The sequence below is a fragment of the Streptomyces sp. NBC_00250 genome, from assembly GCF_036192275.1.
GTDB lineage: Bacteria > Actinomycetota > Actinomycetes > Streptomycetales > Streptomycetaceae > Streptomyces.
In genome coordinates this window covers 3414304-3471974 of the sequence record NZ_CP108088.1, presented here as the reverse complement: position 1 = coordinate 3471974, position 57671 = coordinate 3414304, and the positions used below count along the sequence as shown (strand labels likewise).

At 71.1% G+C, this 57671-nt stretch carries 47 protein-coding genes (2 of these 47 only partly in view); 25 read left to right on the top strand and 22 right to left on the bottom strand.

What is annotated here, in order from left to right; translation table 11 throughout:
• On the top strand, window positions 1-1832 hold the 3' portion of the coding sequence (locus OG259_RS15360; protein WP_328942785.1) for a transglycosylase domain-containing protein. 385 nt of this gene lie to the left of the window's left edge; 1832 of the gene's 2217 nt are visible here — the last part of the coding sequence; the start codon falls outside the window, past its left edge; it ends in the stop codon at window positions 1830-1832.
• Between the two features lie 45 nt (window positions 1833-1877).
• Here the strand turns inward: OG259_RS15360 and OG259_RS15355 are convergent, their stop codons facing one another.
• The 3 genes from OG259_RS15355 to OG259_RS15345 form a co-directional block, all read right to left on the bottom strand.
• Window positions 1878-3848: an ATP-binding SpoIIE family protein phosphatase gene (locus tag OG259_RS15355; protein ID WP_328942784.1), complete on the bottom strand. Its 1971-nt coding sequence runs from the start codon at window positions 3846-3848 to the stop codon at window positions 1878-1880.
• Between the two features lie 311 nt (window positions 3849-4159).
• The gene (gene fomD / locus OG259_RS15350; RefSeq protein WP_328942783.1) at window positions 4160-4825 is read right to left on the bottom strand and encodes a cytidylyl-2-hydroxypropylphosphonate hydrolase; all 666 of its coding nucleotides are present in this window, start codon (window positions 4823-4825) and stop codon (window positions 4160-4162) included.
• A gap of 135 nt (window positions 4826-4960) precedes the next feature.
• Window positions 4961-6361, bottom strand: a complete 1401-nt coding sequence (locus OG259_RS15345) for a class II fumarate hydratase (RefSeq protein ID WP_328942782.1) — start codon at window positions 6359-6361, stop codon at window positions 4961-4963.
• A gap of 106 nt (window positions 6362-6467) precedes the next feature.
• On the opposite strand from OG259_RS15345, the gene OG259_RS15340 reads away from it, so the two are divergent.
• Window positions 6468-7997 (top strand): ricin-type beta-trefoil lectin domain protein, encoded by a 1530-nt coding sequence (locus OG259_RS15340; RefSeq protein WP_328942781.1) that lies wholly within the window; start codon window positions 6468-6470, stop codon window positions 7995-7997.
• Between the two features lie 160 nt (window positions 7998-8157).
• Here the strand turns inward: OG259_RS15340 and OG259_RS15335 are convergent, their stop codons facing one another.
• Window positions 8158-8826, bottom strand: coding sequence for a lipoprotein (locus OG259_RS15335; RefSeq protein ID WP_328942780.1), 669 nt, complete (start codon window positions 8824-8826; stop codon window positions 8158-8160).
• 106 nt (window positions 8827-8932) lie between these two features.
• On the opposite strand from OG259_RS15335, the gene OG259_RS15330 reads away from it, so the two are divergent.
• Window positions 8933-9427, top strand: a complete 495-nt coding sequence (locus OG259_RS15330) for a hypothetical protein (protein ID WP_328942779.1) — start codon at window positions 8933-8935, stop codon at window positions 9425-9427.
• A gap of 50 nt (window positions 9428-9477) precedes the next feature.
• Here OG259_RS15330 and OG259_RS15325 read toward each other — a convergent pair whose 3' ends face one another.
• Together OG259_RS15325 and OG259_RS15320 are read right to left on the bottom strand one after the other, a co-directional pair.
• The gene (locus OG259_RS15325) at window positions 9478-10119 is read right to left on the bottom strand and encodes an HAD family acid phosphatase (protein ID WP_328942778.1); all 642 of its coding nucleotides are present in this window, start codon (window positions 10117-10119) and stop codon (window positions 9478-9480) included.
• Window positions 10120-10297: 178 nt separating this feature from the next.
• Window positions 10298-11968, bottom strand: a complete 1671-nt coding sequence (locus OG259_RS15320) for a fumarate hydratase (protein ID WP_328942777.1) — start codon at window positions 11966-11968, stop codon at window positions 10298-10300.
• A 475-nt stretch (window positions 11969-12443) separates the two neighbouring features.
• Between OG259_RS15320 and OG259_RS15315 the strand changes: the two genes are divergently transcribed.
• Together OG259_RS15315 and OG259_RS15310 are read left to right on the top strand one after the other, a co-directional pair.
• Window positions 12444-13160 carry a DUF1707 SHOCT-like domain-containing protein gene (locus OG259_RS15315; protein WP_328942776.1) on the top strand — a complete coding sequence of 239 codons (717 nt, stop codon included), beginning with the start codon at window positions 12444-12446 and terminating at the stop codon, window positions 13158-13160.
• 149 nt (window positions 13161-13309) lie between these two features.
• Window positions 13310-13681 (top strand): WhiB family transcriptional regulator, encoded by a 372-nt coding sequence (locus OG259_RS15310; RefSeq protein WP_030320581.1) that lies wholly within the window; start codon window positions 13310-13312, stop codon window positions 13679-13681.
• Between the two features lie 121 nt (window positions 13682-13802).
• On the opposite strand, the gene glpX is transcribed toward OG259_RS15310, so the two are convergent.
• Window positions 13803-14837: a class II fructose-bisphosphatase gene (gene glpX / locus OG259_RS15305; protein ID WP_266896139.1), complete on the bottom strand. Its 1035-nt coding sequence runs from the start codon at window positions 14835-14837 to the stop codon at window positions 13803-13805.
• A 117-nt stretch (window positions 14838-14954) separates the two neighbouring features.
• Here glpX and OG259_RS15300 point away from each other — a divergent pair, with 117 nt between their 5' ends.
• A complete protein-coding gene (locus OG259_RS15300; RefSeq protein ID WP_328942775.1) occupies window positions 14955-15488 on the top strand; it encodes a DUF4245 domain-containing protein in 534 nt (177 codons plus the stop codon).
• Window positions 15489-15631: 143 nt separating this feature from the next.
• On the opposite strand, the gene OG259_RS15295 is transcribed toward OG259_RS15300, so the two are convergent.
• From OG259_RS15295 to OG259_RS15280, 4 genes are all read right to left on the bottom strand, one after another.
• Window positions 15632-16222: a malonic semialdehyde reductase gene (locus tag OG259_RS15295; RefSeq protein WP_328942774.1), complete on the bottom strand. Its 591-nt coding sequence runs from the start codon at window positions 16220-16222 to the stop codon at window positions 15632-15634.
• A 143-nt stretch (window positions 16223-16365) separates the two neighbouring features.
• The gene (locus tag OG259_RS15290; RefSeq protein ID WP_328942773.1) at window positions 16366-16626 is read right to left on the bottom strand and encodes an exodeoxyribonuclease VII small subunit; all 261 of its coding nucleotides are present in this window, start codon (window positions 16624-16626) and stop codon (window positions 16366-16368) included.
• A 64-nt stretch (window positions 16627-16690) separates the two neighbouring features.
• Entirely contained in the window at window positions 16691-17914 is a 1224-nt protein-coding gene (gene xseA, locus OG259_RS15285) for an exodeoxyribonuclease VII large subunit (protein WP_328942772.1), read from the bottom strand.
• 173 nt (window positions 17915-18087) lie between these two features.
• Window positions 18088-19458, bottom strand: a complete 1371-nt coding sequence (locus OG259_RS15280) for an APC family permease (protein WP_328942771.1) — start codon at window positions 19456-19458, stop codon at window positions 18088-18090.
• Between the two features lie 54 nt (window positions 19459-19512).
• On the opposite strand from OG259_RS15280, the gene OG259_RS15275 reads away from it, so the two are divergent.
• Together OG259_RS15275 and ppgK are read left to right on the top strand one after the other, a co-directional pair.
• Complete coding sequence (locus OG259_RS15275; RefSeq protein WP_443051970.1) at window positions 19513-20556, top strand: 4-hydroxy-3-methylbut-2-enyl diphosphate reductase; 1044 nt, start codon at window positions 19513-19515, stop codon at window positions 20554-20556.
• A 30-nt stretch (window positions 20557-20586) separates the two neighbouring features.
• Window positions 20587-21330 (top strand): polyphosphate--glucose phosphotransferase, encoded by a 744-nt coding sequence (gene ppgK / locus OG259_RS15270; RefSeq protein ID WP_328942770.1) that lies wholly within the window; start codon window positions 20587-20589, stop codon window positions 21328-21330.
• Between the two features lie 127 nt (window positions 21331-21457).
• On the opposite strand, the gene OG259_RS15265 is transcribed toward ppgK, so the two are convergent.
• A complete protein-coding gene (locus OG259_RS15265; protein WP_328947093.1) occupies window positions 21458-21991 on the bottom strand; it encodes a DUF6542 domain-containing protein in 534 nt (177 codons plus the stop codon).
• A 390-nt stretch (window positions 21992-22381) separates the two neighbouring features.
• Here OG259_RS15265 and ychF point away from each other — a divergent pair, with 390 nt between their 5' ends.
• Window positions 22382-23470 (top strand): redox-regulated ATPase YchF, encoded by a 1089-nt coding sequence (ychF, locus tag OG259_RS15260; RefSeq protein WP_328942769.1) that lies wholly within the window; start codon window positions 22382-22384, stop codon window positions 23468-23470.
• 111 nt (window positions 23471-23581) lie between these two features.
• Here ychF and OG259_RS15255 read toward each other — a convergent pair whose 3' ends face one another.
• Together OG259_RS15255 and OG259_RS15250 are read right to left on the bottom strand one after the other, a co-directional pair.
• Complete coding sequence (locus tag OG259_RS15255) at window positions 23582-24163, bottom strand: Uma2 family endonuclease (protein WP_328942768.1); 582 nt, start codon at window positions 24161-24163, stop codon at window positions 23582-23584.
• 334 nt (window positions 24164-24497) lie between these two features.
• On the bottom strand, window positions 24498-25112 hold the full coding sequence (locus OG259_RS15250; protein ID WP_328942767.1) for an HdeD family acid-resistance protein: 615 nt from the start codon (window positions 25110-25112) through the stop codon (window positions 24498-24500).
• Window positions 25113-25422: 310 nt separating this feature from the next.
• Here OG259_RS15250 and OG259_RS15245 point away from each other — a divergent pair, with 310 nt between their 5' ends.
• From OG259_RS15245 to OG259_RS15230, 4 genes are all read left to right on the top strand, one after another.
• Window positions 25423-25914, top strand: coding sequence for a cupin domain-containing protein (locus OG259_RS15245; protein ID WP_328942766.1), 492 nt, complete (start codon window positions 25423-25425; stop codon window positions 25912-25914).
• 99 nt (window positions 25915-26013) lie between these two features.
• Entirely contained in the window at window positions 26014-26484 is a 471-nt protein-coding gene (locus OG259_RS15240) for a DIP1984 family protein (RefSeq protein ID WP_328942765.1), read from the top strand.
• Between the two features lie 294 nt (window positions 26485-26778).
• Window positions 26779-29424: an AfsR/SARP family transcriptional regulator gene (locus OG259_RS15235; protein ID WP_328942764.1), complete on the top strand. Its 2646-nt coding sequence runs from the start codon at window positions 26779-26781 to the stop codon at window positions 29422-29424.
• A gap of 78 nt (window positions 29425-29502) precedes the next feature.
• Window positions 29503-30252, top strand: a complete 750-nt coding sequence (locus OG259_RS15230) for a DUF4232 domain-containing protein (protein ID WP_328942763.1) — start codon at window positions 29503-29505, stop codon at window positions 30250-30252.
• Between the two features lie 7 nt (window positions 30253-30259).
• On the opposite strand, the gene OG259_RS15225 is transcribed toward OG259_RS15230, so the two are convergent.
• Window positions 30260-31396 carry a threonine synthase gene (locus OG259_RS15225; RefSeq protein ID WP_328942762.1) on the bottom strand — a complete coding sequence of 379 codons (1137 nt, stop codon included), beginning with the start codon at window positions 31394-31396 and terminating at the stop codon, window positions 30260-30262.
• Between the two features lie 175 nt (window positions 31397-31571).
• Between OG259_RS15225 and OG259_RS15220 the strand changes: the two genes are divergently transcribed.
• On the top strand, window positions 31572-33146 hold the full coding sequence (locus OG259_RS15220) for a S8 family peptidase (protein ID WP_328942761.1): 1575 nt from the start codon (window positions 31572-31574) through the stop codon (window positions 33144-33146).
• Window positions 33147-33370: 224 nt separating this feature from the next.
• Entirely contained in the window at window positions 33371-34420 is a 1050-nt protein-coding gene (locus OG259_RS15215; RefSeq protein ID WP_328942760.1) for a DUF4190 domain-containing protein, read from the top strand.
• A gap of 204 nt (window positions 34421-34624) precedes the next feature.
• On the opposite strand, the gene OG259_RS15210 is transcribed toward OG259_RS15215, so the two are convergent.
• Window positions 34625-35956 (bottom strand): glycoside hydrolase family 18 protein, encoded by a 1332-nt coding sequence (locus tag OG259_RS15210; protein WP_328942759.1) that lies wholly within the window; start codon window positions 35954-35956, stop codon window positions 34625-34627.
• 349 nt (window positions 35957-36305) lie between these two features.
• On the opposite strand from OG259_RS15210, the gene OG259_RS15205 reads away from it, so the two are divergent.
• The 5 genes from OG259_RS15205 to OG259_RS15185 all read left to right on the top strand — a co-directional run bounded on the left by OG259_RS15205 (window position 36306) and on the right by OG259_RS15185 (window position 41711).
• Complete coding sequence (locus tag OG259_RS15205) at window positions 36306-37058, top strand: GntR family transcriptional regulator (protein WP_328942758.1); 753 nt, start codon at window positions 36306-36308, stop codon at window positions 37056-37058.
• Window positions 37059-37757: 699 nt separating this feature from the next.
• Complete coding sequence (locus OG259_RS15200; RefSeq protein WP_266896175.1) at window positions 37758-37937, top strand: SPOR domain-containing protein; 180 nt, start codon at window positions 37758-37760, stop codon at window positions 37935-37937.
• Between the two features lie 40 nt (window positions 37938-37977).
• Window positions 37978-38430 (top strand): (deoxy)nucleoside triphosphate pyrophosphohydrolase, encoded by a 453-nt coding sequence (locus tag OG259_RS15195; protein WP_328942757.1) that lies wholly within the window; start codon window positions 37978-37980, stop codon window positions 38428-38430.
• A 143-nt stretch (window positions 38431-38573) separates the two neighbouring features.
• Window positions 38574-38996 (top strand): ATP-binding protein, encoded by a 423-nt coding sequence (locus OG259_RS15190; RefSeq protein WP_328942756.1) that lies wholly within the window; start codon window positions 38574-38576, stop codon window positions 38994-38996.
• Window positions 38997-39140: 144 nt separating this feature from the next.
• Window positions 39141-41711, top strand: coding sequence for a SpoIIE family protein phosphatase (locus OG259_RS15185; protein ID WP_328942755.1), 2571 nt, complete (start codon window positions 39141-39143; stop codon window positions 41709-41711).
• 80 nt (window positions 41712-41791) lie between these two features.
• Here OG259_RS15185 and OG259_RS15180 read toward each other — a convergent pair whose 3' ends face one another.
• Together OG259_RS15180 and OG259_RS15175 are read right to left on the bottom strand one after the other, a co-directional pair.
• The gene (locus tag OG259_RS15180; RefSeq protein ID WP_328942754.1) at window positions 41792-42499 is read right to left on the bottom strand and encodes a PspA/IM30 family protein; all 708 of its coding nucleotides are present in this window, start codon (window positions 42497-42499) and stop codon (window positions 41792-41794) included.
• A 53-nt stretch (window positions 42500-42552) separates the two neighbouring features.
• Window positions 42553-44661 carry a TPM domain-containing protein gene (locus OG259_RS15175; RefSeq protein WP_328942753.1) on the bottom strand — a complete coding sequence of 703 codons (2109 nt, stop codon included), beginning with the start codon at window positions 44659-44661 and terminating at the stop codon, window positions 42553-42555.
• A gap of 232 nt (window positions 44662-44893) precedes the next feature.
• Here OG259_RS15175 and OG259_RS15170 point away from each other — a divergent pair, with 232 nt between their 5' ends.
• Window positions 44894-45913, top strand: coding sequence for a hypothetical protein (locus OG259_RS15170; RefSeq protein ID WP_443051969.1), 1020 nt, complete (start codon window positions 44894-44896; stop codon window positions 45911-45913).
• A 176-nt stretch (window positions 45914-46089) separates the two neighbouring features.
• Entirely contained in the window at window positions 46090-46911 is an 822-nt protein-coding gene (locus tag OG259_RS15165; RefSeq protein ID WP_328942751.1) for a transglutaminase domain-containing protein, read from the top strand.
• On the opposite strand, the gene OG259_RS15160 is transcribed toward OG259_RS15165, so the two are convergent.
• The 4 genes from OG259_RS15160 to OG259_RS15145 all read right to left on the bottom strand — a co-directional run bounded on the left by OG259_RS15160 (window position 46892) and on the right by OG259_RS15145 (window position 50674).
• Complete coding sequence (locus OG259_RS15160) at window positions 46892-47662, bottom strand: succinate dehydrogenase/fumarate reductase iron-sulfur subunit (protein WP_328942750.1); 771 nt, start codon at window positions 47660-47662, stop codon at window positions 46892-46894. The genes OG259_RS15165 and OG259_RS15160 overlap by 20 nt on opposite strands.
• Window positions 47659-49554 carry a fumarate reductase/succinate dehydrogenase flavoprotein subunit gene (locus OG259_RS15155; RefSeq protein ID WP_328942749.1) on the bottom strand — a complete coding sequence of 632 codons (1896 nt, stop codon included), beginning with the start codon at window positions 49552-49554 and terminating at the stop codon, window positions 47659-47661. The genes OG259_RS15160 and OG259_RS15155 overlap by 4 nt, the downstream gene beginning before the upstream one ends.
• A 1-nt stretch (window position 49555) precedes the next feature.
• On the bottom strand, window positions 49556-50377 hold the full coding sequence (locus tag OG259_RS15150) for a hypothetical protein (RefSeq protein ID WP_328942748.1): 822 nt from the start codon (window positions 50375-50377) through the stop codon (window positions 49556-49558).
• A gap of 69 nt (window positions 50378-50446) precedes the next feature.
• Window positions 50447-50674, bottom strand: coding sequence for a hypothetical protein (locus OG259_RS15145; RefSeq protein WP_266896195.1), 228 nt, complete (start codon window positions 50672-50674; stop codon window positions 50447-50449).
• 247 nt (window positions 50675-50921) lie between these two features.
• On the opposite strand from OG259_RS15145, the gene OG259_RS15140 reads away from it, so the two are divergent.
• From OG259_RS15140 to OG259_RS15130, 3 genes are all read left to right on the top strand, one after another.
• Complete coding sequence (locus OG259_RS15140) at window positions 50922-53342, top strand: ABC transporter family substrate-binding protein (RefSeq protein WP_328942747.1); 2421 nt, start codon at window positions 50922-50924, stop codon at window positions 53340-53342.
• Between the two features lie 292 nt (window positions 53343-53634).
• Window positions 53635-55536: a translational GTPase TypA gene (gene typA / locus OG259_RS15135; protein ID WP_328942746.1), complete on the top strand. Its 1902-nt coding sequence runs from the start codon at window positions 53635-53637 to the stop codon at window positions 55534-55536.
• A gap of 608 nt (window positions 55537-56144) precedes the next feature.
• Window positions 56145-57671 carry the 5' portion of a peptide ABC transporter substrate-binding protein gene (locus tag OG259_RS15130; protein WP_328942745.1) on the top strand. 114 nt of this gene lie beyond the right edge of the window, so 1527 of the gene's 1641 nt are visible here — the first part of the coding sequence; the start codon lies at window positions 56145-56147; its stop codon lies off the right edge, out of view.

Genomic DNA, 57671 nt, shown 5'->3' with positions numbered 1-57671 from the left:
CGACCATCACCCAGCAGTACGTCAAGAACTTCTACCTGAGCCAGGACCAGACGGCGACGCGCAAGCTCAAGGAAATGGTCATCGCCATCAAGGTCGACCAGCAGATGAGCAAGAGCGACATCCTCGCCGGCTACATGAACACCAGCTACTACGGCCGCAGCGCCTACGGCATACAGGCCGCCGCCCGCGCGTACTACGGCGTCGACGCCACCAAGCTCACCACCGCGCAGGGCGCCTACCTCGCCTCGCTGCTCCAGGCGCCCAACCAGTACGACTGGACCTCCGCGAACGCCACCGGCCGCAAGCTCGTCGAGGAGCGCTGGAACTACGTCCTCGACAACATGGTCGGTGAGGGCTGGCTCCCCGCGGACGAGCGCGTGGCCATGAAGTTCCCCGTCCCGCAGAAGCCCAAGCCCGCCCCCGGCATGGAGGGCCAGACCGGATACATCGTCGAGGCCGCCAACCAGGAGCTGATGCGCCAAGGCGTCAGCGAGGAGGACATCAAGGCCGGCGGCTGGACGATCACCCTCAACATCGACGAGAAGCGGCAGAAGGACCTCGTCAAGGCCGTCGACCGGCAGCTGGAGGACAAGCTCGACCGCAAGGGCGACAAGAAGCAGGCCACGGTCCAGGCCGGCGCCACCTCCGTCGACCCGAAGACCGGCGCGGTCGTCGCCATGTACGGCGGCGTCGGCGCCACCGAGCACTGGATGTCCAACGCCACCCGCCGCGACTACCAGCCCGCCTCCACCTTCAAGCCGATCGTCCTCGCCTCCGCCCTGGACAACCACGCGGTCACCCAGGACGGACGGGACATCGGCCTCGGCACGATCTACGACGGCACCAGCAAGCGCCAGGTCGTCGGCAGCGACATCGAGTTCGATCCCGAGAACGAGGACGACGAGAGCTACGGCCCCGTCACCGTCCAGAAGGCCACCAACAGCTCCATCAACTCCGTCTACGCCCAGATGATCGTGGACGTCGGCCCCGACAAGGCCAAGAAGACCGCCCTCGCCCTCGGCATGAAGGACGGCGCAGACTTCGGCGAGACCCCCGCCATGTCCCTCGGCACCATGGGCGCCTCCACCCTGGACATGGCCGGCGTCTACGCCACGCTCGACAACCACGGCAAGAAGGTCGACCCGACCCTCGTGAAGGGCGCCACGCACCGGGACCGTACGGTCTCCACCGCCAAGGCGAACGGCGCGCAGGTCATCAGCCGCGAGGCCGCCGACACCGTCACCCAGGCCATGACCGGCGTCGTGCAGAACGGCTCCGGCTTCCGTGCCGCCGGTGAGTACGAGGCCGCCGGCAAGACCGGCACCTCCGAGAACAACCGTTCCGCCTGGTTCGTGGGCTACACCCCCGAACTCGTCACCGCCGTCGGCCTCTTCGGCGAGGACGCCAAGGGCAAGCAGGTCACCCTCACCGACACCATCAACCCGGGCCGCGCCAACGGTGGCCGTACGCCGGCCCTGATCTGGGGCGACTACACCAGCGGCGCACTCGACGGCGGCTCCGACGCCTCCTTCGACCTGGAGACCGACAGCTCGGCCACCCTCCTCCCGGACCCGACGCCCACCCGGACCACCGAGGCGCCCGAGGAACCGACCGACGAGCCGACGACCAGCTCCCCGGACCCGACGACCCCGACGACCACGCCGGCCACCACACCGCCGGTGACGCGCGACCCGGTCACCACGCCGCCGTCGCCCACCACCGAGCCGCCCGTGACCGACGAGCCCTCCCCGCCGCCGTCGATCGAGCCGCCGGACCCGGACAACACCGGCACCGGCACCGACCCCGACACCACCGACCGCCCACAGCGGTAGGGACACGTGAAGGGCCGGACCCCACAGGGGATCCGGCCCTTCACGTCACTGTGACTGGTTCGGGGTGGCCAGCTCGAACCAGACCACCTTGCCGCCCGAAAGCCGGGTCGCCCCCCACCGCCTCGCCAGCCGGTTCACCAGGAAGAGACCGCGCCCGCCCTCGTCGGTGTCGCGCGCCCGCCGCTGCCGGGGCAGCTGCGGCGAGTCGTCGCCGACCTCGCAGCGCAGCACGTCCGTCCGCAGCAGCCGCAGGGTCACCGGCCGCTCCGCGTACCGCACGGCGTTCGTCACGACCTCGCTGATCAGCAGCTCGACCGAGTCCGTCAGCTCCTCCAGGTCCCAGCGGGCCAGCGCCCGCCGGGCGAGCCGCCGGGCCCGGCCCGGGGCCGCGTCCTCCGGCTCCAGGAACCAGTACGCCACGTCGCTCGGCGCGATGCCGTCGAACCGGGCCGCGAGCAGCGCGATGTCGTCGTCCCGGTCGCCGGGCCCCAGCATGTCCAGGACGTCGTCGCAGAGCGCCTCAAGGGGCGGCGAGTGGTCCGGGCCGGTCAGCTGCGCGGTCGCCGCCAGGCGCTCCCGCAGCTGCTCGATGCCGGTCCACACGTCCCGCAGCCGGGACTCGACCAGACCGTCCGTGTAGAGCAGCAGCGTGGCGCCGGCCGGGGCGTCCAGCTCGACCGCCTCGAAGTCCACGCCGCCCACGCCGATCGGGGCGCCCGGCGGCACCCGCAGCACCTCGGCACGGCCGCCCAGGTGGAGGAGTATCGGCGGCGGATGGCCGGCGTTGGCCACCGTGATCCGGTGCGAGACCGGGTCGTACACCGCGTACATGCAGGTCGCCATCCGGTTCTCGCCGAGCCGCTGTGCCTGCTCGTCGAGATGGTGCAGGACCTCCTGCGGCGGCAGGTCGAGCCCGGCCAGGGTCTGCGCGGTCGTGCGCAGCTGGCCCATGATCGCCGCCGAGGTCATCGAGTGGCCCATGACGTCACCGACGACCAGCGCGACCCGGCTGCCGGGCAGCGGGATCGCGTCGTACCAGTCGCCGCCCACCCGGGCCGTCTCGGCCGCCGGCAGATAGCGCGAGGCGAGCTTGACGCCGGTCGGCTGCGGCAGCGAGTCCGGCAGCATCGTCCGCTGCAGCTCGTCCGCGATGTACGCCTCACGGCCGTAGAGCACGGCCTTGTCGATGCCGAGCGCGGTGTGGGTGGCCAGCTGCGCCGCGACGAGCAGGTCGTTCGGCTCGAAGCCCGCCCGCTCGGGGCGACGCAGGAACACGGCGGCGCCGATCACCCGGCGCCGGCCGCGCAGCGGCGCGAGGACGGCACGCAGCCCGCCGGGCAGCGGATGGTCGGGGCCGAGGAGTTCGGTCAGCGCGGTCTTGGCGGCCGCGGAGTCGCCGAAGACCGGCCGCACCCCCCGCAGCACCTCGGCCAGTGCCCCACCGGACCGCACCTCGCAGAGTTCGGCCGCGGGGGTCGGATCCGGATCGGGTACGAGGACGAGCTCCTCGCCCTCCAGATCGCTTAACCGGAGCCGGTCCGTACGGCGCAGCCGCAGCACGAACGGCGCCACCGGCCGCTCGTCGCCCACCGGCAGCGGGTCACGGAGATAGACCAGGATCTCGTCGGAGAAGGTCGGCACGGTCGCCCGGCACAGACCGAGCACGATCTCGTCCAGGTCGATGCCGCGCGCGATGCGCCGGGTCGCCGCCCCGACGAACCGGAGCCGCTCGCCCTCGCGCCGCGCGGAGGTGTCGCCGCCGCGCCCCCCGCCCGGGGGCTGCGCGGACACGGCGACGGCCATCGCACCGGGGCCGCCGGGGGCGGTCGGCGGCGGAGGCGCGGGCGCGTCCTTCGTCGCGGGGGCCGCGGCGGCGGCCGGGCCCGCGGGTCCGCCCGGTTGGGCGGGCACGTCGGAAGGCAGGCCGGCCGCCGCCTCCTGGCGAGGGCGCGCGCGTTCCTGCGACCGGGCAGCCAGGGGCTGCCGGCCTTCGTGGGAGGTGGGATGCTCCGTCACGCGTGGGATTCCGTCCGTCCGGGCCGGTGGTGCGATGCACTCGCTCTTCTCGCCGATGCCGCGCCTTCGGCGGGGATAAACCCCTTGTGTGCGGCGGATGTGAAGGCTCCGCGAGCCGCGGCACCAGCGGGGGTGGGAACACCCGGGCAGACGTCCGGCACTGCTCTCCCCCTCGTGGATGACTTCTGGTCAGGTCCTGCGCTGCGTTCGGTCGTTGACGTGCTGCTCGGTCGGTCTGACGTGCCGTTCGGTCCGCCTCTGCCGTGCGGAGGACGATCCTACGTTTGAACCCCGGGGGCGCATCAAGGGTCTCACGGTGCCGTGTGCGCCGGAGTGCGGTCCCAGTCGGCCGGCAGCTCCGGAACCCGCCATGCCGGATCGGGCCGCCAGTTCTCCCAGCCGTCCGCGAACGGCGCCCCCCACGCCTTGATCCCGTCCACCGCCCGCCGCCCGGCCTCACGCACGCGTGCGGCCTGTTCCGGACCCATCAGACCGGACCGCTGCGCCTGCGCGAACTCGTCCTCGTCCCGCCACAGCCAGCTGTGGTCGGGGTAGACGGAGATGTCGAGGAAATGGTCCTCGGAGTCGAAACCGCCGGACCACCGGACCCGCGGCTCCTCCAGATTCACGTACCAGCTGCGGAAACGCCAGCCGCGCTCCCAGAACAGCCACACCGACCACGGGTCGCCGGGGCGCGCCAGCTTCAGGACCCCGCTGCCGGACCACCGCGCGCGTTCCGTGGTGCGCGGGGCGGTGTAGCGGGTGGCGAGCGGCTCCTCGTGCACGGGCGTGCCGTCGGCGAGCACCGGGCGCACGCACTCCGTGCCGGGTGCCATCCAGACCGCGAGGAGATCCGGCGTGTCCTGGACGACCGTCACCGGTCGGCAGATGTGCACGTCTCCGGTGCCGTTGCCGCGGTAGCGCCAGAGGATGTGCTCCCCCGGCGCCCAATGCTGAGAGCCGCCCGATCCTGTCATGCGCAGATCTTAGGGGCGCGCTCCCACGACCGCAGCGGTACGGATCACGGATGAGTCATGAGCGGGATCACGGACGAGTCGTCCGCGGGATCCCGGATCGGCGCGGCGCGGGATCCCGGACGAGTACGGCGCGGATCACGGATGCGTCATGCTCAGGACGTCCAGCGCCTCGTCCAGCTGTTCCACGGTCAGGTCGCCGCGCTCCACGTAGCCGGACTCCAGCACCACCTCGCGGATGGTCTTCCGCTCGGCCAGGGACTTCTTCGCGACCTTGGCGGCCTCCTCGTAACCGATGTACTTGTTCAGCGGGGTGACCACGGACGGCGAGGACTCGGCGTACTCGCGCGCCCGCTCGACGTTGGCCGTGATCCCGTCCACCGTGCGGTCGGCGAGCAGCCGGGAGGCGTTGGCGAGCAGCCGTACGGACTCCAGGAGGTTCTTCGCCATCACCGGCAGCATCACGTTGAGCTCGAAGTTCCCGGCCGCGCCCGCCACCGCCACCGTCGTGTCGTTCCCGGTCACCTGCGCGGCGACCATCAGGACCGCCTCGGGGATCACCGGGTTCACCTTGCCCGGCATGATCGACGAGCCGGGCTGGAGGTCGGGGAGGTTGATCTCGGCGAGGCCCGTGCGGGGTCCGCTGGCCATCCAGCGCAGATCGTTGGCGATCTTGGTGAGGGAGACCGCGATCGTACGGAGCTGGCCGGACGTCTCCACCAGGGCGTCGCGGGCGCCCTGGGCCTCGAAGTGGTCGCGGGCCTCGGTCAGCGGCAGGCCGGTCGCGCGGGCGACCTCGGCGATGACGGCGGCCGAGAAGCCGGCCGGGGTGTTGATGCCGGTGCCCACCGCCGTACCGCCGAGGGGGAGTTCGGCGAGCCGGGGGAGCGCGGAGCGCAGCCGCTCGACGCCGTACCGGACCTGGGCCGCGTAGCCGCCGAACTCCTGGCCGAGGGTGACCGGGGTGGCGTCCATGAGGTGGGTACGGCCGGACTTCACCACCGTCGCGAATTCGGCCGATTTTCGCTCAAGGGAAGCGGCCAGATGGTCGAGGGCGGGGATCAGATCGCGGGTGACGGCGCCGGTGGCCGCGATGTGGATGGAGGACGGGAAGACGTCGTTGGAGGACTGCGAGGCGTTCACATGATCGTTGGGGTGGACCTCGCGGCCTTCGGGGAGCCGCTCGGTGGCGAGGGTGGCGATCACCTCGTTGGTGTTCATGTTGGACGAGGTGCCCGAGCCGGTCTGGAAGACGTCCACCGGGAAGTGCTCGTCCCAGCGCCCCTCGGCGACCTCCGCCGCCGCCGCAGCGATGGCCTCGGCGCGGTCCCGGTCGATCACGCCGAGCTCGGCGTTCACCTGGGCGGCGGCGGCCTTGATCCGGGCGAGGGCCTCGATGTGGGCGCGCTCCAGGTGCTGCCCGGAGATGGGGAAGTTCTCCACCGCCCGCTGGGTCTGGGCGCGCCATTTGGCGTGCGCGGGGACCCGCACCTCACCCATGGAGTCGTGCTCGATCCGGTATCCGTCTGCGTCGTTCATGTGTGTCAACCTCCTAGAAAAGATGAGCACTTGTCTTGTTCGATGTATTCCCATCGGGCGTACCGGCCAGTAAAAACCGTGGGTAACCCCACTTCCAGGAGGCGCAATGACGCGCACCAGGCACAGACTCCGCTGGCCCATCGCCGCCGTCGCCGCGGCCGCCGCCGTACTCGGCACGATGACAGCCGCCGCCCCCGCCGGCGCGGCCGACACCGGCACCACGGCGACGACCGCCGCCGTACCGCTCCCGCCCGCCCTTGAGGCGATCCGCGCCGCCGAGGCCACCAAGATCTACGGCAGCCCCGAGGAGCGCCCGCTCGCCCAGCGCAAGACCGGCCTGATCTCGCTCGGCGACAGCGAGATCTCCGGCGAGGGCGTCGGCACGTACGAGCCCCCCACCAACGGTCCCACCAACTGGTGCCACCGCTCGCCCGACGCCGCCATCCACCGCACCGGGATCCCCGCGGACCTCACCTTCAACGTGTCGTGCTCCGGCGCCTACACCGGCAACATCAAGATCGGCGGCTCGAAGCAGTACGCCGACGAGCTCGTCCAGAGCGACAACCTGGCCGTCAAGGCGCGCAACACCCGCATCAAGATGGTCCTGCTCGTCGCCGGAGCCAACGACGACCTGCAGTTCGGGCCCGTCATGACCGACTGCGTCCAGCGCTACCTGCTGCTCCAGGGCGCCTGCGAGCCCAAGTACGCACCCGGCTGGCAGGCCCGCGTCGACGGACTCGTCCCCAAGGTCGAGCAGACCGTGCGCGACCTCAAGACCGTCATGCGCGACGCCGGTTACGCCGACGGCGACTACAAGCTCGTCGTCATGGGCTACCCCAGCCCCATCGGCCCCGACTTCCACGACAACCCGAACTTCCCCGGCAAGCTGATCTGCGGCGGACTCGGCTACGACTCCGACACCGTCTGGGGCCGCAACACCGCCGTCCCCGGCTTCGAGCGCGGGATGCGCGCGGCCGCCGCCGCCACCGGGGCCGTCTACCTCGACAACTCGCGGCTCTTCCACGGCCACGAGGTCTGCATGGAGGACCCCTGGGCCCGCGGCCTCTACATCGACCTCTCCAAGCCCGGGACCCCGGACGAGAACTCCGTACGGCAGTCCTTCCACCCCAACGCGCGCGGGCACGCCGCCTTCGCTTCCTGCCTCACCCAGATCTACAACTCGGGTACGCGTGAGGCCGGTTGCGCCGACGTGAACTCCACCGGCACGCCGACGCTCTTCCCGCTGGCCTGGGACGACGCGTACAAGCCGCTGAAGAACCAGGCGACGGGCAACTGCATGGACGTCGACGCGGCCTCCTCGTCCGACAACACCGCCGTCCTCGGCTGGGACTGCCACGGCGGCCGCAACCAGGGCTGGTGGTACGACTCCGCCCGCGGGACCGTCCACACCCAGCTGACCCAGGACCGCTGCCTGGACGTCCCCGCGTCCGGCTACCAGGCGGGCAAGGCGCTCGTCCTCTGGAACTGCCACGGCGGCGCCAACCAGAAGTTCGTCCGCGACGGCGCCACGATCCGCCCGGCGGCCGCGACGGGCCTCTGCCTCACCCAGAGCGCGGCGAAGCAGCCGATCCGTCTCCAGACCTGCGACGGCTCGGCGAACCAGAAGTTCGCGTAGCCGGAGCCCTGTTCACGAGCGCCGGAGCCCGTCCGCGAACGACGTGGTGCCCGTTCAAGAACGCCGGAGCCCCGTCCGCGAGCGCCGTGCCCCCTTCACGAACACCGTGGCCCCCGTCCGACGTCGGACGGGGGCCACGGTGTTCGTGAACTGGGCGGTGTCAGAGCGCCTTGAGCGTGGACTTGGCCAGCTCGTAGGCCGGGAGCATCGCCCGATGCTCCGCGGTGTCGAGCCCGCCGAGGTGGACGATCACCGTCCCCTTCGGGGTCGCGACGGCGAAGGCGCGCTCCTCCTTCGACTCCTCCATCACCTTGTTGTAGACGGTGTACGTCACCTCGGTGACGGGACCCGCGCCGGACCCGCTCTCCTTGTAGGTGACCTCGGAGGTGTTCTCCTCGGCCTTCACGAACCCTTCGAGTGCCGCCCTGGCCGGCCCCTTGGCGGCCGTCCACACCCGCAGATAGCCGACGTGCCCGGCCGGCTTGGCGTCCACCTCGCAGCGAACGGTGGCCGGACCCTGACGGGTGAGCACCGCGAACTCCGGGTCGTCGGGGTTCTCGATCGCCTTCGGCGTCCACTTCTCCGCCGTCCCGAAGGAGACGGGCAGCGCGCAGGGCGTTCCGGGACCGCCGACGGACGCGCCGGCCTTGATCGGGGCGGCGTCGGCGTCGCCGGCACCCGCGGTGGGCGAGGCCGTGGTGGGGGCCGCCGCGGGCCGTGCGCCCTGCGTGACCTCGGGAACCGGCTTCTCGTCGCCGCAGCCGGCCAGCAGCAGCCCCGCCGCCAGGGTGGCGGCGATCGGGGCCAGGGTCCGTATCGGGTGTCTCATGCGGTCAGCGTAGTAGCGGGCCGGAGGCCCGACGGACGGGCGTACCCGGGGCTGACGTCGGACAATGTGAAGCAGGTCCGGGGGGACTCCCCGCAGGAGGCTGGACATGTTCCGGAGCTTCAGGAGGATCGGCGTGCTCGGGGTCTGCGCGGTCGCGGCCGGCGCCTTCTCCGCCGACGCCGCCGTCCCGGCCTCCGCCGCCGAGGGGTTCGATTTCACGGTCTACGCCCAGGAGGTCCCCGGGGACCAGGGGGACGAGAGCGCGCCGCCGCCCGGACTCGGGGACTCCTTCGCCTTCGCCGACGACCTCTTCAGGTCCAAGGGCGGGGAGCAGGTCGGCCGGGACGGCGTGACCTGCACCGTCGTCCGTGTCGGCGACCCCGGCGACTTCCTCTGCGTGGGCACCTTCGTGCTGGACGGCGAACCCGCCGGGCAGGTCACGGGGCAGGTCATGCTGACCGTCGGCCCGTCCGACGAGGAGATCGCCGCCTTCGACATCGCCGTCACCGGCGGAACCGGAGACTTCGAGGGCGCGCGCGGCACCATCCGTTCGACCCAGGACGGGGACTACTCACGGATGGAGTTCCACCTCACCGACTAGGTGTATCGACCCGCGGGGTTGTCCACACGGCGGGCCGGCGGGCAGGGGCGTCAGGAGAGCTTGCCGCCGTAGTCGGGGAGCTTGAAGGTGCGCTCGGCGTGGCCGCCGACCAGGTCGGTGGTGTTGTTGCCGATGTTCGCGATGATCGTGTAGCCCTTGGCCTCGATCTTGGCGCGCTGCGCCGTCTTGTACGCGCCGACCTCCGCGAACAGGTCGGGCAGGGAACGCACGTACAGCCCGTCGACCGGGTAGCCGGCCTGCTTCAGGTTCCAGTCGGTGAGGGAGTAGATGATGCCCGGGCGGGCGGTGACGAAGAAGACGTCCACGCCGCGGGCGTGGGCGTTCCGGACGAGGGTGCGCACGTCCGCGATGGCCGGGGTCGGCAGCTCCCAGAAGGGGTGGAAGTCCGTCTCCAGGGAGCTGTTGTCGATGTCGAGGACGATCGCCTGCTTCTCGCGGCCGGCGTTCTCGGAGCGCTCCTCGATGTACGGGCGGGCCTCGTCGACGACGGCGGCCACGTCACGGAGCCAGGTCGTGTAGTCGACGTCCTTGATCGCGGCGGTCGACGTGCTGTGGCTGTCCGGGTCGGCGGCGGACGCGGCAGGCGCGGGACCGACGACGAGGAACGCGGTGAGGGCGAGGGCGGCCGTGGTTCCGGCGGTGGCGCGCCTGCGGAGGGGGGTGGCGGGCATGGGGGCTCCCTTGGTCGACCAGCTCAGGACTTTGGCATGCTCGCGCTCAATACTGGACAGTAGGCAACGAGATGGCTACCAGTCGGTAGCGACTTTCTGAGCGGTGATCGACGACTCGGAGATCGACGAAGCCCCCCGGTCCGGGCGGACCGAGGGGCGTGCGTCGAGCGTCAGGCGATCAGCCGAGGCCGGGACCCCGCACCGGGATGTGCGTGAACGTCGGCTCCGGGGCCGGGTTCTGGAAGAAGTCGTTGCCCTTGTCGTCCACGACGATGAACGCCGGGAAGTCCTCGACCTCGATCTTCCAGACCGCCTCCATGCCGAGCTCCTCGTACTCGACGACCTCGACCTTCTTGATGCAGTCCTGCGCCAGACGGGCGGCCGGGCCGCCGATCGAACCGAGGTAGAAGCCGCCGTGGCTGCCGCAGGCGTTCGTGACCTGCTGCGAGCGGTTGCCCTTGGCCAGCATGACCTTCGAGCCGCCCGCCGCCTGGAACTGCTCGACGTACGAGTCCATGCGGCCGGCCGTGGTCGGGCCGAAGGAGCCGGAGGCGTAGCCCTCGGGGGTCTTCGCGGGGCCCGCGTAGTAGACCGGGTGGTCCTTCAGGTACTGCGGCATCTCCTCGCCCGCGTCCAGCCGCTCCTTGATCTTGGCGTGCGCGATGTCGCGCGCCACGACCAGCGGGCCGTTGAGCGAGAGCCGGGTCTTGACCGGGTACTTGGTCAGCTCGGCGAGGATGTCGTCCATCGGCTGGTTCAGGTCGATGGTGACGACGTCGGCCTCTTCCGACAGGTGCTCGTCGGTGGTGTCCGGCAGGAAGCGCGCCGGGTCGGTCTCCAGCTGCTCCAGGAAGACGCCCTCGGCGGTGATCTTCGCGACGGCCTGGCGGTCGGCCGAGCAGGAGACGGCGATGGCGACGGGCAGCGAGGCGCCGTGGCGGGGGAGGCGGACGACGCGGACGTCGTGGCAGAAGTACTTGCCGCCGAACTGCGCGCCGATGCCGATCTTCTGCGTCAGCTCGAAGACCTTCTCCTCCAGCTCCTTGTCGCGGAAGCCGTGGCCGGTCTCGGCCGAGCCCTCGGTGGGCAGCTCGTCCAGGTAGTGCGCGGAGGCGTACTTCGCGGTCTTGAGCGCGAACTCGGCCGAGGTGCCGCCGACGACGATCGCCAGGTGGTACGGCGGGCAGGCGGCCGTGCCGAGCGAGCGGATCTTCTCCTCCAGGAACTTCATCATGCTCGCCTCGTTGAGGACGGCCTTCGTCTCCTGGTAGAGGAAGGACTTGTTGGCGGAGCCGCCGCCCTTGGCCATGAAGAGGAACTTGTACGCGCCGCCGTCGGTCGCGTACAGCTCGATCTGCGCGGGCAGGTTCGAGCCGGTGTTCTTCTCCTCCCACATGGTGACCGGGGCCATCTGCGAGTACCGCAGGTTCAGCTTGGTGTAGGCGTCGTAGATGCCCTTGGACAGGGCCTCCTCGTCGCGGCCCGGGGTCAGCACGTTCTGGCCGCGCTTGCCCATGACGATCGCCGTGCCCGTGTCCTGGCACATGGGCAGGACGCCGGCGGCGGCGATGTTCGCGTTCTTGAGGAGGTCGAGCGCGACGAACTTGTCGTTCGAGGAGGCCTCGGGGTCGTCGATGATCCGGCGCAGCTGGGCCAGGTGGGCCGGGCGCAGGAAGTGCTGGATGTCGTGGATCGCCTCGGCGGCCAGCGTGCGCAGCGCCTCCGGCTCGACCTTGAGGAACGTACGGCCGTCGGCCTCGAAGGTGGAGACACCTTCGGAGGTCACCAGGCGGTAGGGCGTGGTGTCCTCTCCCAGGGGGAGCAGATCGGAGTACGCAAACTCTGGCATGGGGGCCATTCCTCACTCGGCAAGACGGCGCACCGCCTCCGTTGGCCGTGCGCCCTCCAGCGTAGAACGCGGGCGCGTGCCCGGTCCTGTGAGGTAAGGCTCACTTGGAACCGGGACCGTGCCGGAGTGGCGTGTTTCCCACGGACCCGGGCCTACGGCACCGTGGCTGTCGGGCGGGTACGGCTTCGCCCGGAACGGCGACGTACGGCGGACTCGGTGACGGCTCCCCGGTCACCGGGCGGACTCGGCGACGGCTCCCCGATCACCGGGCGGGCGGACTCGGCGACCGGATTCCCGGTCCCTGCGGGCGGACGCGGCGACCGGATTCCCGGCTCCGGCCGGTGGGGCGCGCGGAGCCGGGCGGGTTCCGGAGCGCCTTCAACCCGCCATTTCCGCCCACGGGTTCGAGATGTCGTCCACAGGTCGCGGCCCCGCCCCCTGGTCGCGATCTATCGCGTTTCGCTAGGCTGGCTCCGTGGACCTCGAAAAGAAGCCCGAACCCGAAAAGCAGCCGCAGCCGCAGCGGCAGGCCGCACCCGCCGAGCCCGCCCCCGCGGAGACCGTCTTCGCCGACCCCCAGGGCTCGTTGCGCGCCTCGGACGCGGACCGGGACCGGATCGCGGACATCCTCAGGGACGCCCTGGCGGAGGGGCGGCTCGACGCCGAGGAGCACTCGGACCGGATCGACGCGGTGTACCGGGCGAAGACCGTCGGGGAGCTGGAGCCGATCGTCCGCGACCTGCCCGGCGCCCGGCCCCACCAGGAGACCGCGCCGGACTACGGGTACGGCCCGGAGGAGACCGACGGCCCCGCGGACAACCTGGTCGCGATCTTCTCCAGCACCACCCGCAAGGGACGTTGGCGGGTGAGCCGCCGGACGAACGCGTTCGCGCTCTTCGGGAACATCGAGATCGACCTGACCGAGGCGATCTTCACCCAGCGCCTGACCACCATCAACGCCACGTCGATCTTCGGCAACGTGGAGGTGCGCGTCCCGGAGAACATCAGCCTGCGCGGCAGCGGCAGCGGGATCTTCGGCAACTTCGAGGTCGTGACCCTGGAGGGCGTCGACCCGCAGGCCCCGGTCGTCGTCATCAACGGCTACTCGGTCTTCGGGAACGTCGAGGCGAGGCCCAAGCGCGGCAAGTGGATCACCGATCTCCAGGACAAGCTGCGCAAGCACCTCGGCTGACGACCGGACACCGGAGCCGCCGTTGACCGGAATTCGCCCTCGGGTATCCGCAGAGCGGAACGGCGCGGCACGCAGTGCATAGGCGCGCGCACAGCGGGTAGGGCTGGTGCATCGCCGCTCGCTCGCGAAGCCGTCGTCAGGAGTAGACCGTGCTGCAACTGCCGCATCAGCCCCTCCAGGTCGCCGCCGTGCCCCCTCAGCGCGCCCCTGCCCGGGAGGACGAGGCCGGTCCTTGGCATGCGGAGGCGGTGTGCCGCCGGGACGAAGCCGGGCTGTTCTTCGCCCCGTCCAAGGAGCCGACCGCCGCGCGGCTCGCGCGTGAGGCGGCGGCCAAGCGGGTCTGCGGACGCTGTCCCGTGATGGTCGAGTGCCGGGAGCACGCGCTGCTCCAGCCCGAGCCGTACGGGGTGTGGGGCGGGCTCACGGCGGCGGAGCGCCGCGTGGCCCTGGCCCGGCGCCGACGGCGCGAGGTGGAGCTGAGGAAGGCGGCCGCGACCGACCGGATCGCCCAGGCGGGCTGACGGGACCGGACGGCCTCGGCGGCCTGACGGGAGCGCGGACACGTCCGTCGTTCCGTACGGGAAGGGGCGCCCCCACCGCACATGGGGGCGCCCCTCTTCGTCCTGTCCCGGCCGTGTGGACTCAGTTGGCGCGATCGAAGTCGATCTTGCTGTACGCGCGCAGCTTCGAGAGCCGGTGCGTGGAGTCGATCTGGCGGATCGTGCCGGACTTCGAGCGCATGACGAGCGACTGCGTGGTCGCCGTCTCGGCGCGGTAGCGCACCCCGCGCAGCAGCTCGCCGTCGGTGATGCCGGTCGCGACGAAGAAGACGTTGTCCCCGGCGACCAGGTCGTTCGTGGAGAGCACCCGGTCCAGGTCGTGGCCCGCGTCGAGGGCCTTCTGGCGCTCGGCGTCGTCCTTCGGCCACAGCTTGCCCTGGATCACGCCGCCGAGGCACTTGATGGCGCACGCGGAGATGATGCCCTCGGGGGTGCCGCCGATGCCCATGAGCATGTCGACGCCGGTGCCCTCGCGGACGGCCATGATCGAACCGGCGACGTCGCCGTCCGAGATGAACTTGATCCGGGCGCCGGTCTCGCGGATCTCCTTGACGATGCCCTCGTGACGGGGGCGGTCCAGGATGACGACCGTGATGTCCTCGGGCGAGGAGTTCTTCGCCTTGGCGACCCGGCGGATGTTGACCGAGACGGGGGCGTTGATGTCGACGAAGTCGGCGGCCTCGGGGCCGGTGACCAGCTTGTCCATGTAGAAGACCGCGGACGGATCGAACATGGTGCCGCGGTCCGCGGCGGCCAGGACGGCGATCGCGTTGGGCATGCCCTTGGCGTTGAGCGTGGTGCCGTCGATCGGGTCGACGGCGATGTCGACCTCGGCGCCGGTGCCGTCGCCGACCCGCTCGCCGTTGAAGAGCATCGGGGCTTCGTCCTTCTCGCCCTCGCCGATGACGACCACGCCGTTCATCGAGACGGTGGAGATCAGGGTCCGCATCGCGTTGACCGCCGCGCCGTCCGCGCCGATCTTGTCGCCGCGGCCGACCCAGCGGCCGGCGGCCATGGCAGCGGCCTCGGTGACGCGGACCAGCTCAAGGGCGAGGTTGCGGTCGGGAGCCTCGGGGGAAACCACGAGCTCGGGCGGCAGATTCTGCTGCTCGGTCATCGGAACGCACCTTTCTGTACGGCGACGGCCGGATAAGGGAGGGTGATGCGACTCTATCGGTACGTCGACAAAATGAGCAGAGGGGCCCACGTATGAGCACGGACCCTTGATGCGACCATGGTGCGCGTGGCAGGTATGCGAGGCAGGCAGACGGTACGCGGGATGTTCCAGTCCCTCGGGGTGATCTTGGTCGCCGCGGGAGTGATGTATCTCTTCATCCCGCACGATGAGAGCGCGGATCCGGTCAAGGCGAAGGACTACCGGGTCGAGCTCCTGACGGCTCAGCGGGCGGCACCGTATCCGGTGCTGGCCCCCGAGGGCCTGGGCGAGGGCTGGAAGGCGACGGTCGTCTCGTACAAGCGCGAGAACGCCAATGCCTGGCAGCTCGGTTTCCTCTCGCCGGACACCCAGTACGTGGCGATCCACCAGTCGACGGCGGCGGCGGGCACCTTCGTGCCGGACGTCACCCACCGGGCGAAGAACACCGGGAAGACCGAGACGGTGGCGGGCCGGGTCTGGCAGCGCTGGGAGGGCCCGAAGTACGACGCGCTCGTCCGGACGGACGGCGGGGCGACGACGGTGGTGACCGGCACGGCCTCGTTCGAGCGGCTCGCCGAGATGGTGGGCTCGCTCCAGTCGAAGAAGGTCTGAGCCGAAGAAGGTCCGAGCCGAAGAAAGTCCGCGTCGAAGTAGGTCCGCGTCGAAGAAGGTCCGGGCGCGGACGACGGCGTACGGGAAAGGCCCCGCACTCAGGGAGTGCGGGGCCTTTCCGTGTGTTCTCTACGTCATCCCACTCAGACGGTGGTGACGACCTCGTCGTAGGCGAGGCGCGGGGAACGCGGGAACCAGGCGTCCTCGCCCGGCTTGCCGATGTTGACGACCATCAGCGGGGTGTGGTCGGCGTCCAGGAACTCCTTCTGGAGGCCGGCGAAGTCCAGACCGGTCATCGGGCCCGCGGCCAGGCCGGCGGCGCGGACGCCCACGATGAAGTACGCGGCCTGGAGGGCGGCGTTCAGGACGGCGGACTGCTCGCGGACCGGGCGCTCGGCGAAGAACATGTCCTTGGCCTGCGGGAAGTGCGGAAGCAGGGCCGGGAGCTCCTCGTGGAACTCGTTGTCGGCGGAGAGGATCGCGACGAGCGGGGCAGCGGCGGTCTTGGGCTGGTTGCCCTCGGCCATGTGCTTGACCAGGCGCTCACGGGCCTCGGGGGAGCGGACCAGGGTGATGCGCAGCGGGGTCTGGTTGAAGGCGGTCGGGCCGTACTTCACCAGGTCGTAGATCGCCTGGACCTGCTCGTCGGTCACCGGCTCGTCGGTGAACGTGTTGGCGGTGCGGGCCTCACGGAAAAGGAGATCCTGAGCGGCGGCGTCAAGGGCGAGAGACATGCTGCGTACCTTCCGGACTGCAAAAGGGGGGTCGCTCGTAGGGCTTCAAGCGATGTCCTCGACAGTACGCCGATGATTGGTGAAACTTCAACTAATCCATCCGGATAGTGATCCGCTTCACTTGGAAGTCTACATGCGGGGCGCTACGCGTCCCCGCCCTCCGTCTCCGCCTCCTCCTCCGCGGCGCGCTCCGCCGCGAGCGAGGCGTCGAGCCGGGCCCGCGCGCCCTCCAGCCGCCGCCGGCAGACCTTCGCCAGCTCCTCACCACGCTCCCAGAGCGCGAGGGACTCCTCCAGGGACGTCCCGCCCGCTTCGAGCCGCCGGACGACCTCGATCAGCTCGTCCCGCGCCTGCTCGTACCCGAGCGCCGCCTCGTCCGTACCCGTACTCGTTCCCGCTGCCATGTGCTGCTCCACCCTCCGTGTCCGGTTCTCTGTTCTCTCTCGACGCGCCCTGCCGGCGCCGTACTCAGGCCCGGTCCGCGTCGGCCACGCGCCGCACCGCGAACTCGCCCTCCGCGACCCGGGCCCGCAGCTCCTCGCCCTCCGCGACCTCCTCCGGGGAGCGGACCACGGTCCCGTCCGACCGCTGGAGCACCGCGTACCCCCGCTCCATCGTCGCGGCGGGCGACAGCGCCCGGACCCGCGCCCGCGTGTGCGACAGCTCGGAGTCCGCCCGGTCCAGGAGGTGCCCGAGGACCCGCCGGCTGCGGGCCAGCAGCGCCACGAGCTCGTCCTCGCGGACCTCGACCATGCGCTGCGGATGCTCCATGACGGGCCGGGCGAGCGTGTGCGCGAGGCCGCGCTCCTCCCGGTCGAGGAGGCCCCGTACGGTCCGCAGGGCCCGGTCCCGCAGGCCGCGCACCCGGTCCAGCTCCTCGCCGACGTCCGGGACGACCTTCTTGGCCGCGTCCGTCGGCGTCGAGGCGCGCAGGTCCGCCACCAGGTCGAGCAGGGGCGAGTCCGGTTCGTGCCCGATGGCCGAGACCACCGGCGTACGGCACTCGGCGACGGCCCGGACCAGCTGCTCGTCCGAGAACGGCAGCAGGTCCTCGACGCTGCCGCCGCCCCGGGCCACGATGATCACGTCGACGTCCTCGTGGGCGTCGAGCTCCTTGACCGCCTGGACGACCTGCGGAACGGCCTTCACGCCCTGCACCGCCACGTTCCGCACCTCGAAGGCGACGGCGGGCCAGCGCCGGCGCGCGTTCTCCAGGACGTCCCGCTCCGCCGCCGACGCGCGGCCGCAGACGAGCCCGATCCGGTGCGGCAGGAACGGCAGCGGCCTCTTCCGGTCGAGCGCGAAGAGCCCCTCGGCCGCCAGGCTCCGCTTCAGCTGCTCCAGGCGGGCGAGCAGCTCGCCGATCCCGACCGGCTTGATCTCCGCCGCCCGCAGCGACAGCTGCCCGCGCGGGGCGTACCACTCGGGCTTCGCCCGGACGACGACCCGGGCACCCTCGGACACGATGTCCGCGACGGCGTCGAAGACCTGCCGGTAGCAGGTGACGCCGATGGAGATGTCGTACGAGGGATCCCGCAGCGTCAGGAAGACGACCCCGGCGCCGGGGCGCCGGGACAGCTGCGTGATCTGCCCCTCGACCCAGATCGCCCCGAGCCGGTCGATCCACCCCCCGATCAGTCGGGAGACCTCACCGACGGGAAGCGGTGCTTCGGCGGACGTAGTCAGAGCCATGGACCGAGCGTAACCGCGCGGTACGACAACGTCAGGACCGCGCGGGACGCAGGACCGGGCGCTCGCGCGATGCCGGGGCCGGGCGCCCGCGCGATGCCGGGCCGGGCGCTCCGCGCGATGCCGGGCCGGGCGCCCCGCCCGACGTCGGACCGGGCGCGCCCGCCACGGCGACCTCAGCGCCCCGCGGGCGTCCGCGTCGTCCCCTGCACCGCCAGGACGATCAGGCCCACGCCCAGCCACACCACGCCCACCACCTGCGCCGCCACCGAGGCCTCCACGATGACCGCGATCAGGATCGCGGCCCCGACCACGGGCAGCAGGACATGCCTCAACCAGTGCGGCGGCCCCTCCGCCCGCTGCACCACGAACCAGCCCACCACGCTCGCGTGCAGCAGGACGAAGGCCGTCAGGGCGCCCACGTCGACCACCGACACCAGGTGGTCGAGGCCGTCGTCCCGCCGGGCCGCCCACACCGCCGCGATCATCGTCACCGTCGCCGACACCAGGAGCGCCACCCGCGGGACGCCCGAGTCGGTCCGGGCGAGCACGTGCGGCAGCCGCCGCTCGCGGCCCATCGCGAACAGCAGCCGACTACCGGCCGCCTGGCCCGCGAGCGCCGCGAAGGCCGCGCCGATCGCCTTCGAGACGGCCACGAGGTCGTGCAGCCAGCCGCCGACCGCACTCTCGACGGCGTCGTAGAAGGCCGAACCCTGCTTCCCCGGGTCGGCCGCGAGCTCGGCCGAGGAGACCGGTTCGAGCAGCGAGACCAGCCAGGTCTGCGCGATGAACAGGACGCCCGCGAGGGCCAGGCAGAACAACAGCGCCCGCGCCACCTTCGCCGAACCGCCGGTGACCTCCTCCGCGAAGGAGGCGATCGCGTCGAAGCCCAGGTAGGACAGGACGGCCACGGACACCGCGCCGATGACGGCGGTCAGCGAGAACGAGGCGTCACCGGTGAGCGGCGACCACCAGTCGCGCCGAGCCCCGTCCTGGGCGAGCGCCACGATCGCGGAGACGACGAAGACGAGCAGCACGACGATCTCCATCGCGAGCACCGCGAAGCCGACCCGGGCGGCCGCCCGTACGCCCCAGAGGTTGAGCAGGGTCGTGACGACGACGGCGATCCCGGTCCACACCCACCGGTCCACCTCCGGGACCAGCGCCTCCATCGCGATGCCGGCGAAGAGATAGGCGACGGCCGGGATCAGCAGGTAGTCGAGCATCGCCATCCAGCCGGCGATGAATCCCGGGCCTTCGCCGAGACCCTTGCGCGCGTACGTGAAGACGGAGCCGGCCTGCGGAGCGACCCGCACCATCTGCGCGTAACTGAACGCCGTGAACGCCATGGCGACCGTGGCCACGACGTACACGAGTGCGACCGCGCCGCCGGACTTCGCGTCGAGCGTGCCGAAGACGCCGACGGGCGCCATGGGGGCGATGAAGAGCAGTCCGTAGACGACCAGGTCTCGGAACCCGAGGTTCCGTCGGAGTCCCGTGTGTTCCGCGTCTTCCCCGTGCGCCGCCACCTGCGATTCCTCGGCCATGGCCACATTTTCGGCCACGGCACCGATCAAACCGCTCACCGACGCGGCCTTACGATGGGACGCATGACTGCAACGCCCGCGTCGACGCCCGATTCCGCCTCCGCGACGAACCGCCCGAAGCGTGTCCTGCTCGCCGCTCCCCGCGGCTACTGCGCGGGCGTGGACCGTGCCGTGATCGCGGTGGAGAAGGCCCTGGAGCAGTACGGCGCCCCGATCTACGTCCGGCACGAGATCGTCCACAACAAGTACGTCGTCCAGACCCTGGAGCGGAAGGGCGCCATCTTCGTCGACCAGGCGACCGAGGTGCCGCCGGGCAACATCGTGATGTTCTCCGCGCACGGTGTCGCCCCGACCGTCCACGAGGAGGCCCGCCAGGGCCGGCTCGCGACCATCGACGCCACCTGCCCGCTGGTCACCAAGGTCCACAAGGAAGCCGTCCGCTTCGCCAACGACGACTTCGACATCCTCCTCATCGGCCACGAGGGCCACGAGGAGGTCATCGGCACCTCCGGCGAGGCCCCCGACCACATCCAGCTGGTCGACGGCCCCGGCGACGTCGCCAAGATCGAGGTCCGCGACCCGTCCCGCGTCGTCTGGCTCTCCCAGACCACGCTCTCGGTCGACGAGACGATGGAGACGGTCGACGCGCTGAAGGAGAAGTTCCCGCAGCTGATCTCCCCGCCGTCCGACGACATCTGCTACGCCACGCAGAACCGCCAGATCGCGATCAAGGAGCTGGCCGGCCAGGCCGAGCTCGTCATCGTCGTCGGCTCGAAGAACTCCTCGAACTCGATCCGCATGGTCGAGGTCGCCAAGCAGGCCGGCGTCCCCGCCGCCTACCTGGTCGACTTCGCCAGCGAGATCGACGAGGCCTGGCTGGAGGGCGTCACCAGCGTCGGCCTCTCCTCCGGCGCCTCCGTCCCGGACATCCTGGTGCAGGAGGTCCTGGAGTGGCTCTCCGAGCGCGGTTACGCCGACGTGGAGATCGTCAAGACGGCCGACGAGTCCCTCACCTTCTCGCTGCCCAAGGAGCTCCGCAACAAGGACCTGCGGGCCGAGGCGGCGAAGCTGCTGGAGAAGGCAGCGGTCAAGGAGTAACTCCGTACGGAAGCCCTTACCGTGGGTTCCATGAACGTCTTCGGAGTGGACATCGGCGGCTCGGGCATCAAGGGCGCCCCCGTGGACCTGGAGCGCGGAGCGCTCACCGAGGAGCGCCACAAGGTACTGACCCCGCAGCCCGCCACACCCGACGGTGTGGCGGGCTGCGTCGCGGAGGTCGTGGAGCACTTCGGCTGGACCGGACCGGTGGGGGTGACCTTCCCGGGGGTGGTCACCGGCTCCACCATCCGTACGGCGGCGAACGTCGACAGATCATGGATCGGCGTGGACGCGGGCACCCTGCTGAGCGAGCGCCTGGGCGGCCTCCCGGTGACCGTCCTGAACGACGCCGACGCGGCCGGAATCGCGGAGATGGCCTTCGGCGCGGGCCGCGGCCGCAAGGGCACCGTGATCCTGCTGACCCTCGGCACGGGCATCGGCTCGGCCCTCTTCGTCGACGGCCGCCTCGTCCCGAACACGGAGCTCGGCCACCTGGAGCTCAAGGGCCACGACGCCGAGACCAGGGCGTCGACGAAGGCCAAGGAGGACGAGGACCTCAGCTGGGAACACTGGGCGACGCGCCGCCTGCGGAAGTACCTCGCGCACGTGGAGATGCTGTTCTCGCCGGAGCTGTTCATCATCGGCGGCGGGGTGAGCCGGAAGGCGGACAAGTTCCTTCCGCTGATCGAGGGCATCCGCGCGGAGATCGTCCCGGCGGAACTCCAGAACAACGCGGGGATCGTGGGGGCGGGGATGGCGGCGGGGGCGGCGTAGGGGGCGGGGGCGGCGTACGGAGAGTACGGAGCCCGGGGCGTACGGCTACGGGCTACGCGGCTACGGGCCACCGTCCACGCGTCTACGCGGCTACGGGGCTACGGGCTACCGTCCACGCGTCTACGGGCTACGCGACGGGGCGACGGCGGGCGGCGGCCCCACCCGGCCCACCGGCTCCACCCCGCCCACCCGGCGCCTCACCGGCCACGGAGGCGGTCCCGGCGGCTCCGGAGGCACCGGATCCACCGGACCGGGCGAGGTGCTGGCGCCGACCCATCTCCCGCACCTTCCGTACGCTCGCGATGAGCCCGGCGACGAGGGTTCCGCCGTACAACCAGCCGGCGTGCACGGCGAGGGCGGTCACGACGGCCATGGCCTGGCCGCCGAAACCGCCCGTGCCGCCCGCGATGGGGACGACGCCGACGGCGAAGGCGATGGGGACGCCGATGGGGGCGGTGACGAGGTCGGCGGTACGGACCCAGAGCGCGGTCAGGGCGCTGACGGGCAGGAACAGCAGCCCGTAGACGAGGGGGGAGCCGTCGAAGAGCAGCAGGTCGAGCAGGCCGAGCACCAGCATGACCGCGGAGGCGAAGAGCCCGGCGCCGAGCCCGGTGAGGCGGGGCGAGGGAAGCCGGCGAAGCGCGAGCACGACGGGCGGCACGGGGCGGCCGCCGGGCTTTCCGACCGCGGCTCCCGGGGCCCCGGCGCGCTGGACGCGCGCGACGCCGGGGCCCCGCCTGGTCCGGCCGGTCACGCGGTAGACGGCCGCACCCTCCACGAGCGCGGCCGGCGGTGTGACCGGCGGTGCGACGGGGGTGGTGACGGGCGTCGTGACGGGGGTTTGCGGCCGTCGGCGGCCTTGCGGCTGACTTGTCCTGTGCTGCTCCACTCCACCAACGTAGGTCGGGAAGGGGCGGGAACCGGGTCCGGGACACGCCCTTTGGGTGACCTTGCCCCCGAGAACGACCGAAGGTCGGCGTCACTGGCCGGTTCGGGCCGCCCGTAAACTGGGGGATCGGCCCCCCGTCCACACCTTCAGGAAGTCGCCACCGTGTCGCTCACGATCGGAATCGTCGGTCTGCCGAATGTCGGCAAGTCGACCCTGTTCAACGCCCTGACCAAGAACGACGTGCTGGCGGCCAACTACCCGTTCGCCACGATCGAGCCCAACGTCGGAGTCGTCGGCGTCCCCGACGCCCGGCTGACGAAGCTCGCGGAGATCTTCGGATCCCAGCGCATCCTCCCGGCGACGGTCGACTTCGTCGACATCGCGGGCATCGTGCGCGGCGCGAGCGAGGGCGAGGGCCTCGGCAACAAGTTCCTGGCGAACATCCGCGAGTCGGATGCGATCTGCCAGGTCATCCGCGCCTTCAAGGACGAGAACGTCGTGCACGTCGACGGCAAGGTCTCGCCGAAGGACGACATCGAGACGATCAACACGGAGCTGATCCTCGCGGACCTCCAGACGATCGAGAAGGTCCTGCCGCGCCTCCAGAAGGAGATGCGGATCAAGAAGGACACGGCGCCGAAGGTCGCCGCGGTCGAGGCGGCCCAGGCGATCCTGGAGCGCGGCGACACCCTCTTCTCGCAGGGCATCGTGCAGGGCACGGAGAAGACCGAGCTCCTCCACGACCTGCACCTCCTCACCACCAAGCCCTTCCTCTACGTCTTCAACGTGGACGAGGACGAGCTGACGGACGACGCGTTCAAGGCGGAGCAGAGCGCCCTGGTCGCCCCGGCGGAGGCGATCTTCCTGAACGCCAAGCTGGAGCAGGACCTGGCCGAGCTGGACGAGGAGGACGCCATGGAGCTCCTCCAGTCCGTCGGCGCCGAGGAGCCCGGCCTGGCGATCCTCGCCCGCGTCGGCTTCGCGACCCTGGGCCTCCAGACCTACCTGACGGCCGGCCCCAAGGAATCCCGCGCCTGGACGATCAAGCAGGGCGCGACGGCCCCCGAGGCGGCCGGTGTCATCCACACCGACTTCCAGAAGGGCTTCATCAAGGCCGAGGTCATCTCCTTCGCCGACCTCGTGGAAACGGGCTCGGTAGCCGACGCCCGCGCGGCCGGCAAGGCCCGCATGGAGGGCAAGGAGTACGTCATGCAGGACGGCGACGTGGTGGAGTTCCGCTTCAACGTGTAATCGTCTCATTACTGCACGTTAGATGATTTCGTCAAATCTGCAGGTCAGAAGGGGTCGGACTCTGGTGAGTCCGACCCCTTCTGCATTCCCGTGCTGACTTGGTGCCGACTTTCAGCTGCTTCGGGGCGGCGTGAGCTTGTCGAGGTCCAGGCTGACCGCGAAGGGCACCGGGCGTTGCAGGGTGCCCCGGAAGATCCCGGCGGGGGCGTAGGCGCCGGTGGGTTCGTCGAGCTCGTAGACGTGGACGACGGGCGCCCCGTCCTCGTCCTCGATGCACCAGTAGTGCGGGATGCCGGCCTCCGCGTACTTGCGGAGTTTTACTGTGCGATCGCGATGGGCGGACTCGGGTGAGACGACCTCGACGACGAGCTGGACATCCTCCGGTGCGAACCAGGTGCGGTCACCGTCGAAGTCGGCCGTCGTCACCAGCAGATCCGGTTCGGGACGGTTGCGCGGGTCGAGCTTGATGGTCATCTCGCGGCCGACTCTGGTGTCGGCGGGTACCTGTTCCATGAGTGCGACCGTGAGCATGGTGACGAGGTGGCCGTGCCACCACCTCTGGGGCGACATCATGAAGACGAGGGCTCCGTCGATCAGCTCGGTGTGGCGGGGTGCCTCGGGGAGGCGGTCGAGGTCCTCCGCGAACCAGCCTTCCGCGCGCGGCGGGCGCATCCAGTCGGGCAGTGCGGTCATGGCTTCACGGTAGCGGCTGTGGCCACGTCAGGTGAGGTGCTCTTGGGCGTCTGGTTCTCACGCTTTGCCGACTGCAGCAAAAGCCGCTGACGAGGGACTGGAGCTCCGACCAGGTTCGCGTCATGGACGCTGTCGAGCAGGCGAGGCGTGCGGAGTTCTTGTGCCGCGAAGGCGATCTCAGCTGCCTATGACGAGACGGTCGCGCTCGTCGATGATCCGGTTGATCTCGCGCTCTTCACACTCCTGGTGCTTGGGCAGCACCTCGAAGGCCAGCCAAGTCCGCTGTGATCGACGAGAGCGGCTTCGGGGGTGCGGGGCTGTCAACGCCCGGCGTTCACCCTGGAGGCGTGGGCGTGACCCGGCGGGTGGCGGAGCGCAGTGCGAAGGCCATCACCACTTCGAATACGCCGAGCAGGACGAGCCAAAGTCCCAACAGTCGCGTCAGCGCGACCGCGGAGTCCACCGGGAAGGCGAGCACGACGATTCCGGCGACGGCGCCGAGGGTGCCCAGGCCGAAGCGCAGGCCGCGATGCACGAGCGTGCGGTCGGCGATCGCCACGTATGCCGTGAGCACTCCGGTCAGCAGCCAGAACACCCCGACGATCAGGGACAGCGCGGCGATGGTCTGCATCGGATGACGCAGCACCAGGACGCCCGCCAGGAACGCCAGCACGGCGAGCAGGACGCCCGCCAGCCTGCTGCCGGACCGGTCGCTGCTGTGCGAGAAGGCCGCGACGAAACGGAAGCCACCCGCCACCAGGAGCTGCAGACCGATGATCACGGCCAGGACGTGCAACGTCTCGTCGGGCCAGACGAGCACCAGGATGCCTGGGATCAGGGTCGCAAGGGCGATGCCGAGTGCCCAGTGCCATGAGCTTCCGAGCTGCTTGAGGGTGTCCTCGGGGTCGCTGGGCGTGTACTGCGGTGCCGCGTCGGGGGAATCGGTCATCACGGCCTCCTGGGCTAGCCGAACGGCCCGCGGGGGCACCTTGAAGCCGCCGGACATGCCTTGTGATTTTTAGGCTATTTTAGGTCGTTATGGTGTTGTTTGCTGATTCGGTGGGTGCCTCCACGCGATGAAGGTCGAGGGCGGGGTGCCGGGACTCCTTCAGGGCCCCTGGTCGCTGTCGGCCGAGGGTCGCGGCGAAGGCGTCGCTGCTGAGCCGCGCAGTCACGGGGACGGAATACGACGGTCGGCCCGTGGTTGATCACGTACGGGGCGCTGCGACCCGGCAGGGCCGTCGAACGAGGGGGATCCGATGTCGTACCCGGAGTATCCGGAGCAGGTCTACCACCGCGAGGAGGGAGAGGTCAGTGCGGTCTTCCGGACCGTGGACACCCCGCCCGAGTTCGGTGTCGCGGGCAAGGACGCGATTCACTATCTGGCCACCAAGGCCTCCACGCAGGGCGAGTTCGGGCTCTACCGGGTGGAGATGAGTGCGAAGGCGGGCGGGCCCAAGACGCACTTCCACAAGACGATCTCGGAGTCGTTCTTCGTGCTCGACGGCACGGTCCGGCTGTTCGACGGCGAGGGCTGGGTCGACGCGAGGAAGGGCGACTTCCTGTACGTGCCACAGGGCGGCCTGCACGCCTTCCGCAACGACTCGGACGCGCCCGCCGAGATGCTGATGATCTTCGCGCCCGGTGCTGCCCGCGAGGAGTACTTCGAGGGACTTGCCGCCATGGCGGACGCCACCGACGAGGAGCGCGCCGAGTTCTTCGTACGGCACGACTCCTATTTCGTGGAGTAGTGGAGTAGGCCAGCAGTGGAGTAGGACGGTCCGTTCCGGGGCCCGCCCGCTTCGGCGGGCATACTTTCAGCCGGAATCTTTGTGGTGGAGGTGTGGGGTGTGAAGCTTGCCGAGGCGTTGGTGTTGCGGGCGGATGCCGCTCGGCGGGTCGAGCAGTTGCGGGCTCGGGTGGTCGGCAGCGCTCGGTATCAGGAGGGGGAGGAGCCTGCCGAGGACGCGGCCGCCCTGCTGGCCGAGTCCGACGAGGTCCTGGGGGAGCTGGAGGGGTTGATCCGGCGGATCAACCGGACCAACGCCCAGGCCGTCGTCGAGGGCGGGGGCACGCTCACCGACGCGCTGGCGCGGCGCGATGTGCTGCGGCTGCGGCACTCCGTCGTCACGTCGGCCGCCGACGCCGCCGCCGGGCGGGACCAGCACGGCATGGTGCGGCAGCTGCGGTCCGAGCTGAAGATGCTGTCGGCGTTTCCCGTGGCGCCCCTGCGGGCGCAGGCCGACGTGCTGGCGCGGGAGATCCGTGAGGTCGACATGCTGATCCAGCGGTCGAACTGGGAGGTCGACCTGCTGGACTGAGCGAGTCGCTCGACGTGGAGCAGGTAGTCGTCCCGAAGGCGTGCACAAGCCGAGGACCGGCGGTCGATCCGGTCCACTGTGGTGCGTGGGGAGCAGCGCAGGGGTTCGATTCCCCTTTTACACAGCCGCTCAGCACAGCGCACAGGTAACGGTGCACAACGCACAGTTCATCACCATGTGCAGATTCGGACGACGAGGGCGGGATCGGGGATCTCCACGTCGCTTTCGACCCCTCCACCCCACGTATCCTCGACTGCTGGGGAAATGGGGGAGACGGATCGCGGAGGTGTACTGGTGGAGTTCCGGCTGCTCGGCTCCGTTGCGCTGGTGACGGAGGACGGTGACGTAGCCCTGGGGCCCGCCAAACGGTCCAGTCTGCTGGTCATGCTCCTCCTGCGGCCCAACAGTGCCGTGAACGTCGCTCAGTTGATCGACGCGCTGTGGGAGGAAGAGCCGCCCACCCATGCCAAGACCGTCCTGCAAGGGCACGTCTCGCGGCTTCGGGCGCTGCTCGCCGAGCACGGGGCCGAGGCGTACGGGGTCGAGCTGGCCACCCAGGGTTCGGCGTACGTACTGCGGATGCCGGAGTCGCTCGTGGACGCGCACCGGTTCGAGGAACTCGTGGCGCTCGCCGGGGTGCAGCGGAGGCCCGCCGACGCCGTGCGGATGCTGCGGGAGGCCCTGTCGTACTGGCAGGGGCCCGCGCTCACCGGGACCGTGCACAGCCGGCCGCTCGAAGCCGCCGCCGGGGGCCTTGAGGAGCTGCGGCTCGCCTCCGTCGAGTCGCTCGCGGAGGCGTACGGGGAGCTCGGCGAGCACGCCAGGGCCGCCGCCGTGCTGCGGACCGAGGCCGTCGCGCACCCCCTGCGGGAGTCCCTCGCCGCCGCGCTGATGCTGGCGCTCGGCCGCTCGGGACGGCAGTCGGACGCGATCGACTGGTACCACCGCACCCGGCGGCTGCTCGCCGAGGAGCTGGGCGTCGACCCCGGTGAGACGCTCAGCGAGGCGTACGCGACACTGCTCCGCGCCGGCGAGCCCGTCGCCGTGGCCCGCCCGGTCGTTCCGGTCCCGGTCGCCGCGCCGGAGGGGCTGCCGCGCGCCCCGCGCGGTTTCACCGGGCGAGGGGCCGAGCTGGCCGCCCTCGACCGGGCCGTACGAGGGGGTGAGGGGCCCGTCTGCCTGGTCACCGGGCCCGCCGGCGTCGGCAAGACGGCCTTCGCCGTGCACTGGGCGTACGAGCGCCGCTCCGACTTCCCCGACGGACGGCTCTTCGCCGACCTGCGCGGTTTCAGCGACACCCCGGCGCCCGAGACCGCCGCCGTCCTGCGCGAGTTCCTGCTCGCGCTCGGTGTGCAGCCGCAGCGGATCCCCGAGGCCGTCGAGGCGCGCGGCGCCCTGTTCCGGTCCCTGACCGCCGACCGCCGGCTGCTCGTCGTCCTCGACAACGCCCGCTCCTCCGAGCAGGTCAGGCCCCTGCTGCCCGGCGGCGACCACTGCACGACCCTGGTCACCAGCCGAGACCGGCTCGGTGGCCTCATCGCCTCCGACGCGGCCCGGCCGGTGCCGCTCGGCCACCTTCCCCCGGCCGCTTCGGCCGCCCTGCTCACCACCGTCCTCGGCGAGACGCGGGTCGCCGCCGAACCCGCCGCCGCCGCACGGCTCGCCGGGCTCTGCGACGGACTGCCGCTCGCGCTGCGGGTCACGGCGGCCCGGCTCGCCGAGCGCCCGCAGTGGACGCTCGACGCGATGGTCGGCGAGCTCGCCGACGAGCAGGGCCGGCTGATGCTGCTCGACGTCGAGGACCGGGGCGTCTCCGCCGCGCTGCGCCTCACCGTGCAGCAGTTGCCCGAGTCCGCGGCCCGGCTCTTCCGCGCGATCGGTCTGCACACCGGCTCGGACCTGGACCGGTTCGCGGCCGGAGCGCTCGTCGGCACGTCCCCCACCCAGGCCTCCGCCGACCTGGACCGGCTCGCCGCCGCCCATCTGCTCACCGAGTCCGTCCCCGGCCGCTGGATGCCGCACGACCTTGTCCGCCTCTACGCCCGCCATATCGCCCCCGGGGCCGATCCCGAGGGCCTGCCCCGTCTCCTCGACCACTACCTCTACACGGGGCTCGCGGCCGACGCCGCCGCCGAGCCGGGCTCACAGCCCTGCTACTCGCTGCCCGCCGACCTCCGCCGGCCCGCCGCGACCCGCGAGTTCGAGGACCGTACGGCGGCCCTCGACTGGTACGTGGCCGAACGCGCCGCCCTGGAAGGGGCGGTCGCCGCCGCGGCCGCCCTCGGCCTGCACGACCGGGCCTGGCGACTCGCCCTGGTGCAGTGGCCGCTGATGCTCATGCGGATCGGGGACGGCTGGACGCCGCTCCTGGAGGCAGGGCTCGCCTCGGCCGAGCACATGGGCGACTTCGACGCGCAGTCGCGGACGAGGGCGCTGCTCGGCTGGATCCTGCACGAGGAGGGCCGGGACGCCGAGGCGCTCGTCCATCTGGAGAAGGCGCCTGGCCTGGCCGCCCGGGCCGGCGACACCATCAGCGAGGCGATCGCCTACGTCAACCACGCGGCCGTGCTGGACGCGACCGGGGAGCACGAGCGGGCCGGGCTGCTCATGCTCCACGCCGTCTCGCTCGCCGACCGGACGGAGCATCCGTCCACCCAGGTGCTCACCCTCCATCACCTGGCGGGGCACTGCATGAAGGCGGGGGACTATCACGCGGCGCTCGCGCACACCCTTCGCGCCGGGGAACTGGTCGCACCCGACGCGGTGGTCGTCCAGGCCCAGCTGCAGATCGTCCGGGGTGAGGCGCTGGCGGGTATAGGTCGCGTCGAAGAGGCGGCTGACCAGCTGGAACGCGCGATCGTGGCGTCCGAGGCGGCCGGTTTCACCGAGGGGTCGGCGCGGGCGGCGGCGGGACTTTCGCGCCTGTCAGCGAATCGTTAGCGGTACGCAAGCGGGACGGCAGCGCCAGGCCGGAAGCTGGATACAGCACCGACCGAACACATACGGGGGAGAACCACCATGCGTACCCACCACAAGTCCAGCGTCCTGGCCGCCGCCGCCATCGCCGCCCTCTCGCTCGGCCTGACCGCCTGCGGCGGCACGGACACCGGAGCCAAGGACGCGGGGAGCGCGAGCGCCTCCCAGCAGAGCTCCGGGAACGCCTCCGCGGGCAGCACCGACAAGGGGACCGCCGCCGCCGGCGAGGCCGACCAGACCGCGGCCAAGAGCGGCTCCGGCTCCACCGGCGGCTCGACGGCGACCGGCGGCACGTCCGGCGGCACCGGCACGAAGGGGTCGACGACCGGCGCATCGACCGGCGGCAAGTCCTCCGCCGAGGCGCCCGCCTGTGCCTACGGCGACATCAAGGTCACGGCGGCCAAGGCCGACGAGGTGCCGACCGAGCACATCGTCCTCACCGCCACCAACACCTCCGGCAGCGCCTGCACCCTGCTCCAGTACCCGCTGATCGCCTTCGGCCCGATCCAGACGGCCAAGGACGTCCCGGCCGTCGCCAAGAGCAAGCCGGCCGCCCCGATCGTCGTGAAGCCGGGCGCGCCCGCGTACGCCAACGTGCGGATCGCGCTCGGCGGCACCCACGAGGACAACAAGGTCGTGAAGACCTTCAATGTGAACCTCTTCGCCCCCGAGGGCCCGGCCGAGGGCAGCATCGTCGTCCAGGCCCCCGCGGGCGGCCTGGCCGTCGACGAGGCCGCCGCGAAGACGGGCTACTGGACGTACGAGCTCCGCAACGGCGCCGACGAGTTCTGAGCCGCGGTCACACCGCCAGGCCCGTCTTCGCCCCCGCCCCGCACAGCGGCACCACCGTGAGGCCGGGGCGTGGCGGGGCCGCCTGGACCGCGGCCCAGCAGGCCACACCGGTGGATTCGACGAAGAGGCCACGGCGGGCGAGGTCCCGCTGGGCGGTGCGGATCTGGTCCTCCGTCACCGTCAGGAACGTGCCGCCCGTCGCCCGTACCGCGCGCAGGACCTGGTGGGCGCGGGGCGGGGCCGGGATCGCGATGCCCTCGGCGAGGGTGGGCCGGACGGGGACGGCCTCGCCCAGCTCCTCCGCGCCCGCGTGGAAGGCCGCCGCCAGCGGGGAGACGGCCTCCGCCTGGACGGCGACGAGGGCGGGGCGGTTGTCCGTGAGCCCGTGGCGGTGCAGCTCGTCGAGGGCGAGGGCGGCGCCGAGGAGCAGGGTGCCGTTGCCCACCGGGACGACGATCGTGTCGGGGAGGCGCCCGCCGAGCTCCTCCCACAGCTCGTAGACGTAGGTCTTGGTGCCGTGCAGGAAGTACGGGTTGTACACGTGCGAGGCGTAGAAGGTGCCGGGCTCGTCGGCGGCCGCCCGCGCGGCGCGGGCCGTGGCCTCGCGGTCGCCGGGGACCTCGACGACCCGGGCCCCGTGTGCCCGGATCTGCTCCAGCTTCTTCGGGGAGGTGCCCTCGGGCACGTACACGAGGCAGTCGAGTCCGGCCCGCGCTCCGTACGCGGCGATCGCCGTGCCCGCGTTCCCGCTGCTGTCGGCGACGACCCGGTCGAGGCCGCCGGTCCGTGCGAGACGCAGGGCGTGGGCGGCGAGCATCACCGCGCCGCGGTCCTTGAAGGACAGGGTCGGCATGAGGAAGTCCAGCTTGGCCGAAACCGACCCCGATTCCCCTTCCTTGAGGGGGACCAGGGGCGTGCGGCCCTCCCCGAGCGTCACCTCCGGCGCGTACGGCATCGGCGGCAGCGCCTCCTCGTAACGCCACAACGAATTTCGTCGTGACGCGAGTGACGGGAGGGAAACCGGCCCACTCGCGAACTCCAGGTCCCAGGGGCCACGGCACTTCGGACAACACCAGGTGAGGGTGTCCGTGGGCGAGTGAACCTGGCAGCGGGGGCACACGTAGGCGGTCATGAAGATCAGCATGTCATCTGTGTGGCGCGGGTGTTGCAGGCTGTCGAGAGCCCTTGTGAGATTCCTATGGATCAGTCAATCTTTCGCTCGGCAGCCGGATGTGCGAGGCGGTGTGAAGCCACGTTGTCTTGTCATGTCCCTGCTAATCCCCCACAGCGACGCACCACCAATGAGGAGGACCCCTCACATGTCAGTGATGCGTGAATCACGACGTCGAATCGCCACCGCCGCGGCGATAGCCGTCACCGCCCTCACCCTCGGCACCCTCTCCGCCCTCCCGGCCGCCGCCTCACCGGCCGCCCCGGAGGGTGTCATCGAGAACGCGGGAGCCGAAGGCACGATCGCGGGCAGCTACATCGTCACCCTCGACGAGTCGGCGCAGGCGGAGACCGCCAAGGGCCGGGCCGTAGCGGCCAAGTTCGGCGCGAAGATCAAGCGGACGTACACCTCGGCGCTCAACGGCTACTCCGTCGAGCTCTCCGAGGCGCAGGCGAGGAAGCTCGCGGCCGACCCCGCCGTGGCCTCCGTCGTCCAGAACCGCGTCTTCCACGTCGACGGCACGCAGCCCTCCCCGCCGTCCTGGGGCCTGGACCGGATCGACCAGAAGGCCCTTCCGCTGAACCAGAGTTACACCTACCCGGACACCGCCGGCCAGGGCGTGACGGCGTACATCATCGACACCGGTGTGCGGATCTCGCACAGCGACTTCGGCGGCCGGGCCTTCAACGGCTACGACGCCATCGACAACGACAACGTCGCCCAGGACGGCCACGGCCACGGCACCCACGTCGCCGGTACGGTCGCGGGCACGTCGTACGGCGTCGCGAAGAAGGCGAAGATCGTCGGCGTCCGCGTCCTCGACAACTCCGGCTCCGGCACGACCGAGCAGGTCGTCGCGGGCATCGACTGGGTCACGCAGAACGCCGTCAAGCCGGCCGTCGCCAACATGAGCCTCGGTGGTGGCGTCGACTCCGCCCTCGACGCGGCCGTGCGCAACTCGATCGCCTCCGGCGTCACCTACGGCGTCGCCGCCGGCAACGACAGCTCCAACGCCTCCAACTACTCGCCGGCGCGGGTCTCCGAGGCCATCACGGTCGGCTCCACGACCAGCACCGACGCCCGCTCCAGCTTCTCCAACTACGGCACCGTCCTGGACATCTTCGCCCCGGGCTCCTCCATCACCTCGGCGTGGAACTCCAGCGACTCCGCCACCAACACCATCTCCGGTACGTCCATGGCCACCCCGCACGTCGTGGGCGCCGCGGCCGTCTACCTCGCCGGCAACCCGACGGCGACCCCGGCCCAGGTCTCCACGGCCCTGACGACCGCCGCCACCCCGAACGTCGTCACCAACCCCGGCAGCGGCTCCCCGAACCGGCTGCTCTACGTCGGCGGCGGCACCACCACCCCGCCCACCGGCCCGAAGTTCGAGAACACCGCCGACTTCGCCATCGCCGACAACGCGACCGTCGAGTCCCCGGTCACCGTCAGCGGCGTCACGGGCAACGCCCCCGCCGCCCTCCAGGTGCCCGTGAACATCGTCCACACCTACATCGGTGACCTCCAGGTCCAGCTGATCGCCCCCGACGGTTCGGCGTACACCCTGAAGGGCTTCGGCACCGGCGGCAGCTCGGACAACATCAACACCACCTACACCGTGAACGCCTCCTCGGAGGTCGCCAACGGCACGTGGAAGCTCCGGGTCACGGACAACGCGTCCGTCGACACGGGCAAGATCGACTCCTGGGCCCTGCAGTTCTGAGCCCGACGGATCATGAGTGATGAGGGTCGGTCGCCCGCGGGCGACCGACCCTTCCGTCATACGCCCCGGGTACGATGCGCGCCGATCATTTGTTCGTGCCGTTCGCCCCGGACAGGAGCACCGTACCCGTGGAGCCGACCCCGCCGACCCCGCCGCCCCCCTCCCCCCAGGGGGGCCCGCAGCAGGGCGGATGGCCCGCCCCGGGGCCGTACACCTCGCCGGGGATGCCGTACCCGACCGGCCCCCGGGCCGTCCCGTACGGGCAGCCTCGGCGCACCACCAACGGGCTCGCCGTCGGCTCCCTCGTCTCCGGCATCGTCTGCTGCCTGCCGCCGCTCGGTCTGATCCTGGGCCTCGTCGCCCTTCCGCAGATCAAGAAGCGGGACCAGGCGGGCCAAGGGCTCGCGATCGCGGGCATCGTCCTCTCCGCCCTCAGCTGCCTGCTGCTCGTGATCGGCCTCGCCACCGGCGGCTTCACCTCCGCCTGGAGCGGCTTCAAGAAGGGCATGGACGAGGCGTCCCGCTCGAAGTCGGCGTTCTCCCTGAAGACCGGTCAGTGCTTCAGCGTCGACGGCGAGCTGGAGGAGTACACGTCGGACGTCACGGTCGTCGACTGCGCCCGCCCCCACGAGGGCGAGGTGACCGGCGGATTCAAGGTCACCGGTTTCGCCGAGTGGCCCGGCGAGGACGCGATCGACAAGATCGCGGAGAAGCGATGCGAGGCCGTCAACGCCACGTACGCGATGGACACCTGGGCCGTTCCCGGTGACGTGTGGCTGTTCTACTACCTGCCGAGCAGCCAGAGCTGGCGAGTCGGCGACCGCACGGTGACCTGCACGTTCGCCACCGAGAAGCGGCCCTTCAGCGGGTCCGTGCGCTCCGACGCGAGCACCCTGGACGCCCACCAGCAGCACTTCCTGAAGACGGTCAACCCGATCGAGACCGTCATGTACCGCGAGCCGGACGACGACCCGGACGAGGACTTCGCCGCCAACAAGGCGTGGGCCATGGAGCTGCTTTCGACGTTCGACGCGGCTTACGCGGGGCTCGGGAAGCACTCCTGGCCGGCCGGCTCCACCGCCGCCGTCACCACCCTCCGCAAGGAGCTCGGGGTGTCCTCGAAGCAGTGGCTCAAGCTGGCGACGGCCGCCGACGCGGCGGCCTACTGGGAGGCCTATGACGAGGCCTGGGACTCCGTCCCCGACAGCGCGGCCGCACGGACCGCGCTCGGCCTGACCGGCACCGCGCCGGAGGGCCCGAGCACCTCGGCCTGAGACCCCGCCCGCGCGGGTTACGAGAACGGGGCCGGGTCTCCCTAGGGAGGCCCGGCCCCGTCGTGTGCGGACCGTGCGATGGGCCGGGAAGCGGCGGCCCGTGACCGACCGCCGCTTCCGGCACCCACCGCGAGCGGCGGGGCCGGTCCGCGGTTCAGGGCCCCCGGCCGCCGAGCGGGCGGCCGGAGGCGTCTTGTGGGGGTGTCAGCGCCTGGTCAGACCCCGGTCGATGGCGGTGATCAGTTCACCGTCCGGGGTGTCCCCGTCGAGGGACCAGACCATCGCGCCGCCGAGCCCGTTCTGCCGGACGTAGGACGCCTTCGTGCGCAGCACGGTCGGGTCGTCGTACGTCCACAGCGTGGTGCCGTCGAAGAGCCAGGCGTGGCCGTTGCGGTATCCCCGGTGCAGCTTGTACGTCCCCGAATTCGCCAGCACCTTCAGGAACTTGTAGTCCTCCGAGCCGGCCGTCCAGGTCGCCGGGGCGGGGCCGGTCGCAGGCTGCCCGAGGCCGTCGCCGCCGCCGGTGACGCCGGTCCAGCCCTGGCCGTAGAACGGCATGCCGACCACGAGCTTGTGGGCGGGGGCTCCGCGCCGCAGCCAGGCGTCGACGGTCTGGTCGACGCTGAAGTCGTTCTTGGCGAAGAGCGCGGACTGCTGGGCGGTGGTCTTCTCGCCGGAGACGTGGAAGTCGTAGCCCTGAAGGTTCACGAAGTCGAAGTCCCGCATGATCTTGGCGACTTCGAAGCCCGCGTCGATCTTGGCGGGCGCGGTGGGCACGTACGCGCTGAGCTCGTAGTGCTTGCGCTTCTTCAGCGAGCGCCCGTACGTGTCGAGCTGGGTGCGGAACTCCCTTACCAGCTTGGTGAAGTTGGGCTTGTCCTCGGGGCGGATCCCGTTCCCGGGGTTGCCCTCGGAGCCCGGCCACTCCCAGTCCAGGTCGACGCCGTCGAAGAGCCCCGAGGCGGCTCCGGCGCCACCCCGGGCGCCGTCGACGGGCAGGTTGCCCTTGATGTACGTGTCGATGCAGGAGGCGACCAGGGTCTTGCGTCCGGCCTCGGTGCGCACCGCGTCGGAGAAGTGCGCCGAGCCGCTCCAGCCGCCCAGCGAGATCATGACCTTGAGGCCGGGGTTCGCGGCCTTCAGCTCGCGCAGCTCGTTGAAGTTTCCGGCCAGCCGCTGGTCGGCGGTGTCACCGACGCCGTCCACCGAGGTGGCGGCGTCGACGGGGCGCACGTAGTCCGCCCACGGGTCGGAGCCGGGCGCGTTGCCCATGAGGCACTTGCCGTCCGAACCGACCACGCCGAAGGCGTAGTTGATGTGGCTGAGCTTGGCGGCGGTGCCGCTCGTCTCCAGGTCCTTGACCTGGAAGTTCCGTCCGTAGATGCCCCATTGGGTGAAGTAGCCGATGCGCTTCAGCTCGGGCTTGTGCCCGGAGGGCTGGTGCGCGTCGGCGGTGGGGGCCAGGGTGGCGAGGAGACCGAGAGTGGCCGCGGCGGCGGCGCCGAAGGTCAGCTTGGTCATGGCTCTGGGGCGCATGGGCTCGTTCCTGTGCGAGGCGGGATGGAGCGTGCGGATGGAGCGTGCGAAGGCTGCGCGCAGAGGGAGCGCATAGAGGGAGCGCATAGAGGGAGCGCGCGAAGGGGGGACTGCGGAGGGGGCTGCGGAGGGAGTCTTCGGAGGGCGTGCACGCAGGAACGTATTGGTCTGTACCAATGCAGGTCAAGGGGTTCGACGCGATCTCGCCCCGGCCTACCCGGGGTGACCGTGGGTAGCAAGAGGTGTGATCTCGACGTCATCACTTCGAGTGAAACTTTGGCCCATGCTTGCGGATCGCGACCGTCGGTTGCCAGTCTGTAGCTGTAAGTCAACCTGAGGGGAGTGTCCAGTGACGTTCGGTGAGCAGCCCGCCTATCTGCGCGTGGCGAGCGATCTGCGGGAGAAGATCGCGAACGGCTCGCTTCCGCCGCATACCCGTCTCCCCTCGCAGGCACGCATCCGCGAGGAGTACGGGGTGTCGGACACCGTCGCGCTGGAGGCCCGCAAGGTACTCATGGCCGAGGGGCTCGTGGAGGGGCGCTCGGGCTCGGGCACCTATGTGCGGGAGCGCCCGGTGCCGCGCAGGATCGCCCGCTCCGGCTATCGCCCGGCGGCCGGGGCCAGCCCCTTCCGGCAGGAGCAGGCGGCCGAAGGGGCGCGGGGCACCTGGGAGTCGGGCAGTGAGCAGGAGGCCGCGAGCGGCGAGGTGGCCGAGCGGCTCGGCATCGAGCCGGGGGAGCGTGTGATGCGAACGCGGTACGTGTACCGGGACGGGGGCGAGCCCATGATGGTCGCCACCTCCTGGGAGCCGCTCGCCGTCACCGGCCGGACCCCGGTGATGCTGCCCGAGGAGGGTCCGCTGGGCGGCTGCGGTGTCGTCGAGCGGATGGCGGCCATCGACGTGGTCGTGGACAACGTGGTGGAGGAGGTCGGCGCCCGGCCGGGCCTCGCCGAGGAGCTCCTGGCGCTCGGCGGGGTGCCGGGCCATGTGGTGATGGTCGTGGAGCGCACGTACTACGCGTCGGGACGGGCCGTCGAAACAGCGGACGTCGTCGTCCCGGCCGACCGCTACCGCCTCTCGTACCACTTGCCGGTGCGGTGACGTCTTGGCCGTGAGGCTTCGAGGGCGGGTCTTCGGGGGCGGGTCTTCGGAGGCGGGCGGTCGACGGTGAGTGCCGGCGGTGAGGGCCTGCGGTGATTGCCGACGACGAGGGGGTGACGGTGGGGTGGGGTGGCCGACCGTTCGGCGGGCCCTGCTGTTTGGACTGCCTGACCACGAGTTGACGGGGCGTCGACTCGCGTAACCGCCCGGCAGCCGTGTGCCGCCGCCGTCCGAGCGCGACCGGCTCTTGTCCTCCTCGTCCGTACCCGCGAGCCGGTCGGACGACAGAAACCGTCATGGCGAACACGGTCACCACCCCCACCCCGGAGCCGGGTGGGGCCCTTCCCGGGCCCATGACGTGCCGGGGGAGGTCGCGCCGACGCGCGGCGCCCCCTGCCGCGGCTGCGCCAAGCCGACCGCCGCCGCAGCTGCGCCAAGCCGGTCCTCGACGGCAGCCGCGGGGGGTGTTCGCTGCGCTTGCCCCGCACGGTCGGCCCGCCCCTGTGCCCGTGCCGACCGTTCCCGGGTGGTCCCCGGGGTGTGGCCTTCGGCCTCCCTCCATCGGTTCCCGGCCGATCCGTATCTCTTTGTGTAATTACGTATCCGCTGTGTGAAGGTCAGGCGTAAGCTCCGGCATATGCGGATTGAGGTTTCCCGGAGATCCTTAGCGGCCCCCGGACCGGCGGAGGGAGAAGCCTGATGGCCGAGAGCGGCCCCGTCCTCACCTGGCTCGTCATTCGGCAGGACGACAACGGCAACCGCTATCGGGTGGGGCGGTATGCGACCGAGGACGAAGCGCAGAAGATCGCGGACAGCCTCGACGACCGCGGTCACAAGCAGCTCTACTGGGTCGAGCGCATCGGTACCCCCGCCCTCTGAGCCCGGCGGGCGCCGGCGGCGCCGGGCTACGCTCGCGCCCATGACGGAACGCACCACCGACCCCGCCACGCCCCACGAGCCCGTCGTGGTCGTCGTCGCGGGCGCCCTGTACGACCGGGGGCGGCTGCTCGCGGCCCGCCGCAGCGCCCCCGTCGAGCTCGCCGGTCGCTGGGAACTGCCCGGCGGCAAGCTCGAACCGGGGGAGAGCCCCGAAGAGGCACTGGTCCGAGAGCTGCGCGAGGAGCTCGGCGTCGAGGTCGAGCCGGGCGAGCGCATCCCCGGCGAATGGCCGCTGAAGCCCGGATATGTCCTCCGGGTGTGGACCGCCCGGCTGCTCTCGGGTGAACCGCGCCCCCTGGAGGACCACGACGCACTGCGCTGGCTCGCCCGGTCCGAGCTGGACTCGGTCGACTGGCTCGACCAGGACCGCCCGGCCGTCGCCGAGGCCGCCCGGAGGCTCCCTGCGGCACCGGGAACCGGAGCGCGCGACTGAGTTTCTACGCCGTTCGTGCCACCGTGCGCCCGCTGCTGCGCCCAGCGCGATATCTCGCCCCAAATATCGGGTATGTCCTGATTGACCCGTAGAAAGAGGACGTGGGCCTTCCTGCTGACGCACGGCTGGGGAAGTGATCGGGTGTGATCGACACCGACGGCGACCGCGCCGAGTGGAACTTCCCGGCGGAGGCGAACGCCGTGCGCACGGCTCGGCACGCCGTGCGCGAAACCCTGAGGGCCTGGGAACTCGACTCGGCCCTCGGTGATGTGACCGTCCTGCTGGTCAGCGAGCTGGTGACCAACTCCCTGCGATACGCGTCCGGGCCGATCGGAGTGCGGCTCGTCCGGCCCCGGTTCGACGGCTCGGACCCCGCCCACCAGCCCGCGCTGCTCGTGGAGGTTTCGGATCCGCTTCCGGATCCGCCCACCGAGCGCGCCCCCGGACCCGAGGACGAAGGGGGCCGCGGACTCGGTCTCGTGGCCTGTTCCGCACGCCGCTGGGGCACCCGTAAGGGAAGGACAGGCAAAACCGTATGGTTCGAGCTGGCTCTCCCTGGTGAGTAAACAGGGTGGGACAACGATCACCGGTACTCGGCGCGAGGCGAACGAGACCACCCTGTGATCGTGAACGTCGTGCCGTCGGGGCCTGCCGTATTGAATACTGCGGGCATGGCCGGTCCGGTGCGGTGAGCTGGAGGGGACGGTCGCGTGAGCGAGATACCTGAGAAGGCGAGTGGCGGCGTCGTGTGGCAGAGCAGCCCGCCCGGCTCCATCTATGACTACATCCGGGTGGCCTCCTTCTCCATCGGGCCCGACGGACTCGTCGAGCAGTGGAGCCGACGCGCCGTGGACCTCTTCGGGGTCACCGCCGAGGACGCCAGGGGCAAGGACCCCGTCGAGGCCTTCATGCCCGCCGACCTGCGCGAGCGCGGTCACCGGCGGGTCAGGGAGATCCTCGACGGCAAGGAGTGGACAGGCCTCGTCCCCTTCCGGATCCCCGGTGAGGACCGACCCCACGGCATCGCCGAGATGTACGTGATGCCGAGCGAGACCCAGGCCGGGGAACGGGCCGCGCTGTGCATCGTCGTCGACGTCCGCGCCCTGCGCCGCATCGAGACGGACCTCGCCGCCTCCCAGGCGATATTCGGCCAATCCCCCTTCGGTTTTCTCCTCTTCGGCACGGACCTCACCGTGAAGCGCGCCAACCGGCGCTTCGCCACCGTCTTCGGCGGCTCCGCCGACGACCACCGCGGCCGGACCGTCCACGACTACCTCAACCGGCCCGAGGCCGACCGGATGACCGCCGCGCTCCGGAGCGTCCTGGAGACCGGGGAGTCCGTCACCGACTTCGAGATCGTCGGCGCCGCACCCGGCGCCCGGGACCGCCGCCACTGGTCCATCAACCTCTACCGCGTGCACAGCGGCTCCGGCCACCCGATCGGCGTCGCCGGCCTCGGCATCGACGTCACCCGCCGCCACAACGCCGCGAGGGAAGCCGCCAGCGCCCGCCGCAACCTCGCCCTCCTCAACGAGGCCGGCGCCCGCATCGGCAACTCCCTCGACCTGGAGGCCACCGCCCGCGAGTTGCTCGACGTCGCCGTCCCCGGCTTCTGCGACCTCGCCTCCGTCGACCTCTACCAGGGCCTGCTCACCGGAGACGAGGCACCGCCCGGCCGGTGGGGGAGCTCCCACGACGTCGGCTACGGGGCCGGCAGCGCCGAACTCCGCAGGGTCGCCGTTGCCAGCGCCGTCTCCGACACCCCCCTCAGAACCGACCAGGGCCACGGACCGGACAGCGGCTGTTGCGGAAGCGACCCCATCGAGGTCGGCGCCGTCCACCGCTACCCCTTCAACTCGCCCTGCGCCGGGGCCCTGCGCACCGGCCGCCTCCGGACCGTGCCCGGCGCCGACGGCGACCTCGTCCAGAGCACCCTGGTCGTCCCGATGGTCGCCCACGACACCGTCGTCGGACTCGTCCGGTTCTCCCGCGCCAAGGGCAGCGAGCCCTTCGGCGAGCGCGACCGTGCCCTCGCCGTCGAACTCGCCGCCCGCGCCGCCGTCTGCATCGACAACGCGCGCCTCTACCGCCGCGAGCACGAGCGGGCCCTGATCCTCCAGCGCAGCCTGCTCCCGCCCGGCGACCCCGAGGCGGCCGGACTCGACATCGCCTGCCGCTACCTCCCCGGCACCGCCGCCACCGAGGTCGGCGGCGACTGGTTCGACGTCATCGAACTCCCCGGCCACCGCACCGCCCTCGTCATCGGAGACGTCATGGGCCGGGGCCTGCGCGCCGCCGTCGCCATGGGCGAACTGCGCACCGCCGTCCGCACCCTCGCCCAGCTCGACCTGGAACCCGCCGAGGTCCTCTCCCACCTCGACGAGATCGCCCGCGGCCTCGGCGCCCCCATCGGCGCCCAGCAGTCCCGCGGCCACAAGTCCCGGGGCCCCGAACTCTCCGAGGTCTACCTCGCCACCTGCGTCTACGCCGTCTACGACCCGGTCACCCGCCGCTGCACCTTCGCCAACGCCGGACACCTCCCGCCGGTGCTCGTCGAACCGGGCGAAGAGGCCCTGCTCCTCGACGTGCCGCCAGGGATGCCCCTGGGGGTCGGCGGCGAACCCTTCGAGGAGGTCGAGGTCGAACTGCCGGAAGGCTCCCTCCTCGCCCTCTACACCGACGGACTCGTCGAATCCCGCGACCATCCCCTCGACGAGGGCCTGAGCGCCTTCCGGCGCGCCCTCACCGACCCGGCCCGCCCCCTGGAGGACGTCTGCGACCGGGTCCTCAACAGCCTGGAGACCGGGCACGGCGAGGACGACATCGCCCTCCTCATGGCCAGGATCCAGGGACTGCCCGCCGAAGCGGTCGGCGACTGGCAGCTGCCCAGGGAACCCCGCTCGGTCGGCCGGGCACGGGAACTCGCCCGCACCCAGCTCAAGGCCTGGGACCTCGAACCGCTCGTCGACACCGTCGAACTCCTCGTCAGCGAACTCGTCACCAACGCGCTGCGCTACGGCGAGGGGGAGATCCGGCTGCGCCTGCTCCGCGACCGCACCCTCGTCTGCGAGGTCTGGGACGCCGGCCTCGTCCAGCCGCGCCGCCGCCGCGCCAAGGACACCGACGAGGGCGGGCGCGGCCTCCAACTGGTCGGCCTGCTCAGCTCCTCCTGGGGCTCGCGCCGCACCCCGCGCGGCAAGACCGTCTGGTTCGAACTGGCCCTGCCCGACGGCGAGGGGGCGGCGGAACCCACGGTGGAACAGCTCCTCAGCATGTTCTGACGCACGCCGCACCCACCCGACCGCACGGCGGAGCCGACTCCAGGCCCCGGCCGCGCGGGCGACCCCGGCCAGGCGCCGGGTCAGCCCTTGAGCGCCGCCAGCCGGGCCTCGATCTCGGCGCTGTCGCCCAGCGCGTCCAGCTGCTCGAACTGGGCGTCCAGGGAAGATGCGGCGAGCTCCTGCTTGCCCATCGCCCGCGCCTCCTCCCGGCGCACCTTGTCCTCGAACCGGCTCAGTTCGCTGGTCGGGTCGAGCACGTCGATGTTCTTCACGGCGTCCATCATCGTGTTCTGCGCCTGGGCCGACTTGGCGCGGGCCACCAGCTCGTCGCGCTTCGCCCGGAGTTCGCCGAGCTTGCCCTTCATCTGGTCGAGGCCTGTCCTGAGCTTCGACACCACCTCGGTCTGCGCGGCGATCGTCGGCTCCGCCGTCCGCGCCTCCTTCTCCGACTGGAGCTGGCGGCCCAGTGCCACCTTCGCCAGGTTGTCGAAGCGGTCCGCCTCCGCCGTCTGCCCGCCGCTCCGCAGCTCGTCGCCCTTCCGGCTGGCGGCCAGCGCCTTGCCGCCCCACTCCTTCGCCGCCTCCACGTCCTCCTGGTGGTCCTGCTCCATCAGCCGCAGGTTGCCGATGGTCGCGGCCACCGCCTCCTCCGCCTCCGCGATGTTGTTCGAGTAGTCGCGGATCAGCTGGTCCAGCATCTTCTGCGGATCCTCCGCCTGGTCCAGCAGCGCGTTGATGTTGGCCTTCGCCAGCTGGGTCACCCGGCCGAGGATGGTCTGCTTGCTCATGGCGCTTCTCCTTGAGAGGGACAGAAAGGGGGAGGACACGCGGCGCGCCGCCCTCAGAAACGGCCTCCGCCGCCCAGCCGGCCGCGCGTGCCGCTGCCGCCGAAGCTGCCGGGCCCGCCGCCGAAACCTCCGCCCCCGAAACCCCCGCCCGAACCTCCACCGAACCCCCCATGTCCGCCTCCCCTTCCCCCGCCGAACAGTCCGCCGAGGATGATGCCGCCGAGCACCGCACCGCCGAGCCCGCCGCCACCGCCCCCTCCTACCCCTGATACACCGCCCATGCCGTTCGGGTTCCCATAGGTCCGGACGTCCTGTTCGGCGAGGTCCTGGGCGCGCCGGGCGAGGGCGTCCGCCTGCTGGGCCTCCGCGAGGGCGGCCTGGGGGTCGTCGGCCTCCCCGAGTGAACGCGCCTTCTCCCAGCGGCGCTGGGCCTCCGCAAGGCGCGTACGGGCCTCGCTGCCCACCGCGCCCCGATGGGTGGTGATGTAGTCCGAGGCCGCCCCGATCGCGGAGCGGGCCGTCAGCATCGCCTGGTCGAGGAGCGCGCGGGCGCGCCGACTGCCCGATTCGCGCTCCCGCGCGCCCTCAAGGGCCTCGTCGAGCGCCGCGTCGGCCTCCTCGACCCGCCGCAGCGTGTCGAGCGGGTCGTACCGCCCGGAGTCCATCGTCCGCCGCACCTCCGCGAGCACCGATTCGGCGCGGGCGATCCGCCCCCGGAGGTCGGCCGTCGACACCCCTTCGGCGGTCCCCTGCAGCAGGCCGCGGGCGTCCGCCAGGTCGGCGTCCGTCTCCGACAGCGCACCCGGCAGCTTCCCGACCGCCTCGGCCAGCTCCTGCCCCCGTCGGTCCACGGCCTCGACCAGCCGCGCAGCCTGGTCCACGGCGCCCTCGGCCGCCCGGATGTGGACGGCGGCGCCGCCGTTGTCGCCGACGTCGATCTGCTGGCGGGCCTGGTTGATGTGGGTCGTCGCGAAGACGAGCCGGTCCTTGGCCTGTTCGACGTCTCCGGCGACCGGTGCGGCGGCCGTCTCGGCGTACCGCTCCCGCATCGCGGTCAGTGCGGCCTCGGCCATGCCCATCCTCCCGGTCTGCTCCCGGAACGCGGCCTCGACGGTGTCCAGCGCCTCGGGCGCGGTCCGCTCCAGGGCCCGCAGCCGATCGAAGTCCTCGCTCTCGGCGTCGAGGCGGGCGTTCGCCTCCGCGCAGCGGCGCAGGATCTCGTCCAGCATGGTCCGCCGGGTCGAGTCGTCCTCGGGGAAGGCGTCGTCGAGTTTCTGCCGCAGTCGGAACGAGGCCGTCAGCTGTTCCTCGGCGAAGGCGACCGCCTCGGTGAAGGGGCGTACGGCCTCGTCTCCGAACTGGGCGGACGCGAAGCCGAGTTCCTCCTGGCTGGTGCGGACGGCGTCGTCGGTGGCGACCAGGGTCTGCCGGGCCTGCCCGTCCAGCTCGTCGAGGGACGGCGGCGCGGGCTCCTTCGGGGCGCCCCACCCCTGCCCGCCCTGTGGCGTGGTGCGGGTCTCGGTCCGCCGGCGCCGTTTGGCGTACGCGTAGGCCGCCACGGCCCCGGCGCCGCCGACCAGGACCACGGGCAGGACGAGATCGGTCGCCGAGGTGCCGTCGTCGACCGCGCCGCCCGGGTCGGCGGGCCCGGGGGTGATGGCCGGGGTGGGGACGGGCCGTCCGGCGAGGACGGCGGAGTAGCCGTCGGCCGCGCCGATCGCGGCGCCCGCCCAGTCGTTCTGCCGCAGCGCCGGTTCGATCGCGGTCTGGGCGACCTCGTCGAGCTGGGCCTGGGTGAGGCGCGCGTCCGGGTCGGCGGAGTAGCCGTACTGGCGGTCGTGGGTGGCGACGGCGAGCAGGACGTCGTCGAGCCCGAGGCCGTTGCGCTCGGCCGTGGCGTCGGCCCAGGCCTGCCCGGTGCGGCCGGAGAAGTCACGTACGTAGACGACGAAGAGCTGGATCCGCCGCTCGTCGTAGAGCCGGTCGAGGGCCCGGGCCACGGAGGTGCGGCGGTCGCCGAGGGCGCCCACCCGGTCGGTGATCTGCCCGTCCCGGGACAGGACGACGGGGTCGTCGGCATGGGCACCGTGAACGGCGGGCACGAGGAGCCACCACGCCGCCACCAGTACCGCGAGAAGGGCTCGGGTGGCTATTCGCGTCACAAAGGGGAGGTTATGTCCGCGTATGTCGCTCCGCGACCGGACGGCCCGCCTCCGCGACCGAACCCCCGGCGACCGGACGGCCCGGCTCCGCGAGCGGACCTCCGGCGACTGCGCGCCCCGATGACCGGGGCCGGGCGGAAACCATTCTCCACAGCCCTGCGTCACTGTCAGTAGCCGCCGCTACGGTGTGAAGCGGTGGGACCAGTGACACGACGGCACGAGGGGGGCTCGGGTGAGTGGACGACTGAGGAGGATGTGGCGACGGGGGCGCTGGTTCGTGCTCGGCCTCGTCCTCGTCCTCGTGGTGCCCCCGCTGTTCGGCGCGCTCGCCCTGCGCGTCAACTACGCGGGCGACCTCAGGGAGGACGCGAAGACCCGGGACAAGGACGCCATCTGGCTCGGGCACGCCTGGGTCGACGGCCGGAAGAAGGACGCCGACCTCGCCGCGTTCGCCGCGCGCATCAAGGGCACGGGCATACGCGACCTGTACGTCCACGCCGGACCTCTGGAGCACGACGGCACCCTGCCCGCCGCCAAGTACCCGCGGGCGAAGTGGTTCATCGACGCCGTGCACCGCACGATGCCCGGGATACGGGTGCAGGCGTGGCTCGGTGACGTCCTGGCCAACGACGGACCCGACGGACTGCGCCTCGACAAGGCCGAGTCCCGGGCCGGCGTCGTCACCTCGGCCCGCCAGATCCTGGACGTCGGCTTCGACGGGGTCCACTTCGACCTGGAGCCGTTGCTCTCCGACGACGCCGACTACCTCTCCCTCCTCGACGACCTCGGAGAGGTCACCCGGCCACGGAAGGCGCAGCTCTCGATCGCCGCCCACCAGATCGACCCCCTTCCCGGTCTGCACTCGGCCAACGGCCTGCTCACCGGGAAGGAGAAGTGGTGGTCGCAGGAGTTCTTCGGCCAGGTCGCCCGGCGCGTCGACCAGATCGCCGTCATGTCGTACGACACCTGGATGCCGCTGGAGAGCCTGTACGGCGGGTACGTCGCCCAGCAGACCAGCCTCGCCCTCGAAGTGACCCCCGAGTCGACCGACCTCCTGATGGGGCTCCCCTTCTTCCACGAGGACGACCTCGGCCACCACGAGAACGCGGAGACCGTCGAAGCCGCGGTCCGGGGCGTCAGACTCGGCCTCGGCCGCACCGACGCCGACCGCGCACGGTTCGGCGTCGCGCTGTACGTCGACTTCGCCGCGGAGGAGGGCGACTGGGCGGCCTACCGCGCCGGCTGGCACTGAGCCGCGAGAACGACTCCGGGCACGGGACACCCGCGCCGGGACCCCGGGCACGGGACACCCGCGCACGGACCCCGCGCACCGGACATGCACAGGACCCCGCGCACCGGTCGAGGACGGGCCGGAGGAGGATGGAGTCGTCGGCGCGATCGCGGCGCCGCGCACTGGGGGAGTACGTCATGACGAGCCGTCTCTTGATGCCGTTCCGGACCGCCGACGCGGGCCCGGCACCCGACGCGGAGACCACCGGGTCGACCCGGCCGACGCCGATCCTGGACCTCGCGCACCCCCGGGTCGCCGCGCTCGTCACCCGGGTGCGGCGCGCGGCGGACGAGCGGGGCGCGGTGACGGACCGCGCCCGTCTCCGGACCGCCCACGGGATCATCGCCGCCGCCGTACGGCCGGTGTACTCCGTCGAGGACCTGCGCCGGGTGTCGCGGACGCTGCGGCTCGGGCGCGGCTCCTGCAGTCAGCGCATGGCGGTCCTGGAGGCGGTGGCCCGGTCGCTCGACGTGCCCACGCGGGTGCGGGGACTCCTCGTCGACGGCGCCTTCTGGTACCCGCGCTTCCCGAGGCTGCGCCCGTTCGTGCCCGAGGAGGTGCTGCTCGCCTGGCCCGAGTTCCTGCTGGACGGCACCTGGGTGCCGGTCGCGGAGCTCTTCGCCGGTCAGGACACCGGCCCCGCCCCGGCGGGCGGCTTCACCAACACCGGTCCCGAGACCCTCTTCGAAGCCGTGGCCCGGACCACCGTCGACTGGGACGCCCCGGCCGCCTGCGCCGGCTCCGCCCCCTGTGACCTCTCCGCCCACCTACGGACGGACCTGGGCCGCTTCACCTCGCGCGACGAGCTGTTCGCCCGCCACGGCCAGACCCTGTGCCTCCCCGCCCGCACCCTCGCCGAGCCGGTCCTCGGCCGCTGGAGCGCGGGCGCGGGCAGCGCGGCCGAGGACACCCCCGGTGGCGGCCGGGGCCCGGAACCCCTCAGCTCTTCCGCCGCCTGATCGTCTTCCCGAGCCACACCAGCGGGTCGTACTTCCGGTCCACGACCCGCTCCTTCAGCGGGATCAGGGCGTTGTCGGTGATGTGGATGGACTCCGGGCACACCTCCGTACAGCACTTGGTGATGTTGCAGTAGCCGAGTCCGTGCTCCTCCTGCGCCGTCCGCCGCCGGTCGAGCCCGGCCTCCTCGGCCGCGTCCAGCGGGTGCATGTCGAGCTCCGCGACCCGCATGAGGAAGCGGGGCCCGGCGAAGGCCGCCTTGTTCTCCTCGTGGTCGCGCACCACATGGCAGGTGTCCTGGCACAGGAAGCACTCGATGCACTTCCTGAACTCCTGCGAGCGCTCCACGTCCTCCTGCCGCATCCGGTACTCACCGGTGCCCACCCCTGCGGGCGGCACGAAGGCCGGGATCTCCCGGGCCTTCGCGTAGTTGAAGGACACGTCCGTGACCAGGTCGCGCACGACCGGGAAGGCGCGCATCGGGGTCACGGTGATGACCTCGTCCCGGGCGAACACCGACATCCGGGTCATGCAGAGCAGCCGCGGTCTGCCGTTGATCTCGGCCGAGCACGAACCGCACTTGCCCGCCTTGCAGTTCCACCGCACCGCGAGATCGGGCGTCTGGGTGGCCTGCAGGCGGTGCACGACGTCGAGGACGACCTCTCCGTCGTGCACCTCCACGGTGTAGTCGGTCAGCTCGCCGCCCTCGGCGTCTCCCCGCCACACCCGGAACCGCGCGTCGTACGTGCTCATGCGCCGAGACCCCCTTCCAGCTCGCCCTCGGCGAGGTACTTGGCCAGCTCCTCCTGCTCGAACAGCGCGAGCAGGTCGGGCCGGATGGGCTCCGTGCGGGTCCGTTCGAGGGAGATGCCGTCGCCGTCCAGGTGGCACAGCAGGTTCACCGGTCGCCAGGCGCGGTCCATCACCGGGTAGTCCTCGCGGGTGTGCCCGCCCCGGGATTCGGTTCGTTCCAGGGCGGCGAGGGCCACGCACTCGCCGACGAGCAGCATGTTCCGCAGGTCCAGGGCCAGGTGCCAGCCGGGGTTGAACTGCCGGTGGCCCTCGACCGAGACGTGCCGGGCCCGCTCCCGCAGGGCGGCGATCCGCTCCAGTGCCTCGGCCATCTCGCCTTCCCGCCGGATGATCCCGACGAGGTCGTTCATCGTCTGCTGGAGCTCCTGGTGCAGGGTGTACGGATTCTCCGGGGCATGCCCGTCGGGAGAGCCGAACGGGGCGAGCGCCTCCGCCGCCGCGGCCTCGACGTCCGCCGGCACGATCCCGCCGCCGACCCCCGACAGCGCGTACTGCGCCGCGTACAGACCGGCCCGCCGGCCGAAGACCAGCAGGTCGGAGAGGGAGTTCCCGCCGAGCCGGTTGGAGCCGTGCATGCCGCCGGCGACCTCACCCGCCGCGAAGAGCCCGGGCACCCCGACCGTCGCCGCCGTCTCCGAGTCGACGGCGACCCCGCCCATCACGTAGTGACAGGTCGGCCCGACCTCCATGGCCTCGGCCGTGATGTCGACGTCGGCCAGCTCCTTGAACTGGTGGTACATCGAGGGCAGCCGCCGCTTGATCGTCTCGGCCGGCATCCGGGTCGACACGTCCAGGAACACCCCGCCGTGCGGGGAGCCGCGCCCCTCCTTCACCTCGGAGTTGATGGCCCGCGCCACCTCGTCGCGCGGCAGCAGCTCGGGCGGGCGCCGGTTGTGGTCGGGGTCCTCGTACCAGCGGTCGCCCTCCTCCTCCGTCTCCGCGTACTTCTCCTTGAAGACATCGGGGACGTAGTCGAACATGAAGCGCCGGCCCTCGGAGTTCCGCAGGACCCCGCCGTCGCCGCGGACGGACTCGGTGACGAGGATGCCCTTCACCGACGGCGGCCAGACCATGCCGGTCGGATGGAACTGCACGAACTCCATGTTCACCAGGGGCGCGCCCGCGAGCAGGGCGAGTGCCTGCCCGTCGCCCGTGTACTCCCAGGAGTTCGAGGTGACCTTGAAGGACTTGCCGATGCCACCGGTCGCGAGGACGACCGCGGGTGCCTCAAGGACGAGGAAGCGGCCGCTCTCCCGCTCGTAACAGAAGACCCCGGAGACCCGCCCGTCGCCGTCCTTGAGGATCCGGGTGACGGTGAACTCCTGGAAGACCTTCAGACGCCCCTCGTGGTCGCCGGTCTCGCGATGGTCCTCCTGCTGGAGGCCGACGGACTTCTGCTGGAGGGTGCGGAGCAGTTCGAGGCCGGTGCGGTCGCCGACGTGGGCGAGCCGCGGGTACTCGTGGCCGCCGAAGTTGCGCTGCGAGATCCGGCCGTCCGGAGTGCGGTCGAAGAGCGCGCCCCAGGTCTCCAGCTCCCAGACCCGCTCGGGGGCCTCCTGGGCGTGCAGCTCGGCCATCCGCCACTGGTTGAGGAACTTCCCGCCGCGCATGGTGTCGCGGAAGTGGGTCTTCCAGTCGTCCTGCGGGTGCACGTTGGCCATGGAGGCGGCGATGCCGCCCTCGGCCATGACGGTGTGGGCCTTGCCGAAGAGGGATTTGCAGATGACGGCCGTACGGGCGCCCGCACGGCGTGCCTCGATCGCGGCCCGCAGCCCGGCGCCGCCCGCGCCGACCACGACCACGTCCCACTGCTCTCGCTCGACGTGCGTCATCTCAGAAGAACCTCGGGTCGTCGAAGGTGCCGGTGGCGAGCAGGTACACGTACAGGTCGCAGAGGGCGACGCTGATCAGGGAGGACCAGGCGAGGAGCATGTGACGGGCGTTCAGCCGACCCACCCAGGTCCACATCCGGTAGCGGACGGGGTGCTTCGAGAAGTGCTTCAGCCGTCCGCCGACGATGTGCCGGCAGGAGTGGCAGGAGAGCGTGTACGCCCAGATGAGGGCGATGTTGACGAGGAAGATGAGCGTTCCGAGCCCCGCGTGGCCCCATGCGTAGTCGGCGTTCCGGAAGGTGAGCGCGGTGTCGTACGTGAGGATTCCGGCCACCGGCAGCGCCGCGTAGAAGAAGTACCGGTGGAGGTTCTGCAGGAGCAGCGGGAAGCGGGTCTCGCCGGTGTACGACGCGTGGGGCTCGGCGACCGCGCAGGCCGGGGGAGAGGCCCAGAACCCCCGGTAGTACGCCTTCCGGTAGTAGTAGCAGGTCAGCCGGAAGCCCAGGGGGAAGACCAGGATCAGCAGGGCGGGCGAGAGCCCCCACCAGCTGCCGAAGATCTCCCAGTTCGGTCCGCCCTTCATGGGGACGCAGTTCTCCGCCAGGCAGGGCGAGTAGAACGGCGAGACGTAGGGGGCCGCGTAGTAGTCGGCGTTGGCGAAGGCCCGCCAGGTCGAGTAGGCGACGAAGGCGAGCAGTCCGGCGGCGGTGACGGCGGGGGAGAGCCACCAGCGGTCGGTGCGCAGATGGCGGGCGGCGATGGCGGCGCGCCCCGGGGAGCGCACCCCCGTCGCGGTTCCGGGCGGTTCCGTACCTGTGGCCAACAGGCCCTCCTGGGGTCGGCTCCTACGGTCGGAGGCTGCCGACGCCGGCGGCCTCCGGGCGTGTGGCGGTCACGGCGCGTGGCGGTCGCGTGCTCCCAGCCCCTCGTCGTCCGTGTCCGTCCACAGCCCGCTGTCGTACGGGGTGTCGGGGATGGTCACCAGGCTCTCGGCGCGTCCGGAGGCCGGTACGGCGGGTGCGCCCCGCTCGGCCGTGATGGAGCGCTCGAGCTGTCCGACGGTGCGGACCAGGTCTTCGAGGCAGCGCTTGACGGCCGCCAGATCGTCCTGAACGGACATGGTTGCCCTCACTTCCGCGAGCGGCTTCGGCAGGAGTGTCGCGCGTCACATTCCCGCTTGGGAAGCCATGTGCACCGGATTCCACTCGTCCGGAGCGCTCCTTCTCCGGCGGTTGGGCCGCACGAGTGGGGTTTCCCGGACGTGCCGCCGTGTCGCCGTGGCCGGATCCGCTCCGTCCTTTTCAGTGTATGAGCAATAGGTGTGATCATCTCCAAATGGAATGAATCTGGACGAAGGGGTACAAGTCATGTCCCAGATCGGCGCCCCTCGCGGGAGGACATGCTCCAGGAGCCCCCGCTCCCGCACGCTCCGCTCCGTCGCCACCCTGACCAGCGCCGTCCTCGCCGTCGCCGTCCTCGCCGGCTGCAGCTCCTCCGACGAGGCCGACGAGGCCCGGGCCGCGGCCCAGGACAACGCGCCCGCCGCCCGCGACAAGGTCGCCGACGGAGGCACCCTGCGCTGGGCGGTCGACGCGCTCCCCACCACTCTCAACACCTTCCAGGCCGACGCCGACGGCACCACCTCCCGGATCGCCGGGGCCGTGCTCCCCTCCCTCTACACGCTCGACGGGCGGGGCCGACCGCAGCGGAACGCCGACTACCTGGAGTCCGCGCAGGTCGTCGAGACGGAGCCCAAGCAGGTCGTCCTCTACAAGCTCAACCAGCAGGCGGTGTGGAGCGACGGACGCGAGATCGGGGCGCCGGACTTCGTGGCCCAGTGGCGGGCGCTGAGCGGCCGCGACACCGCGTACTGGACCGCCCGCAACTCCGGCTACGAGCGGATCGAGAAGATCGAGCGGGGCAAGAACGACCTGGAGGTACGGGTCACCTTCTCCAAGCCCTACGCCGACTGGCAGTCCCTCTTCACCCCGCTCTACCCCAAGCAGGTGATGGGCTCCCCGAACTCCTTCAACGACGGCGCCCGCACCAGCCTCAAGGCCACCGCAGGACCGTTCCTGCTGAAGGCGATCGACCGCAAGAAGGGCGATGTCACCCTCGCCCGCAACCCCCGCTGGTGGGGACAGCCCGCCAAGCTCGACAGCGTCGTCCTCAAGGCCGTCCCCCGCGCCGACCGGGCGGACGCCCTCGCCGCCGGCACCCTCGACCTGGCCGAGATCGATCGGTCCACCGCCGAACGCATCGCCCTCGCGCTCCGGGACGCCCGCGCCGGACGCAACGGCGCCCAGGCCGCCCTCGCCCACGGCCCCGGCTCCTCGGTCACCCCCTCCAAGGCCCTGAAATCCTGGGCGCTCGCCCACGGCACCGACGACGCGAAGGCGGCGGAGGTCCAGGCCGCCCGCGCGAAGAACCAGCAGGCCATCGCCGCGTACGCGAACGCCCAGGACACCCTCGCCAAGTACGTCGTCCGCAAGTCCCTGGAGCCCGCCTACACCCAGCTCTCGCTGAACGGCGAGTCCGGGCCGCTCGCCGACGAGCGGGTACGGCGCGCGGTGGCCCGTGCCATCAACCGCCGGGAACTGGCCGAATCCGTACTCAAGCCGCTCGGCCTCCCGGCGGATCCCCCCGGCAGCCATCTGGCCCTCGCCGGCCAGGCCGCGTACGCGGACAGCAGCGACGCGCTCGGCAGCCAGGACACCGCCGAGGCGCGGGCACTCCTCGCCGACGCCGGCTGGGTTCCGGGCGGCGCCGCCCGGAAGCCCGCGGACGCGGGAACGAAGGCGGGCAGCGAGGCCGAGAAGAAGGCCGCCGAGAAGAAGACCGGAGACAAGGCCGACGAGAAGGAAGGCGCCACGAAGGAGGCCGCCAAGGCCGGCGCCTCCACCGATGCCAAGAAGCAGGCCGCCGACACCGCCTCCGACGAGGGCCTCTACATCGTCGGCGACGACAAGCCCGGCGAGCGCCGCGCCGCCCCCGTCATCAGCGCCGACGGCCCCGAGAACGGCACCGGCATCCTCGCTCCGGCCCCCGCCGCCGCCCGCCAGAGCGCCGCGCTCCTCGCCAAGGCCGAGGCACTCGACACCGGTACGGGCTCCGGCGCCCGCGCCGCCCTGCCGGCCTCCGGGACGGACAAGGGCGTCGCAGGCGCCTACGCCCCGCGCGGCACCGCCGCCCCCGTGACCGCGCCCGAGGCCACCAATGGCCTCGGCAAGGACGGCAAGGCGCTCAGCCTCCGCTTCGTCCTGCCCTCCGGTCCCGGCTCCGAGGCGCTGCGGGCGGTCGGCGACCGGATCGTCCGGATGCTCGACGCGGTCGGCATCCGCACCGAGGTCACCAAGGTCTCCGACGACAGCTTCTTCAAGGACCACGTGGCCTCGGGCGACTACGACCTGGCCCTCTACTCCTGGCCCGCGTCCGCCTTCCCGGCGACCGACGCCCGGCCGATCTTCGCCAAGCCCGAGCCCGCCTCGGACGGCTCACTCCTGGTCGAGCAGAACTACTCGCGGGTCGGGACCGACCGCATCGACCAGCTCTTCGACCAGGCGGCGGGGACCCTCGACGAGGAGGAGGCCCGTGAGCTGGTGCGCCAGGCCGACGCCCGGATCTGGGCCGCGGCCGGCTCCATTCCCCTCTATCAGCGCCCCCAGCTCGTCGCCGCCAAGGCCGATCTGGTGAACGCCGGCGCCTGGGGTCTCGCCGGACCGCGTTACCAGGACATCGGCTTCAAGAAGCCCGAAACCTCCAAGGGCGCCGAGCGAATCACCCCCTGAAAGCCCTGAAAGCTCCGAAACCGCAGGTCACAACCTCAGAACCAGCTCAATTTCCTTGCCCGCCGGTGATCCCGGCGGGCAGGATCGCGTCGGCCCTTTGACCCGGTCGCACGACCTCCGCACGACCTCCCCCACACCCTGTACCACTCGCAGGAGAACTTCTCGGATCTTGGCCGGGGAAGCCCCTTGCGCGGCAGCCCCGTACCATAGGACATAGCCGTGGCGCGTCCGCCCGGCGGGCGTACGAGGAACTGACGCCGCATCCCACGATCCGAGAGAAGCGCAAGCACCCATGCCCACGCGCCACGACATCCGTAACGTCGCCATCGTCGCCCACGTCGACCATGGCAAGACGACCATCGTCGACGCCATGCTCAAGCAGGCCGGTGCCTTCGCCGCCCACCAGCAGCTCGACGACCGAATGATGGACTCGAACGACCTGGAGCGTGAGAAGGGCATCACGATCCTCGCCAAGAACACGGCGGTGAAGTATCACCCCAAGGACGGCGGGGCCCCGATCACGATCAACATCATCGACACCCCCGGTCACGCCGACTTCGGTGGCGAGGTCGAGCGCGGTCTGTCGATGGTGGACGCGGTCGTCCTCCTCGTGGACGCCTCCGAGGGTCCGCTCCCGCAGACCCGCTTCGTGCTGCGCAAGGCCCTCCAGCAGCGCAAGCCCGTCATCCTCTGCATCAACAAGACGGACCGCCCGGACTCCCGGATCGACGAGGTCGTCAACGAGACCTACGACCTCTTCCTCGACCTGGACGCCGACGAGGACCAGATCGAGTTCCCGATCGTCTACGCCTGCGGCCGTGACGGCATCGCCTCGCTGACCAAGCCGGAGAACGGCACCGTTCCCGCGGACAGCGACAGCCTGGAGCCGTTCTTCTCGGCCATCCTCGAGCACGTTCCGGCCCCGGTGTACGACGAGGAGGCCCCGCTCCAGGCCCACGTCACCAACCTGGACGCCGACAACTTCCTCGGCCGCATCGCGCTGCTCCGCGTCGAGCAGGGCGAGCTGCGCAAGGGCCAGACGGTCGCGTGGATCAAGCGGGACGGCACGATCTCCAACGTCCGCATCACCGAGCTGATGATGACCGAGGCGCTCACCCGCAAGCCCGCCGAGGTCGCCGGCCCCGGTGACATCTGCGCCGTCGCCGGTATCCCGGACATCATGATCGGCGAGACCCTGGCCGACCCGGAGAACCCGATCGCGCTTCCGCTGATCACGGTCGACCAGCCGGCCATCTCCATGACCATCGGCACCAACACCTCGCCGCTCGTCGGCCGCGGCGGCACGGGCAAGGGCGCGGACGCCAAGTCCGCGGTCAAGCAGCGCAAGGTCACCGCCCGCCAGGTCAAGGACCGTCTGGACCGCGAGCTGATCGGTAACGTCTCGCTCCGCGTCCTCGACACCGAGCGTCCCGACGCCTGGGAGGTCCAGGGCCGTGGTGAGCTCGCGCTCGCCATCCTGGTCGAGCAGATGCGCCGCGAGGGCTTCGAGCTCACCATCGGCAAGCCGCAGGTCGTCACCAAGGAGGTCGACGGCAAGACGCACGAGCCCGTCGAGCGCCTCACGGTCGACGTCCCCGAGGAGCACATGGGCGCGGTCACGCAGCTCATGGGTGTCCGCAAGGGCCGCATGGACAACATGTCGAACCACGGCTCCGGCTGGGTCCGCATGGAGTTCGTCGTTCCGTCCCGTGGCCTCATCGGCTTCCGTACGGAGTTCCTCACCAACACCCGCGGTACGGGCATCGCCCACTCGATCCACGAGGGCCACGAGCCGTGGTTCGGCACGCTGACGACCCGTAACAACGGTTCGCTGGTCGCCGACCGCGCCGGCGCCGTCACCGCCTTCGCGATGACGAACCTCCAGGAGCGCGGTGTCCTGTTCACCGACCCCGGCACCGAGGTGTACGAGGGCATGATCGTCGGCGAGAACTCGCGCTCCGACGACATGGACGTGAACATCACCAAGGAGAAGAAGCTCACCAACATGCGCTCCGCCTCCGCCGACTCCTTCGAGGCGATCGTCCCGCCGCGCAAGCTGTCGCTGGAGCAGTCGCTGGAGTTCTGCCGCGACGACGAGTGCGTCGAGGTCACCCCGGAGGCCGTGCGTATCCGCAAGGTCATCCTGGACCAGAACGCGCGTGGCCGGGCGTCCTCCCGCGCCAAGAACAGCTGAACCGAGCCGCAACGGCGCTGAGCTGAGCCCCAAGGGCGCTGAGCTGAGCCGCAACGGCGTCGAGCTGAGCCGGAGCGGCTCGGCTCAGGCGCGCCACAGCCGTCGTACAGACGCGCAAGATCGGCCGATCCAGGCCGCATACCGCCGATGACAGCGGGGTAGATCACGATTCTGTGATCTACCCCGCTCTCGGCTGACACGGCGTCAGCACCGGAGCCCGGACCCCCACAGGCAGTGTGGGGATCCGGGCTTTTCGTCAACTCCCGTCAACTCCATTTCGGAGGCCCGGTGTCCGCATATCGGCCATCGCTCTCCGGTACGTGCGTTAACGGTCCGTTTCGCGGGTGTCTGTCTGTGCTCAGTTTGTCCGGATTTCGGTATCCGGGGGTGGGGTGATGTTGTCAAAACGAGACCACTTAAGTGTGGTTTACAGCCCGGACGTACTTAATAGTTGGCTCCATTGAGCTCGGGTCAATGGGTCACGCACTGTGGGGAGTGCCGACTCACGAGCACACTCGGGGCACTTGAGTGCAAAGCCGTCAGGGGTGTCGGCGAAACTCGAAGTGCCCCTCTTGTAGTGACAAAAGTGGACTCATGAGGAGGAACCCATGCGCGGTGCCAAGAGCGCCAAGTGGGTAACGGGCGCGATCATCGTTGCCCTTGCTGCGACCGCCTGTGGCGGGGGTAAGAGCGGCGACAGCGGCGACGCCAAGGGCGCTGTTGACCCGAACGGAATCTTCTCCGTGGAGCTGGGCGAGCCTGAGAAGCCCCTGCTCACCGGTGACACGATGGAGTCCAACGGCTCCGCCGTGATGGCCGGCCTGTTCTCGACCCTGGTCGACTACAAGGCTGACGGCTCCCTGGAGATGATCAACGCCGAATCGGTCACCACGACCGACTCGAAGACGTGGACCGTCAAGCTCAAGCCGGGCTGGACCTTCCACGACGGCACCCCGGTGACCTCCAAGTCCTACGTGGACGCGTGGAACTGGAACGCCAACGTCAAGAACGCCCAGGGTCTGTCCTCGTGGTTCGCGGACATCAAGGGCTTCGACAAGGTGCACCCCGAGGCCGAGGGCGCCAAGCCCACCTCGGACAAGCTGGAAGGTCTGAAGGTCGTCGACGAGACCACCTTCAAGATCGAGCTCACCAAGGCCGTTCCGTACTTCGGTCACAAGCTCGCCTACATCGTCTTCGCGCCGATGGCGGAGTCCTTCTACAAGGACCCCGAGGCCGGCGGCCAGAAGCCGGTCGGCAACGGTCCCTACAAGTTCAAGAGCTGGGACCACAAGAAGAAGATCGAGATCACTCGATACGACGACTACAAGGGCCCGAACAAGGCGAAGAACGGCGGTGTGGTCTTCAAGAACTACACCACCCTCGAGGCCGCGTACGAGGACCTGAAGTCCGGCAACGTCGACGTCCTGCGTCAGATCGCGCCGAAGGACCTCCCGGTCTACCGCCAGGACCTCGGCGACCGCGCCGTGGACCAGCCGTACTCCGCGATCCAGACCATCGCCATCGCCTTCTACGCCGACCAGTGGAAGAAGCCGAAGCAGATCGACCCGCGCGTCGTCCAGGGTCTGTCCATGGCGATCGACCGTGCCACCATCACCAAGACGGTGCTGCAGGGTACGCGTGAGCCCGCGACCGGCTGGGTCGCCAAGGGTGTCCTGGGCTTCCAGGAGGACGGTGGCGCCGGCGTCACCAAGTTCGACCCCGCCAAGGCCAAGGAGCTCATCAAGGCCGGCGGCGGCGTCCCGGGCAACAAGATCTCGATCCAGTTCAACGCCGACGGTGGCCACAAGGAGTGGGTGGACGCTGTCTGCAACTCCATCACCCAGGCCACGACCGTCCAGTGTGTCGGCGACGGCAAGCCGGACTTCCAGGCCGACCTCCAGGCCCGTAAGGGCAAGCAGGTCAAGTCGCTGTACCGCTCCGGCTGGGTGCTCGACTACCCGGTGAACGCCAACTTCATCTCGGACCTGTTCCGTACGGGTGCGGCGGGCAACCAGGGTGACTTCTCCAACAAGGCGCTGGACGCCAAGATCGCCAAGGCTGACTCCGCGGCGACGCTGGACGACTCGGTGAAGCAGTTCCAGGCCATCGAGAAGGACCTGGTCAACTACATGCCG

Coding starts and splice junctions, on each gene's coding strand:
- fomD (WP_328942783.1), bottom strand. CDS start 4,825: ATGACAGGATCGGGCGGCTCTCAGCATTGGGCGCCGGGGGAGCACATC.
- OG259_RS15345 (WP_328942782.1), bottom strand. CDS start 6,361: ATGAACGACGCAGACGGATACCGGATCGAGCACGACTCCATGGGTGAG.
- OG259_RS15340 (WP_328942781.1), top strand. CDS start 6,468: ATGACGCGCACCAGGCACAGACTCCGCTGGCCCATCGCCGCCGTCGCC.
- OG259_RS15335 (WP_328942780.1), bottom strand. CDS start 8,826: ATGAGACACCCGATACGGACCCTGGCCCCGATCGCCGCCACCCTGGCG.
- OG259_RS15330 (WP_328942779.1), top strand. CDS start 8,933: ATGTTCCGGAGCTTCAGGAGGATCGGCGTGCTCGGGGTCTGCGCGGTC.
- OG259_RS15325 (WP_328942778.1), bottom strand. CDS start 10,119: ATGCCCGCCACCCCCCTCCGCAGGCGCGCCACCGCCGGAACCACGGCC.
- OG259_RS15320 (WP_328942777.1), bottom strand. CDS start 11,968: ATGCCAGAGTTTGCGTACTCCGATCTGCTCCCCCTGGGAGAGGACACC.
- glpX (WP_266896139.1), bottom strand. CDS start 14,837: ATGACCGAGCAGCAGAATCTGCCGCCCGAGCTCGTGGTTTCCCCCGAG.
- OG259_RS15300 (WP_328942775.1), top strand. CDS start 14,955: ATGGTGCGCGTGGCAGGTATGCGAGGCAGGCAGACGGTACGCGGGATG.
- OG259_RS15295 (WP_328942774.1), bottom strand. CDS start 16,222: ATGTCTCTCGCCCTTGACGCCGCCGCTCAGGATCTCCTTTTCCGTGAG.
- OG259_RS15290 (WP_328942773.1), bottom strand. CDS start 16,626: ATGGCAGCGGGAACGAGTACGGGTACGGACGAGGCGGCGCTCGGGTAC.
- xseA (WP_328942772.1), bottom strand. CDS start 17,914: ATGGCTCTGACTACGTCCGCCGAAGCACCGCTTCCCGTCGGTGAGGTC.
- OG259_RS15280 (WP_328942771.1), bottom strand. CDS start 19,458: ATGGCCGAGGAATCGCAGGTGGCGGCGCACGGGGAAGACGCGGAACAC.
- OG259_RS15275 (WP_443051970.1), top strand. CDS start 19,513: ATGGGACGCATGACTGCAACGCCCGCGTCGACGCCCGATTCCGCCTCC.
- ppgK (WP_328942770.1), top strand. CDS start 20,587: ATGAACGTCTTCGGAGTGGACATCGGCGGCTCGGGCATCAAGGGCGCC.
- OG259_RS15255 (WP_328942768.1), bottom strand. CDS start 24,163: ATGACCGCACTGCCCGACTGGATGCGCCCGCCGCGCGCGGAAGGCTGG.
- OG259_RS15250 (WP_328942767.1), bottom strand. CDS start 25,112: ATGACCGATTCCCCCGACGCGGCACCGCAGTACACGCCCAGCGACCCC.
- OG259_RS15245 (WP_328942766.1), top strand. CDS start 25,423: ATGTCGTACCCGGAGTATCCGGAGCAGGTCTACCACCGCGAGGAGGGA.
- OG259_RS15230 (WP_328942763.1), top strand. CDS start 29,503: ATGCGTACCCACCACAAGTCCAGCGTCCTGGCCGCCGCCGCCATCGCC.
- OG259_RS15225 (WP_328942762.1), bottom strand. CDS start 31,396: ATGCTGATCTTCATGACCGCCTACGTGTGCCCCCGCTGCCAGGTTCAC.
- OG259_RS15220 (WP_328942761.1), top strand. CDS start 31,572: ATGTCAGTGATGCGTGAATCACGACGTCGAATCGCCACCGCCGCGGCG.
- OG259_RS15215 (WP_328942760.1), top strand. CDS start 33,371: ATGCCGTACCCGACCGGCCCCCGGGCCGTCCCGTACGGGCAGCCTCGG.
- OG259_RS15210 (WP_328942759.1), bottom strand. CDS start 35,956: ATGCGCCCCAGAGCCATGACCAAGCTGACCTTCGGCGCCGCCGCCGCG.
- OG259_RS15200 (WP_266896175.1), top strand. CDS start 37,758: ATGGCCGAGAGCGGCCCCGTCCTCACCTGGCTCGTCATTCGGCAGGAC.
- OG259_RS15195 (WP_328942757.1), top strand. CDS start 37,978: ATGACGGAACGCACCACCGACCCCGCCACGCCCCACGAGCCCGTCGTG.
- OG259_RS15180 (WP_328942754.1), bottom strand. CDS start 42,499: ATGAGCAAGCAGACCATCCTCGGCCGGGTGACCCAGCTGGCGAAGGCC.
- OG259_RS15165 (WP_328942751.1), top strand. CDS start 46,090: ATGACGAGCCGTCTCTTGATGCCGTTCCGGACCGCCGACGCGGGCCCG.
- OG259_RS15160 (WP_328942750.1), bottom strand. CDS start 47,662: ATGAGCACGTACGACGCGCGGTTCCGGGTGTGGCGGGGAGACGCCGAG.
- OG259_RS15155 (WP_328942749.1), bottom strand. CDS start 49,554: ATGACGCACGTCGAGCGAGAGCAGTGGGACGTGGTCGTGGTCGGCGCG.
- OG259_RS15145 (WP_266896195.1), bottom strand. CDS start 50,674: ATGTCCGTTCAGGACGATCTGGCGGCCGTCAAGCGCTGCCTCGAAGAC.
- OG259_RS15140 (WP_328942747.1), top strand. CDS start 50,922: ATGTCCCAGATCGGCGCCCCTCGCGGGAGGACATGCTCCAGGAGCCCC.
- typA (WP_328942746.1), top strand. CDS start 53,635: ATGCCCACGCGCCACGACATCCGTAACGTCGCCATCGTCGCCCACGTC.